Genomic DNA, 56,752 nt, shown 5'->3' on the forward strand with positions numbered 1-56,752 from the left:
TGCAAATATAGATAATTGTATTTTAAAATACAATATGTAACGCATCTATTATTTCTCTTGCGCAGCCTCTGCCCTGGCCAGCACTTTTAATATCTCTTTTACCAGGCGCTGGTTGGCGTCAACCAAACGCTGGTTGCCAACAAAATTGGCATCGTAAGTCACTTTCTTTGATTTACGTTGATATTTATATTCGATGATATAACGCGGTGGTTTGGCACCTGTGGTAACGCTATCCCCCGTTTCGTTAACAGGAAAATCCCAAAAACCCAGATCAGCAGCCTTGCGGTGCAAATAAAGCAGGTCAGCATCAGAAAGCTGAAGCTTCTTTTTCACCAGTGAGTCCTTGCGATCCAGGTATTCATATTGAGAAGTGGCCGAATTGTATGTGTTAACCAGTTTATCGCGTTCGCCGTATTGAATGCTAAGCGACTCGAATTCGGCATATTTATAGGGCGCGTTCTTTAGCATCATACCGTAATAATAGATGCAATAAAACAGAAATGGCAAAACAATGCTTAACCCTAAAAATATTCTCTTCCCCTTAGTTAAAACCATGCAGTTTGATTATTGATTTATCAGGTTGCGAATTACGTAATTATTAAGCGATTATTTGTCGACTTTTAGCCATAAATTCATAAAACCGGTACTACTCATTAATCGCTACCTGGTTGCCGTCGGTCAACTCTCCCTCCCATTTACTGACAACTGCTGTTGCCATTGCATTGCCTAAAACGTTGGTTGCAGAGCGGCCCATATCCAATAACGGATCTATTCCTATTAATAAAGCTAAACCCGCTTCGGGGATATTAAACATGGCAATAGTACCGGCTATAACCACTAATGATGCACGGGGCACCCCGGCTATACCTTTACTGGTGAGCATAAGCGTTAGCAACATGGTTAGCTGCTGCGCAAAGGATAAGTGTATACCATACGACTGCGCCAAAAACAACGAAGCGAATGTCATATACATCATGGAACCATCCAGGTTAAACGAGTATCCCAATGGCAAAACGAAGCTTACGATTTTGTTGCTGCAGCCAAAACGCTCCATTTCAATCAATACCCGTGGGTAGGCGGCCTCGCTGGTTGAGGTGCCAAAAGCTATTAGCATGGCATCTTTAATGCTGCCGACTAACTTGAACGCACGGCCTTTCAATACAAAGAATCCTGCGGCAATAATAACCATCCACAACACAAAGAGCGAAAAATAAAATTCGCCTATAAATAAAGCATATGTTGAGAGAATGCCTATGCCCTGCTTGGCTACTATAGCCGCAATGGCGCCAAAAACCGCGAACGGGGCTAAACGCATTACATAGCCGGTTATTTTTAAAATAACATGGGCAATGGCATCAAATGCCACTACGACAATTTCGCCTTTAGGGCCGATTGATGCCGTAGCAACACCAAAGAAGAGGGCAAACACCACAATCTGCAATATCTCATTATTAGACATCGCCTCGAAGATACTTTTTGGGAAAACGTGGCTGATAAAGTCTTTAAGCGAAAGAGCGGTTTTCTGGATATCCGTACCTAAATGACTATCAGGCAGCATCAGGTTCATATTGCTGCCGGGCTGGAACAAGTTAACCAACACCATACCCAACAATAGCGATACTAGTGTAGCACTCAAAAACCAGAGCAGAGTTTTGCCGCCAATACGCCCTACCGCCTTAATATCGCCCACCTTAGCTACGCCAACTACCAGCGTAGTGAATACCAGGGGCGCAACAATCATTTTTATCAGTCGTAAAAATATGTCGCTCAATATGGTGAAGTATTGCACGTCGCTCTCGCGCAGTACATCGTTCTCTTTACGGATCTTAGCCTGGGTTACACGCTCGGCTTTTAGTTCTTTAAAAGCGGTCGCCGAGGTATCGGTTAGTTTTATAAGTTTATTGTCGATAACTTTTATGGCGGTTTCGGCGGCACTAATTTTGTTATTATAGGGCGCAACAACACTTACGTTGTAGATGTAGCCAACCACAACGCCAAAAATAAGCGCAATGAAAATGTAGAGCGTCAGTTTATTTTTTGTCATGTATACAGATTCTTTAAAAACTGGTAACTGTTAAAAGCGTAATATATTTAGCGGAAGCTCTTTAACATTTAAGCGTTAAATATAGGATGCGAAGCTACAACTATTTACTATTTTGCTAAAAATATAAATTTACGCCCATGACTACCGCCGTTTATGGCTTACAGGATATAAAAAAAGAGCTGCAGCACCTATCGGGCCAGCAAATTACGGAGCTGTGCCTGCGTTTGGCACGTCATAAAAAAGAGAATAAAGAACTATTAGCCTACCTGATATTTGAAGCAGATAACAGCCCGGCATTTATTGAAAAAGTAAAGGCCGAAGCCGGCTTTATGTTTAGCCAAATGCCCGTGCGCAGTTATGAAGCTGCGAAATATCTGCGAAAGATATTGCGGCTACTTGGCAAGTATATCAAGTTTATGGCATCAAAAGAAGCTGAGACAGAATTGTTGATAAACTTTTGCACCGGCTACATTCAGTATGCCGACAGGCGCACGTCTTACAAACCTTTACGCACGATATTGGTAAGGCAGGTCGAAAAGACACGTACTGCTATTGGTAAATTACACGAGGATCTGCAATACGATTTTATTACTGATTACAATGCTATGCTAAACGATGCCGGCAAAAATTTAAGCTGGTTTGATAAGGATAGCTATTTGTTGTAACAAAGCAGTTATCTTTGCATCTAAAACCCAAACAACAAAACTTAAACTGTGGCCGATAAGGAAATTGTCTTTAAACAAATTTTTGAAGCTAATTCAAAAAAGATATTTCATTTGTGCTATGGTTATACCGGGGATGATGACGCTGCGAACGACCTTTTACAGGAAACATTTTTAAAAGTATGGCAAAACCTGGATAAGTTTAGAAACCAGGCTATGATATCAACATGGATTTACCGTATAGCGGTTAATACCTGTTTAACTTATCTAAGATCAGAAAAACGCCAGGCCAAGGATGAACTTACCCCAGACATTGCCGAATCGACAATGGAAGAGGTGTCTGACAAAAATGAAAAGGTAGCCCTATTGTATAAATGTATATCCAAATTAGAAGAATCTGAAAGAATTATCATAACTATGGTGCTTGATGAATTACCATACAACGAGATTGCCGATATATCGGGCATATCTGAAGGTAATTTGCGGGTTAAAATTCACCGCATAAAACAGAAGTTGACAGAATTATATAATCAGTATGAAAGACTTTGATCATTTAATGTCGGTTTGGCAAGAGCAGCCAAACAAGGATCAGCTTTCAGTTGATGATGTGCTGAAACAGGTAAATAAAGGTATGAGCAGCATCAGCCAAAAACTACTTTGGGGCGTTGCCATTATGTTTACTTCGTTTATTGGACTGCTAGCAGCAATGCTATTTTTCGTTTTTACATCCTTGTTAACCTACATCGGTATTGTTATATTACTTATCACCCTGTTGTTGTACAGCTTTGTTATGCTGCGGGATTATCGCCTTATCAGCAAGCAAGACATTACCATTAACCCTACCGAATATCTACAAAGCCTTAAAGAATATCAAAAAAGCCGCGCCGAACTGTACGGCTGGTTGTTTTACCTTTATGTTATTTTATTAAGTGCCGGCCTGGTGTTGTATTTGTACGAGGTATTACAAAACTCTACGATCTTATTTAAAGGCATAGTTTATGGTAGTGGGGCCCTCTGGTTTTTGTTTTGCACCTTCTACCTTAAAAATCGTTTTGTCAAAAACGAACAAAGCAAGATCAGTGATATGATTGAGAGATTGGAGCGCCTGCAAAATCAATTCGACTAATAATGCCCTCTGTAATTTTTTTAGATTGTTATATGATGCTCGCCATTTCTTTATATTTTGGGGTGTTGTATAACAAATGAAAAGCACCCCTTACAATCCTATTGTACGCATAACACTTGTACTAAGCATGGCCCTATACCTTGCCGCTTTAACACAAGAGTGTTATTGCACCAGCATGGCTTGTGGCGGGCATTGGAATGGATTATCAATTGTTGCCCTTGGAGCTATAGGGGGCATAATGAGTATTGCCGGGTTAACGTGGTACGCTAACCCACTGTTGTGGGCGGCATGGGCGCTACTGAGCAAGCAACCAAAAAAAGCGGTAATTTTCAGCTCAATAGCATTGGCCATTGCTGCCTCATTTATGCTGTTTAAAGATATCACCGATATCACCCCAGGTCGCAGCGCAGAAATTACCAACTACCTTGTTGGATATTGGCTTTGGCTTAGCAGTATGGCCACCATGGCTGCAGGAAGCTTAATAATATATCTTCGGGAGCGTATATTGAGTCCAAAAGCTAAAGAAGCGTTGATTTTAAAAGTTGATTTCAATAATCGTTGCGGCGGCGGCATTAAGCTACCTACCAAAGGTGCCGTGTACAAAAATGGCAAGAAAAAAGTCAGACTTTATCACGGCTTAAAAGCCATCATTTGGGATGCCGATATTCACGACGCTAAAAATGATAATCTTGCCGTAAAGGCTTTAATACTTTACAGCACGCTCGAAGAAAGTTGGATAGCATCATTTAACTATGACGATTTGAAGCACGAATCTGAGCGTGAAGAGCCGTTATTAAATGACTGATAGTTAATATATTCCCCTCAGCTATAATAGGCTAAAAACAAACATCCGAATAAAAACCTTTTACGTATCTACTCCAAACAACTGCTGTTAGATACAAAATGATCACCTTTTTTTACAAGATCTTTCCTGCTTCACGCATCTTAACGACGTTGCTGATAATTTCTATTGTCGGGCTTAAAACTATGACGGTGGTAGTTAGGGCGGTTGAATTTAAGAAGGAAGTGGTGTCAACTCAAAAAGCGGACCTTAACGAAGATAAGAAAGCAGCATCAGAAGATAGCAAGGAAACGTTCGCCGCGACGCTAGTGCAAGCTTTTGAACATCGGGTTTTATTAATCAGTGCCGTTAACCATCCTTTCAGCTATGCTATAAGCTATTGCATAGCTTGTCATCAACGGATACCTACTCCGCCGCCAGATCTTACTTAACTTTTTACAGTTAATCCATCGCCTTTATACGCATCAATTTACTTATAATCAATTAACAAATCTATTATGAAAACAATTAACACCTATTTATTTAAGCTGGGCATGTTTTGCGCGGCTGGTACCCTAGTAATATCATCGTGTTCAAAAAACAACGACAACCCACTTGGCCCTATAGCGCCTATAGACGAAAGCATAGCAGGACCTAACGTATCGCTATTTGCGTTATCATCCACCAATCAATTATTAAGCTTCAACGCACAAAACCCCGCTGCTACCACTCCTATCGCCATTACGGGCTTAGCTTCGGGCGAGACTATTTTGGCTATTGATTTCCGCCCGGCTACCGGCCAACTATATGGTGTTAGTACCACAAGCTCTATTTATACTATTAATACTACTACCGGTGCCGCGCGTATTGTAGGTACCGGCCCTTTTACACCGGTAATAGGCAGTAATGTTTTAGGCTTTGATTTCAACCCGACGGTTGATCGTATTCGCTTAGTAACGTCAAATGGCCAAAACCTGCGTCTACACCCTGAAACCGGCGCTACAGCCGCAGTAGACGGTGTAATAAACGGCGTAACAAACCCTGGCGTTACATCTGCAGCATACACACAAAATCGTGCTGGTGCAAGCGCAACTATCCTATATGTTATAGACATTAACAACGATAAATTGTACAAGCAAGACCCACCAAACGATGGGAAATTGGTTGAGGTTGGCAGTATTGGCTTCGATATCCAGCAAGCTGCTGATTTTGACATCAGCCCGTCTGGAGTAGCGTTTGCGAGCTTGAAAAAAGCTGGTGTAACCAATTTATATACAATAGACCTTAACACAGGCAAAGCTACCCGAATTAAAAACGATTTTAGCGGTAACATTATTGGTTTAGCTATCCCAACCGAGCCTGTGGCTTACGCTGTTAGCAGCGCTAACGAATTGGTTGTGTTTAACCCCATGACAGGCACGTCGGTTGCTAAAGCGATCAGCGGTGTTGTTGCTGGCGAAACTATCCTTGGCCTGGATTTCCGTCCGGCTACAGGCCAGTTGTATGGTTTAGGTAGCAGCAGCAGAATATATGTGTTTAACACTTCTACCGGCGCGGCTACTGCAGTTGGCGCGGCTCCATTTGCTACCTTACTTACAGGTACCGACTTCGGCTTTGATTTTAACCCTACGGTTGACAGGATTCGGATTGTTAGCAATACCGGCCAAAACCTGCGTGTTGTACCTACCGACGGTACTATAGCCTTTATTGATGGTGCTTTATCACCGGGAACACCGTCTATTACCGCAGCAGCTTATACCAATAGCTTTGCTGGCGCTACAACCACTACTTTATTTGATATTGACACTCAAACCAACAAATTATATAAACAAGACCCACCAAACACAGGCACCCTTGTAGAGGTAGGTTCGCTTGGTGTTACTGCTACTGCAACTAATGGTTTTGACATTGGCGGCACCAGCGGTACCGCTTATGCGCTATTAACTGTAGGTGGCGTAACAAAGGTATATACTATTAACCTTACCACCGGTGCGGCTACTGCAGGCGCAACACTTACCGGCACATTTAAAGCATTTGCTTTAGGTTTAGGATTCTAATTTCCCACCCTATACTACCTTTATAAATAAGGCCCTGATCATTTGAACAGGGCCTTATTTATTTTTCCTGCTCATATGCTATCTGCATAAACCTTAATACCTCTTCATTGATATCCTCTGTGTCAAGTACCCTTAAGTGGTGGTTAAACTGTGACTGCCCGGGCACCGGCCCTATTTTTTGGAAACACATATTATCATGATAAGCCTGCCTGAACGGAAAAACAACATGAATAAAATTCTTGCCTAATTGTGTTACCCAGGCAATGCGTTTGTTGGCATTCGATATCCCAATCATGGTTTTAGTGGGTTCGATGGTGATCTCGCCTATCTTTTCAAACTCATTGATAAAATGGTGAAACAGCATCAATGTATGCGGTGATTTACCGGCGAGGAAATGGGCTATTTGATGATTGTGTTCCATTGAAATAAATAGTAAAGCTATCCTTCTAAATTTTCTAAAGGTAAGTACGAAACCATAACATGCATGCTTCGGGGCCCTCAGCATAACAGGCCTATTTTGGCCGGTTAATTACAATATCGAGATAATTTCATTAGCACCCCAGCGCTCTTCTATCCCCAAGCCAAATAAAGCGAAATCATATTTTACCGGATCTGTCGGATCAAATTCGCGCAGGCGTTGGGTAAGCTCAGTAGCCGTTTGCCAGTCGGTTTGTTTACGGGTAATAAGATTTAGTTTACGCGCCACACGGTCTACGTGCAAATCACAGGGCATAATAAGATCAGCCGGCTTAATCTGGTTCCAGATACCAAAGTCTACCTCCTTATCATCCTTGCGCACCATCCAACGCATAAACATATTCAGGCGCTTACAGGTAGATTTTTGCGCCGGCGACGAAACGTGTTTTTTTGTACGATGCGGAAAATCAGGCATCGAAAAAAAGTATTTTCTGAAATGATTTAGACATCGTTCGGCAGGCTCACCGGCAGATTCTTCGCTATCGCTCAGAATGACAGTTTTATCGGGGATGAACGCGTCCTCTAAAGATTGATGGTTTTCATAGTGATATCTAAAAAAAGCGATAAAATATAGCGTATCAATATCATTAAAGGTTCGATGCTTAAAATGCAAAAGTTTCTTTAAGTCGATGGCCTCATGATTCATGATGAAATCATAGGGCGCGCCATCCATTAAAGCGATGAGTTCTTTGCATTTATTAATAATAGTAACCCGCTGCCCCCAGGCTAAGGTAGCCGCCCAAAACCCCATGATCTCGATATCCTGCTTTTTAGTGAACAAATGCGGGATACCAATAGGATCATTCGCTATAAAGCCAGGCTGGTTGTATTGAGCTACTTTGGCATCGAGGAAAGCGCGAAGGTTTTCAATCATTATATTAGTTGCAATGGCAGTTGCTGTAGTAGTAATGTTAAGTGCTGCTACAAGTGCTCGGGCTACTTAAGCTAACGCTTGTATTAAATCCTCCAGCAAATCATCCACATCCTCCACTCCTACGCTTAAACGCAGCAGGTTATCAACTACGCCAACCGCTTCGCGGGCTTCTTTTGGAATAGAAGCATGTGTCATGGTAACGGGGTGATTGATCAATGATTCTACACCACCTAATGATTCTGCGAGCGAAAAGACTTTAAATGAACTTGCTATTCGGAAAGTCTCTTTTAAATCGGCAGCTTTCAAGGTAATAGATATCATCCCACCAAAATCGCGCATCTGCTTTTTGGCAACTTCGTGGTTTGGATGATCTGTAAAGCCCGGCCAGTAGATCTTGTCAACCTTAGGGTGAGTTTTCAAAAATTCAGCTATAATGCGGCCATTCTCACAATGCGCTTTCATCCGCAGGTGAAGCGTTTTAATGCCGCGTAGCACCAAAAAGCTATCCATAGGCCCCGGTGTAGCACCGCAGGAGTTATAAATGAACCAAAGACGTTTATAGAGGTCCTCGTCGTTTAACATTAAAGCACCCATTACGACATCACTGTGGCCGCCTATGTATTTGGTAACCGAGTGCATTACCACATCGGCACCCAAATCAATCGGGTTTTGTAAATATGGGGACGCAAAAGTATTATCAACAACTGTCAGCAAACCTTTCTCTTTACCAATGTCGGCAACAGCGGCAATATCCACTATCTGCATGGTTGGGTTGGTTGGTGTTTCTAACCAGATGAGTTTGGTATTACCGTTGATATATTCCCGTATATTTTCGGGATTGGAAAGATCAATAAAATGGAATTTGATACCGTAGTTAGCAAATATCTTAGTGAACATACGGTACGAGCCTCCGTACAGATCATTACCGGTGATGACTTCGTCGCCCGGCAAAAGCAGTTTCATTACTGCGTCGGTAGCGCCCATACCGCTCGAAAAAGCCAAACCATACTTAGCATTTTCTAAAGCAGCCAAACAAGCTTCTAACGCTTTACGGGTAGGGTTTGTACCACGCGAATACTCAAATCCCTGGTGATCGCCCGGCGACCTTTGCCAATACGTAGACGTCTGGTATATCGGCGTCATCACCGCGCCGGTTGATGGATCAGGCTCCTGACCCGCGTGTATTGCTTTTGTGGCGAATTTCATAGTGTGCTTTTTAATTTACAGACAAACTAAAAGCGTCATTGCGAGGAACGAAGCAATCTCTACATAGGACATTCGCTATGCAGAATTCTAAAATTGGTCTCTGAACCCGCCGCAAAGATATTGCACTTTGATTAGCATGCATAGAGATTGCTTCGTTCCTCGCAATGACGAGTAGAATAAGGTTATCGATAGCTAATATGCCCTTGCAAACAGTACTCTCTGCGTGCTTGGGTTACCAGTGACAATACACTTGCCCTCTTCTTGCTTATTATCTAAAGGAATACAACGTATTGTCGCTTTAGTTTCGTCTTTTATTCGTTGTTCTGTCTCGGATGTGCCATCCCAATGTGCCGATAGGAATCCAGGTTTTTCGTCTAGCAGACGCTTAAACTCGTCATAAGTGTCAACTTCGGTTGTATTTTCGGTGCGGAAGTTTGCAGCTTTACTATAGATGTTTGTTTGAATTTCTTCTAACAATTTTTCTATATGATCTGCCAATCCTTCCTGGTTAACCGTTTCCTTAGTTTTAGTATCACGACGAGCCAACTCAACTGTTCCGTTTTGCATATCACGGCTACCTATGGCAACGCGTACCGGAACACCTTTTAATTCGTACTCTGCAAACTTAGCGCCCGGGCGATGCGTGTCGCGTTTATCAAACTTAACTGATATATCTTTACCTTTCAACGCTTTAGATAGCTCATTAACATACGCAGTGATGTTTTCCAGCTCTTCGTCATGCTTATAGATGGGCACTACAACAACCTGTATCGGTGCCAATTTTGGAGGTAGTACCAAACCCGCATCGTCAGAGTGTGCCATGATAAGCGCACCTATTAAACGGGTGGAAACGCCCCAAGAGGTAGCCCAAACGTAATCTTGTTTATTTTCTCTAGTAGTAAATTTAACATCAAACGCCTTGGCAAAATTTTGCCCTAAAAAGTGCGAAGTACCTGCTTGCAAGGCTTTACCATCTTGCATTAAAGCTTCAATGCAATAGGTATCTAAAGCACCTGCAAAACGCTCGTTAGCGGTTTTGCGGCCCTGCACAACTGGCAATGCCATAAAGTTTTCGGCAAAATCAGCATATACACCTAGCATTTGCTCGGTTTCTGCTATCGCTTCTTCGGCAGTTGCGTGGGCAGTGTGGCCCTCCTGCCATAAAAACTCGCTGGTGCGTAAAAACAAACGGGTACGCATTTCCCACCGCATTACGTTTGCCCATTGGTTAACCAAAATAGGCAAATCACGATATGATTGTATCCAGCCGCGATAAGTGTTCCAAATAATAGTTTCTGATGTTGGGCGGATGATTAGTTCTTCTTCCAGCTTAGCTTCTTCATCAACTATGATGTTGCCTTCGCCGTCATTTTTAAGGCGATAATGCGTAACCACGGCGCACTCTTTGGCAAAGCCTTCAACATGGCTGGCTTCTTTTGAGAAAAACGACTTGGGTATCAATAACGGGAAGTAGGCGTTACTGTGACCTGTTTCTTTAAACATTTTGTCTAAAACAGCCTGCATTTTCTCCCAGATTGAATAACCGTATGGCTTAATTATCATACAACCCCTAACCGGCGAATACTCGGCCATGTCAGCCTTTATAACCAGATCGTTATACCATTGCGAATAATCTTCATCTTTACTAATAACGCCTTTGCTCATTTTGATTTTATGGAATAGATTTTGACTGTTTATTTACTTAGTTTTGTGGTCAAATTTATAAATTTATATTTATTAGCACGCCAATTAAACCAACGTGCCTGATATTAGTCCAATAATATAATCAAATCAACCTAAAATGAAAAGGAACCTGCTAAAGGGAATTACCATTTTGATCAGTGCGGTAGCATTGAGTTCCTGCTCTGAGCTTAGTAAGCTTGCAAAAACATCATACGCGGGCGACGACGTATATTATACTAAAGCGCAGGCCGGCGATACGTACGATAATTCGTCAATGTATACGCAGGCAAACAATACCAATACCCGTAATGACGATTACTACTATTATGGGGATTATCAAACCCGCATAAACCGTTTCAGCTATTCGTCACCTTTCGCATACGATTACGATTATTACTACGATTACAACCCATATTACGCCAATACTTATAGCTATGGCTTCGGCGGTGTAAACCAAGCCCCTGTATATGACTATGCTTACTCGCCTTACTATGATATGGGGGTTTATTCGGCCTATGATTTTGGTTACGGCAGCTATTGGGGTGTTGGTAACTACGGTTACGGAAACATTTTTTCAAGCTTTATAGGTGGTGGCGGTGTAAGCACCCGCAGCCGGATAAAAACCTACCCTTCAGTTGGTGGTGTTATCGTAGGCAACGCGTCAAACGCTGGCGGGCTTGCGTTTACCCGCGGTGGTACTGGTGGCAGCGCAGCCTCTGCAATACAAAACGGTTTAAGTTTTAGCCGTGGTTCTGTAAGTTCAGTTTATCCTAACAGCCGTCCACTTAGTAGCAACACAGTTTACCCCGGCAGGCCAAACTCTAATACTACCAGTCAGGTAACGCCATCCGGCACCAACCGCAACCCCACTAATAACCAGGCAGTACGCCCTATGACTGAAGCCCCGAGGACTTATACCCCACCCCCAACTGTGGAGCGTGCGGCACCACCAAGCCAAAGTAGCGGTGGCGGTAGCTCATCTGGCAGCAGTAGCAGCAGCGGCGGCGGCGGCAGACCAGTTAGGCCTTAACACATCGCACTATGAAATTAAAATATACACTTTTTTTAATTGCCTTTGTGGCAGTTAGCAACTCAACCTTTGCCCAATTTGCACGGGATGCTATCCGTTTTTCCGGCTTTCAAAACGGCACGACATCTCGCTTAAAGGGCATTGGCAACGCAGGTACAGCTGTTGGAGGCGATTTAAGCTCTATTAGCAGTAACCCCGCCGGTCTTGGTTATTTCACACAATCAGAATTTAGCCTTACCGGCGAGTTTGATAATCACACTAGTGATGCAACCTATCTGGGTAAACAACAAACAGCAACAAAGGGCACCCCTAACTTGAGCCAGTTTGGCGCGGTATTTTATACCCGTTTAAACACGCCACGTGGTCAAAATAAAACCGAAGGCTTTGTTAGTCTGAACTATGGTGTAGCTTATAGCCGCACCAATAATTTTGACGAGCGTGTAAATACCAACGCCTTAAACAATACTAATACTATCAATAATTATTATGCTAACCTGGCTAATAAAGAAGGCGTCGATAATGGCACACTCCAGGATTGGGCTTTTCAGCAACAGTTGATAAGCCGCTATGGCACATCAACCAACAATTCCTTTGCCCCAAATTCATATCCTGGTGTAAATCAAACGGGGTATATCAACAGATCCGGAGGACAAACCGCGTTAGACTTTTCGGCGGGTACAAATTATAACAATAAGCTTTACCTGGGCTTAAATGTGAGCATTGCCAGTTTGCGATTTAAATCGCAAAAAACATTTAACGAAACGGGTAAAGCTACCCTACCGGCTACGGGTGGCGCGGTTGACCGCAGCTTTAATTCGCTCTACAGCCAAATGCAGGAAACTAAAGGTGAAGGTTTTAGTGCCAAGTTAGGTGTAATATACAAAGTAATGGAATATTTACGCTTGGGTGCTACTATTACGTCACCCGCATTTTTAACGCTGGATGACACCTTTGGCGAAACGCTAAATACATCGTACAATGGCGGAGGCATTTTCGAAGACGGTACGGAATATCCAACCACTTATAATCTCCGTACCCCTTATAAAGCGTCGGGCGGTATGTCGGTATTTATTGGTCAATTTGGTTTTATCACCGGCGATGTAGAATATGTTGGTTACAAAAGCACAAACATCAGCAGTAACGAATATTATAACAACGGCTTTGATTTGGATATTATTAAAAAAAACTACTGTTCCGTTGTCAACTTGCGTGGCGGTGCTGAAGCTAAGATTGCTAAGTTTGTATCATTACGGGCGGGTTACAGCCTGCAGCCAAGCCCTTTGCAAGTGGGTGGTTTCGATACCAAAACCTTAACAGGCGGTTTGGGCGTACGTGTTGGTGGCTTGTATGCTGATGCAGCTTACATGCGTGTAACAGGTTCAAGAAATGAGCTTTTTTATGATATTCGCGAAAACTCACCTGTTGCCAATATCAACCAGCGTAACAACAATTTCTTTTTAACCGTTGGCTTTAGATATTAACTGCCATATAAAACGACAAAGGCCACGATATTCTCGTGGCCTTTGTCGTTTTATCAAGATTACCAGATTAGTCCTCGTTAACAAACGAGCGTAACATCCAGGTATTTTTCTCTTTAAATTGCATAAAACGGTTCACCATGTCATTGGTGCCATCGTCGCCTGCTTTGTCGGTAATTTCCAAAAGCTCTCGCTCCATAGCAATCAGTTGGGCCATATCAGCAATTAAAGCTTTCACCATATCGGTATCTTTCAAACCTATGGTATTGATCTCTTTTATTGTTGATATTTTTATGTAATCTTCAAATGTGCTTAATGGAGCTTTACCTAAAGTTAAAATACGTTCGGCCAATTCGTCAATGGTTACCAGCGCCGCTGTATATAGTTCTTCAAACTTAACGTGCAGGGTAAAAAAACTGGTGCCTTTAACATTCCAATGGCAGCCTCTTAATTTTTGATAGTGGATGTGATAATTAGCCAGTAAATCATTTAAATGATCTACAACGGGTTTTACAGCGCCTTCTTTCAGGCTTATTTCTTTAGCATTCATAGTAACAAATGGTTGTGTTGGTTTAACAATGGATGACAGATTATGTTACACAAACTTACCACTAATTTAATTTTAATAGCATCTTTGTAGCCTTTATGACCATGCTATTACCAACTATCAGCAAACAGTTAAACGGCATCATCTGGCGATTGGAAATAGACAGCTTCAGTGATACCATTTTTCTTGAGGTAAGATCATCTGACCGGCAAGTTTCATTCACGTCTATCGGCTTACAAGCCGGGGTAACAAAACTTGATCAGTACATCATGCCTGAACGTTGGCTAGCAGGTATTGAAGCAGTTTACAACGATATTTTGTTGATACACAACTATCAGTCAGAAAATAGCCCTGCGCACAAGGGCCTTACTGCTGTTGGTTCAAATGAGCAGGTAATGTGGAGCAATTATAGTTATGGTTTTGATCATTTGTCCGTAAACGGACCTGTGGTTTTCAATATGCAGCTGCAACCAAAAAAATTATTTGTAGCGGGTATTGCAACAGGCGCTTACTTGCACAAGTTTGAGGAAAGCATTGATACCGAAATAGAAACTCCGCTAGCTTACCCACAGCTTGCAGAGGCTACTGTGTTAAATCTGCCCCTAGCAGTAGACCCTCATTTAGACATTACGCATTACCTTGAGCACAATAAATTTAGAATTGTATCTTTGCACACCGCTACAGCAGGGCGACTAAAACAACACATTTATGTGTTGGATGACGAAGCTGTTGTTTATGAAGATTTATTAAATGAGGATATACAAAAAATGCAACCGGAGTCGTTTATCCTGTATAAAAACTGGCTCATTTATATAAAAAACAAGTCAGAATTAAAGGTTTTACCACTGTAAATTTCTGAATAAGAGTATATTATGAAATTAAACCCACTACTATTCTTAACGTGTCTACTCACCTCTACATCGCTTATTGCCGCTACCCCTTTAGTTGATTCTGTTGGAATTGAGAATAACGAGGGTAAAAAAGTCATTCTTCATAAATTAGATCCTAAGGAAACCTACTTCGCTTTAAGCCGTCGCTACGGCATAAAACCGGCTGATATTCAGAAGTTTAACAATAATAAAGCATTAAAAATCGGCGATATTGTAAAAGTGCCAACCGAGCGCTCTTTTGTAGAGACTACAAAACCAGCCATCGCGCAGCAACCAAAGCCGGTTGTAACACAACCTGCAACCCAACCGGTACAGCAACCTGTGCAACAGCCTACGCAAACTAATCCACAAACCATCACTCAACAATATAAAGTATCCGCCGGCGAAACGCTGTATGCTATTGCTAAACGTTTTAACACTACAGTAGAGGATATCACCAAGTTAAACAAGCTTACCAGTACCGCTCTTTCTCCTGGGCAAATTATTCAGGTAAAAACTAATTCGGCTGATATTCCTGCCCCTGCTCCAATAGCTGTTGCTGATAATACTGCAGTTAAACGCGACTCACCCTATGTAAATGGTTTGGATAGCGCCGAGCGTAAGATTATAAATGCGGGCAAATTTGGCTTGTTTGAAAAGAACGAAAAAGGTGTGGCCACCTGGATAGAGGATACCAGCCTTGACCCCTCTAAAAAATTAGTGCTACACCGTATTGCGCCTATTGGTACTGTGATAAAAATAACTAACCCGATGACTAACCGTACATCATTTGCTAAAGTTGTTGGCCGTTTTACCGAAAATGAAGCAAATAAGGATGTGATATTGATCATGACCAAAAACGTTGCCGAATCAATTGGCGCTATAGACAAACGTATCCACGTAAACATCAGCTACGGCAGTCCAAATGAATAAACCATATATTATTGGTATAGCTGGTGGCAGCGGCTCTGGCAAAACTTTTTTTTTGAAGCGTTTTTTAGACCATTTTTCTTCTGACGAGGTTTGCCTGGTATCGCAGGATGATTATTATTTCCCGGTAGCGCAAAACATGACGCCCGAGGAAAATAAGCATTATGATTTTGATAAGCCTGCTACTATTGACAACACACAGTTTGAAAGCGACATAAACAAGCTGATTGCCGGCGAGACCATCTATAAAAAAGAATACACTTTTAACAATCCTAATATAGAGCCCAAGATGCTGGAGATAAAACCGGCACCGATATTAATTATCGAAGGCTTATTTATATTTCACTTTGAAGCAATAGGCGGGTTATTAGATTTGAAAATATTTTTAGAAGCCGATGAAAGTGTGGCCTTGCAACGCCGCCTTAAACGCGATCTGCTGGAGCGTGGCTATTCGCATGATGATGTGATGTTTAAGTGGTCAAACCACGTTGTGCCGGCTTATAATGAGTTTTTGTTACCCTACAGAGACGGTTGTCATAGGGTTATCATTAACAACACCAATACTGCCGATAATATCCAGGGAATAACGGATGAGATCTCGATTGAGTTAAGAGAGAAATTATTTAGCTAAGATAAACAGCGTGTCCTGTCATAGTTAGCTCCTAAAGCCATTGCGGGTCGGCCCTCGGCCAATTTTCGATGATGCTCTGGGGTACACTTCCACATTTATGTTAAGTGATCTCCATTTCTGGCACCAGGCCCTCGATAATTAATTTACCCGCAGTTGCCCGGATGATTTCTGCAACGGACACACCCGGCGCGCGCTCTAAAAGCTTAAAGCCGCCATTGGGCAAAACGTCGAGCACAGCTAGTTCTGTTACTATCTTTTTAACACAATGCACACCTGTTAGCGGTAAGCTACATTGAGGCAACAGCTTTGATTCACCGGCCTTGTTAACGTGCTGCATAGCTACGATAATGTTTTCGGCAGATGCTACCAGGTCCATAGCGCCGCCCATACCCTTCACCATTTTACCAGGAATTTTCCAGTTGGCAATATCTCCGTTCTCTGAAACCTCCATAGCGCCTAAAATAGTAAGGTTGACTTTTCGCGCCCTAATCATCCCAAAACTCATGGCCGAATCAAATATGGCCGATCCGGGCAACATGGTAATGGTTTGCTTACCCGCATTGATCAGATCGGCATCCTCCTCACCTTCAAACGGGAACGGCCCCATGCCCAGTAACCCGTTTTCTGATTGCAGCACCACGTCCATATGTTCAGGAATGTAATTGGCTACCAGCGTAGGGATACCAATGCCCAGATTAACATAGTAACCGTCTTTTATTTCTTTAGCAATACGTTTTGCTATTCCGATTTTGTCTAACATACATTACTTTTTTGTCATCCTGAGCTATAGTGAAGCATCTGTAACTCGTAAGTCCTAGGCGGAGGCTTGCTCCTGATGCGACAGGTGGTTTATTGGCTTTTTATTCGTACTGTCCGCTGCTCTATCCTTTTCTCATAATTTACACCCTGAAATATCCTATGCACATAAATGCCGGGCGTATGGACATGATCCGGATCGAGTTCACCCGGCTTTACCAGTTCGTCAACTTCAGCAATAGTGATTTTTCCTGCCATGGCCATAACCGGGTTAAAGTTGCGGGCAGTTGCCCTATAAATAAGGTTGCCCATGCTATCGCCTTTCCAGGCTTTTACGATGGCAAAGTCGGCATCAAAGGCTAACTCCATCAGGTAATCTTTCCCGTTGAAATTTCTTACTTCCTTCCCTAAGGCTACCTCTGTGCCCACCCCCGCGGGGGTAAAAATAGCCGGCATCCCATAGCCGGCTGCCATGCAACGTGTTGCAAGTGTGCCCTGAGGTATCAGTTCAACTTCCAGTTCGCCGCTTAATAGTTGGCTTTCAAATTCGGCATTCTCGCCTACGTACGATGCAATCATTTTGTTAACCTGTCGCTGTTTAAGCATTAAGCCTATGCCAAAATCATCAACGCCAGCATTGTTGGATATACAGGTAAGATTTCTGGGGTTCTTTTTAACCAGGGCGGCGATGCAGTTCTCCGGCAATCCGCATAAGCCAAAACCGCCCAGCAGCAGCGTAGCGCCATCCTTAATATCGGCTATGGCTTCGTCGGCATTGCTAAATACTTTATTCATCGACTTAATTGCTTAGGTAAACTTACTAAATGCGGGCGCACAAAAACAATTTTAGCGGGCCACGCATTACTATATTATAACCATTGAAAAACGATTATGTTACACCCAGATGATGATTTACAAGGCACGCCTGATAGCCAGTCTGCTTTAGATAAACCAAATGCGTACCGTGTTGATAACGATGATGAAGCCGAGGGTACGGAACCTGCAGATCAGGCCAATCCTGTAAGGGAAGGCCAGCCTATGGGCGGCCACAGTTTCGGGGAGAATAACACTACGCCCGCCGGCGATGACAAAAATAACCCATCGCAGAACGCAGGCTATCGCAACGAATACTTTAGACGCACCGAGCCCAGCGAAGAGCATACAGAAAGTAACAATTTTAAACCCGGTGAAGATCAGAACTATAACGAAGGGACCACAGATAGCGACGGGTAGGCTGAAAAAAGCCTAGGGATGGGTAAAACTCATCCTTACATATTAACGTCCAATTTGATAAATTGCGGCGTTATATGAAAACTATCATAGCTATATCAGGCAGTCTGCGCCAAGGATCATCCAACCATGCAATCCTTGAATTTCTGAGTTCACAGTTGCCAGCTGATGTTAATTATACCTTTTATAATGGCTTGATTGATATTCCAGCTTTTGATCCGGGATTAGATACCGACACCCCACCTGCCGCTGTGGCATTATTGCGCCAATCACTTATCAAGGCCGACGGCTTCATTATCTGCACACCCGAATACGCTTTCGGCGTGCCCGGCTCATTAAAAAACATGTTGGATTGGCTGGTATCAAGCAGCACTTTGGTTGATAAACCAGTGGCATTGATTACTGCGTCTCTGGGTGGCGAGCATGCACATGCTTCGCTCCTGCTTACGCTGGGCGCTTTATCTGCAAACGTTATTGACGATGCTACTTTACTTATTCAATTTATCCGCGCTAAATTCGGTCCTGATGGTCATATAAAAGATGAGGAAACCCTGAAAAATTTGCAGGGTGTACTGTCTTGCTTTTTAAAAGCGATATGACAATTTGACAATTACCCCCCTTTGGAACGCTCATTGATGTGCAGGGTTGTTACATAAACAATCACTAACATCAATAATAGCATTATGCAAGAAAAAGGAACCATTTCGATTCACACCGAGAACATTTTCCCGATAATCAAGAAATTCCTGTACTCTGATACCGAGATATTTTTGCGCGAGCTGGTATCAAACTCGGTTGACGCAACCCAGAAAATAAAACGCCTTGCTTCTTTAGGCCAATACAACGGCGAGCTTGGCGATTTGCGTGTTGAAGTTGCTTTTGATGAAGCTGCTAAAACCATCACCATATCTGACAATGGTTTGGGTATGACTGCCGACGAGATCAAAAAATACATTAACCAGATAGCATTTAGCGGTGCCACTGAGTTTATGGAGAAGTTTAAAGAAGCTAAAGACGCCAATGAAATCATCGGGCGTTTTGGTTTAGGTTTCTATTCGGCGTTTATGGTTGCCGATAAGGTAGAGATTGAAACATTATCTTACCAGGAGGGCGCCCAGCCAGCACATTGGACGTGTGACGGCAGTACAGAGTTCGAGATCAGCGAAGGCAGCCTGGCTGAGCGTGGTACCGAAATAACCCTGCATATTAACAAGGACTCTGAAGAGTTTTTGAGCAAAAGCCGTTTACAAGAAATCCTTGATAAATATTGCCGTTTCTTACCCGTACCAATTAAGTTTGGTACTACTACCGAATCCGTTGAAGACGGCGTTGACGAAGAAGGAAAGCCTAAATACAATAGCATCGAAGTTGATAATATTATCAACGAAACGAACCCAATCTGGACTAAGGCGCCATCTGAACTTAAAGATGAGGATTACCTTGACTTTTACAAACAACTTTACCCGTTTAGCGAAGATCCATTATTTTGGATCCATCTAAATGTTGACTATCCATTTAACTTAACCGGTGTATTATATTTCCCTAAGCTGAAAAAGGACTTTGAGGTACAACGAAACAAGATCAAGTTATTCTCAAGACAGGTATTTATTACTGACGAGGTGAAGGACATTGTACCTGAGTTCTTAATGCTGCTACATGGTGTTATTGATTCACCGGATATCCCGCTTAACGTGTCGCGCAGCTTTTTACAGGCTGATAGCAATGTTAAAAAGATAAACAGCTATATCACCAAAAAAGTGGCTGATAAACTGGCAGAACTATTTAAAAACGACCGCGAAGGTTACGAACAAAAATGGGGCGACATTGGCCTGTTCGTAAAATACGGTATGGTGAGCGAGGACAAGTTTTATGATAAAGCAAAAGACTTTGTATTATTAACCAACACTGACAAGAAAAACTTTACGTTAGATGAGTACAAAACCAAAGTTGAACCACTACAAACCGACAAGGACGGTCAACTGACTTATATTTACACTAACGATCCATCAAAACAAGACGCATTTATCCAGTCTGCTAACCGTAAAGGTTATGATGTATTGTTGATGGACTCGCCTATTGATACGCATTTTGTAACCCACATCGAAAACAAGCTGGAGAAAACTTCGCTAAAGCGTGTTGATGCTGATGTTGCCGATAAGCTGATTAAAAAAGAAGACGCGCCGGAGCATGTATTAACCGAAGAGCAGGCGACAAAAGTTAAGGCCATATTTGATAAAGCCATTAACAAGCCGGCTTACAAGGTTGAACTGGAAAGCCTTAGCCCTGATGAGCTGCCTGTTACTGTCACCATGGACGAGTTTATGCGCCGTATGAAAGATATGGCAGCCATGGGTGGCGGAATGGGCTTTTACGGCAGCATGCCTGATAACTACAAAGTAGTAATTAACGGCAACCATAAGCTAGTAAGCCGAATTTTGCAAGATGACAACGAAGAAGTGCAGGCCCAGCTTGCTAAACAAGCCTTTGATCTGGCTTTACTGTCACAAGGTTTATTAACCGGTGCAGAGTTGACTGAGTTTGTCAACCGCAGCGTAAATCTGATCTAATAAGTCAGTTTTTATAGGGTAAAAGCCACATACTGACTTATCAGTATGTGGCTTTTTTAGTTTGCATAAAATTCTTATTTAACTTTATGGAAACAAATAAACTTATCCATCTTAAACCTGTTAAACCTTTTAAAGTCTAAATGTTATGAAAAATTTAAAGTTATTCTGCATTGCTGCCATTAGCGCGTTAAGCTTAAACTTGGGCTATGCCCAGGCGGCCAAAATTGATAAGAAAGCTACCAAAGCGGCTGAAGTTAAGCGCATCATTACCTCAAATAATTATGTTTTTAAGGCCAATTACGCTATACCAATGAGCATGGCTGCAGGTCCCTTAAACTCGGCTAATTATGATGTTACTGTAAATAATGGCCAACTAGAGGTTTATCTTCCGTATTTCGGACGCGCTTTTGCCGCCCCCAGAAATTTGGGTACTGATGGTGGCATTAAACTAAATACTAAAGATTACGATTACACTTCGGTTGTCAACAAAAAAGGCGGTTGGGATATTAGTATTAAACCTAAAAGGACAGAACTGAACACCAACAGCGATGTTCAACAAATGAAACTTAACGTGGGCAAGGATGGTTACGCCACCATGTACATAACCTCTTTACACAGACAACCAATTACCTTCAACGGGTATGTGGAAGAAGTAAAAAAATAAGCTTCGTAAAAGCCATATATGAAAAAAGCCGGCGTTAACGCGCCGGCTTTTTTCATATATGATTGTAAGCAATTAATTAGCTTTCATCCCCTCATTAATAGATGCCATCACTTCCGTCACTAACTCATTCAGGCTCTCTAAAGCTTTTTTTGAACGTTTTTTATTAAATGGTGCCGGATTAAAGCCCGACTCACCTTTAAACTTTACGCCAAGTACGCGGTCCATCAGGTCCTCGGCAGTAAAGTAAATACGTGGCTGAGTGGGGTCTTCCATATAGCCCATTATTATGTTGGACAGTTTCACACTATAGCTGCCGATTGCAGCTGTGATCTCCATTTTTATTCCGGCGCGATTAGCTACTTCAAGTCCAAGCGGACCTTTAAACGCGAGCTTTTCCCAACCGCGAGCCACGAGCCTTCCGTTTGCGGCATCCTGTGTATTAACACTATCTAATCCATTATAGCGCTTGTCAAACCAAGCTGTAGCATTGGCAAATAATGCGGCCGCAGATTTGCCCGGAGTATTGAAGTTTTGTTTGTAGATGACCATACCGTTGACCTGGGGAATATTTAAACCCACGGTATCTTTGTTTTGTGCAAATGTGAGGCTGCTAAGCATCACTAAAGTCAATATCATTAATTTTCTCATTCTTAATTAGGTTATTATTAAGCTATAACGACAGAAATGGCGAATATTATACGTTGCCCCAACCATGTGCTAAAACATCAGCCAAGTGCATGGTTTTTATGGGTACGTTATTTTTGTCGATATAACTTTGCAGGTGCAAAAGGCACGATGCATCTGTAGAAATAATGTACTCTGCCCCGACTGATACTGCATTATCAACCTTTTGCTGCGCCATCGCGCTTGATATCGCATCAAATTTAACAGAAAATGTACCGCCAAAACCACAGCAGGTATCGCCTGCCGGCATATCAACCAGCTCAAGGCCTAATACTTTAGATAAGAGCTGGCGTGGCTCCTCTTTAATGTGGCATTCGCGCAGGGCCGAGCAACTGTCATGGTAAACCGCGCGGCCATCTAACTCGGCACCAAAATAATCAAATTGAAGAACGTTTACCAGGAAATCAGACAGCTCATAGATATTGCCTTGTACTGTGCGGCATTTATTATGTATCGCTGTGTTAGTAAACAAATCATTATAGTAATTTTTAACCATCCCGGTGCACGATGCTGATGGGGTGATAATGATCGTATCGTCAGAAAAGCCGTTAATAAATTTACGACCCACAATTTTGGCTTCGTCCCAAAAACCAGCATTGAAGGCAGGCTGACCGCAACAGGTCTGCTCGGGATTATATTCGACTACGCAGCCAGCTTTCTCCAGCACTTTAACGGTGTTAAAAGCAGTCTCTGGGAAAAGCTGGTCTACAAAGCAGGGCACAAACAGTTCGGTCTTCATTGGCGCAAATGTCACAAATTTTTTAGATAATGAGCAACCGAATTTATCCTGTGCGCTCGGCCCGACGCAGATTGATCAGCAGTAATAGACCGACAATGAAAAAAACACCCAGCGCCAAAATGGAGTTGCGCATGCTGCCGGTTATATCCTCAATAACTGCAAAGCTAAACATACCTGCAACAATGGCTAACTTTTCGGTAACGTCGTAAAAACTAAAAAAGGATGCAGTATCAGTAACCTGCTCCGGCAAAAATTTTGAATAAGTTGATCGCGATAATGATTGGACCCCTCCCATTACTAATCCCACAACTGCGGCCAAAGCATAAAACTGAGTAGCGTTAGTTACAAAATATGCTACAAAACACACAGCTATCCATATTATAACAACAAGCGTTAGCACGCTGACATTACCGTATTTGGCTGATAATTTTGACATCAGATTAGCGCCGGCGATTGCCACCAATTGTATAATAAGGATGATGATAATCAAATTTTCGGTAGGCAAATGCAATACTTTTGCGCCAAACCCTGCAGCGGCAAGCATTATAGTTTGCACGCCCATGCTGTAAAAAAAGAAGGCCGGCAAAAAACGCTTTAACAATGGCATACCTTTTACCTGCTGCCATACTTTACCCAGCTCTATAAACCCACCACGCACTACGCTAACGCTTTGGTTTGATGCTTTAGCATTACCTGGGGGCAAACGGTTAAAAGGTATTTGCGCGAAACCTATCCACCACAACCCCACTAATAAAAACGATAGCCTTGCCGGGAAACTGGCATCGGTAATACCAAACGTAGCCGGCGATAACACAAACACAAAGCAAATTACCTGCAAAATAACACTGCCTATGTAGCCATAGCTAAAGCCCTTGGCGCTTACCGCGTCCTGCTTATCAACCGTGGCTATTTCTGGCAGGTAGGAGTTATAAAAAACAAAGCCACCACTATAACCAATAGCAGCTAACGCGAAACAGATAATACCAAACTCCAGCGTTGCTAACCTGAAGAAAAACAGTGATAGGCAAGCCAACGAACCCAGCCAGGTAAAAAACTGCATAAATCTTTTTTTGCTGCCGCGATTATCAGCGATGGATGTCAACACCGGCAACATCAATACAATGGCCAAGTAGGCCGCTGCCAGCGCATAGTTTGACAGCGCCGTGTTCACAAAACTATGTCCAAAAAAAGTAACTCTGTCGCCATTAGCGGCATTCGCTGTTATGGCCACATAATAAGCCGGAAATATGGTTGAAGTTATAACCAGGTTATAGGCCGAGTTGGCCCAATCAAACATGGCCCAGGCACGGATGGTTTTTTTATTGTTTTTTTCCAAGCTATTATAATTTATTATTCTGCGATTGGTGCGGTGGGTAAATTCTTCATTTTCTTCTCGGCAAACATCAATGATATCATTAAGATCAAACCTATCAGGAAAAACGCATCTAACGCTAAAGCCGAGTCGCGCATTTCATGGGTCAGGGCTTCCACGAACCCGAAACAAAAAAGGCCTACTACGATAGATGATTTCTCTGTAACATCATAAAAACTAAAAAATGACGCAGTGTCTGTGATATTTGGCGGCAAATATTTAGAGTAGGTTGAGCGGGATATAGACTGCACCCCGCCCATCCCCGCGCCCACTATTACTGCCGCTACAATAAACTGCGGTACGCTGGCAATAAAGTATAGCGATAAACAAAGCAGTGTCCATAACGCTACTAAACCCACCAGGGTTTTAACGTTACCATATTTGGTTGATAAAATGGATGTAAGCCAGGCACCAATAACCCCTACCACTTGTACTATTAGTATAATGGTGATGAGCATTTCTTCGGACATTAATAACTCTTTAGCCGCAAAATTGGCCGCTACCAGCATAATGGTTTGCACCCCTACCGAGTAAAAAAAGAATGAAGACAAAAAGCGTTTCAACAAAGGCATAGTGCGCACCTTTTTGAAAACGCGCGCAAGCTCTTTAAACCCGCCCGTAAGTACATTGTATTTGTGCGACCCCGGATTTGGCTCGCCTTTTGGCAACAGCCTGAATGGAATGATTGAAAAACCCAGCCACCAAACAAATACCATCAAAAATGATATGCGTGCAGGCAGGTCATCGCTGGTGATGCCAAATGTTTTTGGCGATAGCACCACCACAAAGCAAAGAACCTGCATAATTAGGCTACCTACGTAGCCGTATATAAAGCCTTTAGCGCTTACGCTGTCTTGTTGATCAACCGTGGCTATCTGTGGCAAATAAGAGTTGTAAAATACGAAGCCTCCGCAATAACCAATACAGGCCAACCCAAAGCAGATCATTGGAAGCTCCAAACCGCTATCCGGCTTAAAAAAGAACAGGCCTGCGCAGGCCAATGCCCCCAGCCAGGTAAAAAATTGCAGGTATAGTCGCTTGTTGCCTTTATAATCAGCAATAGATGTAAGGATGGGCAGCAAAACCACCACAATAAGATATGACAGACCTAGAATATAGTTAGACAGCACCGTATTAACGTACCTGTGCCCGAAGAAAGAAACTGTATCACCAGTTGCTTTATTAGCCGTAACAGCCACGTAATATGCAGGGAAAATAGTAGAAGTGATGACCATATTATACGACTGGTTAGCCCAATCGAACATGCACCATGCCCAGATAGTTTTCTTGTTGTTTTTTTCTGTCATGCCGTGCTAAATTAGCTTTTTTCCGGCAAAGCAAATGCAGACATATTATTATTAGCAAAATGTAATACAACAATAAACCGGGCCAATAAAGACCGGCCTTAACGTTTTGAGGAAAGTTTCGATATTACACGTGTTTGCTAATGCTTCTATCTACAGAAAATACACCGCCACCCGTAATAGCCAGAGATATCATTCCCGCCAGGTAGATCAAAAAGTATTCAATACCCTCGCCCTTTTGTGCGCCGCCCCAGTTCATAAAAAAACCGAACTGAATATGCGAGGTTATAACAATACCTATTAGCACCCCCGCAATGGCTACGCTTGCTACACGGGTAAATATGCCTGCAAGTAACGCTATGGCGCCAACAAACTCTATTATAATCACTAAAAAGCCAATGATCCATGGTAGGTGCATTGTAGTAGTAAAAAAGCTGATTGTCCCGCTAAAACCATAACCACCAAACCAGCCAAATACTTTTTGCGCGCCATGCACAGACATTACCAAACCTAAACCTATGCGTAATATTAGAGGCGAATAACCGTCGTCGGTTTTTAAAATAAATTGTGTCATTGTCTTAATTTTTGATTGTTCTAATGACGCAAATGTCTGTACAGGCAAGGGGCTGCACAATCACTTATGGTAAGTAATTACGTTAACCTAGGTTAACTATTTTGGCAGCACAGCCAGTTTACGCAGGCGGCTCAGGCTTTGTGGAGTGATGCCTAAATAAGATGCGATTTGATGGTTAGGCAGGCGCTGTTGTATTTTAGGATAGCGCGAAATAAATTCTTGATACCGCTCTACGGCTGGTTTACACAAACTTAAGGCAACCCTGATATTATAAGCCACAATAGAATTACTATAAAGTATCCTGAAGTAAATATTCATTTTGGGCACTGTGACAAAAAGCCGCTCCAGATTGGCCTGCGATATTTGCAATACATCTGTTTCCTCAAGGCAATCAACAAAATAACTCGTGGGGGCGCTATTGAAAAAGCTAGCCATATCGCCGGTCCACCAATCTTCGGCGCCAAAAGCGATGATATGTTCGCGCCCGTCCTCATCAACAAGGTAAGTGCGGGTTAGGCCTTTTACAATAAAAGTTTCGTATTTAGCAACGTCACCCTGTTGCAGTATAAACTGTCGTTTACGCAGCTTTTTAGGCTGATAAACGGAAGCAACAAAAGCCTGCTCATCACGAGTGAGCTCAACGCCCTTTTGAGCGATGTTAGTAAGCAAGGCGTCGATCATGAGGTGAATTTTAGAAAAAGATAGCTAATTAAGTTTAGTGCGACACCGCTTTTAGCCCTATGATAGAGCCAATAAGTGTGGTTAAAAATAACAACCTCATAAAAGTTGCCGGCTCTTTAAACACCAGTATCCCCATTAAAACGCTACCAACCGCGCCAATGCCTGTCCATACCGCGTAGGCCGTTCCTATGGGCAGTGTTTGCGTAGCCTTCATCAAAAAGCCCATACTCAAGCATAGGGTGACAAAGAAACCGGTGTACCAAACATACATTTCATTACCCGACGTAAGTTTTGCCTTTCCAAGGCAAAAGGTAAACGCAACTTCACAAAAGCCACCAAGAACCAATAATAACCAATTCATAATATTTAAGTTAAGGGTAACGCTACCTTATCTGTTCTAAGATCAAGTTACAGCATTAGCGACAAAGATCCAGTAAATTTCAAATAATTAAAGACATAAAAAAAACGGGAACAGTACTTAATACTATTCCCGTTGTGCGGAAGAAGGGACTCGAACCCCCACGCCGTGAAGCGCCAGATCCTAAGTCTGGTGCGGCTACCAATTACGCCACTTCCGCAGTTAGGATTTTTAGAGCTGCAAAGATAGATTAAATAAACACATTATAAAATTGAATTTAGTTTTTTTTGCTAAACCCTTACTAATTAGCCCTTAAATTTGCTTTTATTGCGTATAGATTTGGTAAATACCGTCAAGCTTGCGGTTTTTGCCTACCAAAACATTGGTGATTTTCTTTTCCATCATCAATACTTCAACCTGGCTAACAAACTCGTCGCCATCAATCATGATCGGGTTGGCGGTCATCATCCCGGCAACGGATAATTGGGCAATATCCTTATTGCGCAATAACGCGCGGCGCAAGTCGCCATCAGTGATAATACCTTCAACATGGTCTTTATTTCCTACAACCACCATACCCAACTTACCTTCAGACATTACTAATAAAACATCTGTAAAAGAAGCAGCTAATGGCACGAAAGGCAGAGTTTCTGTGCGCATCCGGTCCTTAATACGTGTCAAAAGCTTTCGGCCAAGACTGCCCCCCGGATGAAAGCGGGCAAAATCTTCTTCCTGAAAATTGCGCGAATCCATCAGCGCGACGGCCAACGCATCGCCCATTACCAAAGCCGCTGTAGTTGACGATGTTGGCGCTAGGGCCAGCGGACAAGCTTCACGGGTTATTTTAATATTTAAATGATGATCGCTGTTTTTCGCAATAGTAGATATTGGATTACCTGTTATGCTGATAATCAGGCTTTTATTCCAATTTAAAAATGGCACTACACGTAAAACTTCGTCGGTTTCGCCCGAATAAGAGATTAGGATTACAGCATCATTAGCCCCTATCAAACCAAGGTCGCCATGAAAGGCATCACCAGGGTGTAAAAACAGGCTCGGGGTGCCTGTGCTTGACAACGTAGCTGCTATTTTTTTACCTATAAGGCCAGATTTGCCTACCCCAATAATGATAACCTTACCCTTGCAAGCTAGTATAGCCTCAACCACCGTGGTAAACGAATCATCGATAAGACTTGCTACATGTTGCAACGATTCTATCTCTACTTCAAATACCCTTTTTGCAATATCTTTCATTTAGTAGCTGTTGCGTTATATTCAATTATTTATGCCTTTTGTTAGGTGATCTACTTTTCGGAAGTGATCCAAAATGTTAAAAGTGATCCAAATGCATAAACTTGCTTTTGTTTTATATTGACGTTCAATGGTTTACCAAACAGAGTGATCCACGTAATACACACACGCGGTGGGTCACTTGACTTAATTTATTAAAGATCTGATTACGCCTTCCAATTCATGCAATTTCACCATGTTAGGGCCGTCGCTTAGCGCGTTGTCCGGATCTGGGTGTGCTTCCATAAAGTACCCATCTGCACCAAAAGCTTTAGCAGCAAGCGCCATCATAGGTACAAAAGTGCGGTCGCCACCAGTTTTGCCCCCGGCACCGCCCGGGCGTTGTACCGAGTGCGTGCAATCCATACAAACCGGGTAGCCAAAGGCTTTCATGTCGTATATGTTCCTAAAATCTACGGCCAGGTTATTATAACCGTACATGTTACCGCGCTCTGTCAGTATAACCTGGTTATTGCCCGCTTCAACAACCTTTTGGGCGGGGTAAAACATATCTTGCCCGGAAAGGAATTGCGCCTTCTTAACATTTACAATCTTTCCGGTAACAGCTGCAGCGACAAGTAAATCTGTCTGGCGGCATAAAAACGCGGGGATCTGTAAGATATCAACAACCTGCGCAGCAATTGCAGCCTGGTAAGGCTCATGGATATCAGTAGTAACCGGCAGATTAAACTTATCTTTAATATTCTGCAGCATCTCCATACCCTTCTCAATGCCCGGCCCGCGGTACGAGTGTATCGAGGTACGGTTAGCTTTATCAAAAGACGACTTAAATATCACCTGAATTTGAGGGTATTTAGCTCCTATTTCGGCTACTTTATCAGCAACGGTGTAAAGTAGTTCCTGGTTCTCCATTACGCATGGGCCCAAGATAAAAAACGGCTTCTGCCGCATTTGTTCAAACAATGCCATGGTGCAAAGATGATAATTTTTATTGTTTGTTTAATTTTAGCGATGAAACCTGTTTTAACGTGTTTAAAAACAGATTTGACATAATTTATGCATGCTGCAAAAACAAGCATACAACCATAACCGCTTTTTTATATTTTTGCATGGGTTTGAAAAAGCTTTAGCTCATGCCCTATCACCAATAAATGGATATATCAGTAGTAATACCTTTATATAACGAAGTTGAATCATTACCCGAGCTTACCTCATGGATAGCTAAGGTAATGCAGGAAAATAATTTCCTATATGAAATTCTGTTAATTGACGACGGCAGTACCGATGGCTCCTGGGAAAAGATCATGGAACTAAGGTTAACCAATCCATTTATCAGGGGCATAAAATTCAGACGTAATTATGGCAAATCTGCCGCTTTGAACACTGGCTTTGAGGCTGCCCAGGGCAAAGTGATAATCACCATGGATGCCGACCTGCAAGACAGCCCCGACGAGATACCAGAATTGTACAGGATGATCGTCGAGGATGATCGCGACCTTGTAAGCGGCTGGAAAAAGAAACGACATGACCCTTTGAGCAAAACGCTGCCCACTAAATTATACAATGGCGTTACCGGCTATATATCTGGCGTAAAGCTAAACGATATGAACTGTGGGCTGAAAGCGTACAAGCAAAAAGTAGTAAAAAATATAGAAGTTTATGGTGAAATGCACCGCTATATACCGGTAATTGCAGCTTGGGCCGGATTTAGAAAAATTGGCGAAAAAGTTGTGCAGCATCAGCCGCGTAAGTTTGGTGTAACGAAATTTGGCGGCATACAACGTTTTATTCGCGGTCCGCTTGATTTGATCTCCATCATGTTTGTATCAAAATTTGGCAAACGGCCTATGCATCTTTTTGGCGGCATGGGGGTATTAAGCTTTTTGGCCGGTACCGTATGTGCGTTTTGGATAATAGGCGAAAAGTTATACGCAATTGCTCACAATGAGCACTATCGTGATGTTACAGCAAACCCCCTGTTTTATTTTGCTTTAACTGCTATCATAATAGGTTCGCAAATGTTTTTAACAGGGTTTGTTGCCGAGATGGTTTCTCGCAGCGCCCCCGAACGTAATCATTACCAGATAGAAGACAGGTTTTAATATTTTGGAGATGTGAGATTTGATAAGGGGACATGTGAACAGTCGTTATTATGTTCTAGACCCTAAATTGAAACCTCTCTATCTAAAAATAAATCTCAATATTCAAATCCCATTACCCAAATCTAATAAATGCTTTTCTCTGTCATCATACCTTTATACAATCGTCCTCAGGAAATAGAAGAACTGCTTGAAACATTGACTCTGCAGACCTATAAAAACTTTGAGGTGCTGATAATTGAAGATGGATCAAAAGATGATGCTGCTGATATCGTCCAAAGTTTTTCAGATCAGCTTGATATTAAATACTTTGTTAAAGCGAACGCCGGCCAGGGTTTTGCCCGTAATTCCGCGTTTGAGCGTGCCACTGGCGATTACTTTATCATATTTGATTCTGATTGCCTGATTCCTGAGGATTACCTACAGATTGTCAACGACTCTTTAAACCAAAATTGGTTAGATGCCTATGGTGGCCCTGACGCTGCTCACCCGTCGTTCACCCCTACTCAAAAGGCGATCAGCTACGCCATGACGTCGCCGTTTACAACGGGTGGTATTCGTGGTAATAAAAAAAGTATTGGCCAATTCCATCCGCGTAGCTTTAACATGGGTTTGTCGCGTAAAGTGTGGGAGAAAGTAGGTGGTTTCCTCATTACCCGTTCCGGCGAAGATATAGAATACAGCATCCGCATCCATGCAGCAGGCTTCAAAATCGGCTTAGTACCTTTGGCTAAAGTATATCATAAACGCCGTACTAACTTTTTACAGTTTTATAAGCAGCTGCACTTTTTTGGCAGGGCGCGCATCAACGTTTATAAGTTTTTCCCGAGTGAGCTGAAACTGGTTCATTTTTTTCCGGCGTTGTTTACGTTGGGGGTAATATTTACCTTAATATCCAACATATTATATTGGCCGATAGCGTTGTTATGTAATATAATTGCGTTGCTACTCATTTTGTTGATATTTTTTCATGCACTTATTAAAAACAAGTCAGTAAAAATTGCATTTTTGAGCGTATTGGCTTCCTTTATCCAACTGACGGCTTACGGCCTTGGTTTTATGCAGGATATTTGGAGAAGGCTGATCTTAAAAAAGTGGTAAGTTAAAATATGTATCATCCATTTTCGGTAGCAGAAACAACAAAAACTGCCTGGAGTATCTTCAAGAAAAACTTTGTTACCATTATTGTTTATTCAATAGCGGCCTCGCTGTTGCTGTTAATATTGGGCGGCATTTTTGGATTTGTTTTTTCGCCCGAAGATTTTACCGGTAAAATGGTGGTATCACTCTTCATGGTTTTTGTACAGGCGTACACTACTTTGGGTTTATATAAACTTATATTCACACTGATTGACAGTGAGTATTACGAGTTTGAATTCTCGCAGATACTGCCGGCGTTTAAAAGCATCATGAGTTATTTAGGGGTGATCTTCTTCATCGCCTTTGTAATTACTACCTTTTCTATACTTACTTCGAAGCTTGACGACTATCCAAACCTACAGCAACTCGTACAGGAAATTGCCGTAATAATAGCGCTATATTTTGCTTTAAGAGTGATGTTTTTCATAACGTATATCGTTGATGATCAGTCAGGTGGGTTCGAATCTATAAAGCAAAGCTTTGAGTTAACCCGTGGATATTTCTTTAAAGTTTTTACCATGCTATGCATCATCCTTTTATTAATAGCCTTACCCGCTTGGGTCTCGCAATATGACGGTTTCGGTTTCGCATCTATTGCTATAATATTTACCTACCCTTTCGTTAATATCATATTGGCGGTTACCTACAGAAAACTGATATATAGCCATCAGGACATTGATGACGATATTGCCGAAACCAATTAAGTAAATGGGGTTAAAAGCAATATTGAGTAAGATATTTGCAGCGTTTGTTAACCGCGATGTCAATAAAATACGGAAGAACGCTGTAAAATTACAGCAAAAAACATTTCGAGTTTTATTGGCACAAGCCAAAAACACATCCTTTGGTACTGACCACAAGTTTGCAGATATTAAGACCTACGAAGATTTCAAAAAGCAAGTCCCTATCCGCGACTACGAACAGCTTAGTCCCTACATCAAACGTGTCGTGGAGGGCGAAGCCGATGTAATGTGGCCGGGCAAACCTACCTACCTTACTAAAACATCAGGCACTACATCTGGCGTAAAATATATCCCTATCAGTAAAGAGAGCATGCCCGAGCATATTAAAGCGGCGCGCAATGCATTACTTAACTATATCCATGAAACAGGCAAAGCCGACTTTGTAGATGGTAAGATGATCTTCCTGCAAGGTAGCCCTATCCTGTCAGAAAAGGGCGGAATTCAAACCGGCAGACTATCGGGGATCGTAGCACACCATGTACCCGCTTATCTGCAAAAAAACAGGATGCCCAGCTATGAGGTTAATTGTATTGAAGATTGGGAAGAAAAGGTCGACGCCATAGTTAAAGAAACCAGGAATGAGGATATGCGACTGATATCAGGCATACCACCCTGGTGCCAGATGTATTTCGATAGGTTATCGGCAGTATCTGGTGGCAAAAAGATTAAAGACATCTTCCCTAACTTCAAACTTTACGTTTATGGCGGGGTTAATTTTGAGCCATACCGGTCGCGCATGGAGGAAAGTATTGGCTTTGGTATTGACACGATAGAAACCTACCCTGCTTCTGAAGGATTTATCGCTTTCCAGGACTCGCAGCAAGAGAAAGGCTTGTTATTGCTGGCCGATTCGGGCATGTTTTATGAGTTCGTCCCTACGGATGAATATTTTAATGAAACCCCTACCCGCCTAAGCCTGGCCGAAGTAGAGCTGGATAAAAACTACGCGCTTATTATGAACACCAACGCCGGTTTATGGGGATACAGCATTGGCGATACGGTGAAATTTGTATCAAAAAATCCTTATAAAATTGTAGTAAGCGGCCGCATAAAACATTACATATCAGCTTTTGGAGAGCATGTTATTGGCGAGGAGGTTGAGCACGCCCTAATGACCGTTGCTAAACAGGAAGGTATTGATATTGTTGAATTTACCGTGGCCCCGCAAGTAACTGCCGAGGGTGAACAACTGCCTTATCATGAATGGTTTATTGAGTTTGGGGTTGCACCTCGTGATATAACAGCATTTGCGCTTAAGGTAGATAAAGCCCTTCAAGCCAAAAATATTTACTATTTTGACCTGATCGATGGTAACATTTTGCAACCTTTGATCATACGTAACCTTAAAAAAGACACGTTTATTAACTACATGCGTTCGCAAGGGAAACTTGGCGGACAAAATAAAGTACCCCGACTGGCTAACGACAGAAAGATAGCCGACGGGTTAAAGGAATATATCCATTAAGAATTGAGTACCCAGATTAAAAACATAGCCATTCTTGGCGCTACCGGCAGTATAGGCACACAGGCTTTAGAAGTGATTGGCGAAAACCCATCGCTGTTTAAAGCGTATGCAATTACTGCTAACAATAACGCTCATTTGCTTATACAACAAGCGCTGCAGTTTAAACCTGTTTATGCAGTTATTTGCGATGAGAACAAACATGTCGAGGTTAAACAAGCACTTGCTCACACAGGAATTAAAGTATTGGCGGGCATACAAGCTATCAACGAAGTGGTTACCGGCAGCGAGATAGATGTCGTATTGACGGCCATGGTTGGCTTTGCAGGATTAGAGCCTACAATTGCCGCCATTAAGGCTGGTAAAACTATCGCTTTAGCAAATAAGGAAACACTGGTTGTAGCAGGCGAGTTAATAACTGCCCTTGCCAAACAACATAATGTCCAAATATTACCGGTAGATTCTGAGCATTCGGCTATTTACCAGTGCCTGGTTGGCGAGGAAAATAATAAAATTGAAAAGATCATCCTTACGGCGTCTGGCGGCCCATTCAGAGGTAAAACAACCGAGTTTTTAGCCAACGTAACCCGCGAGCACGCGCTTAAGCACCCTAATTGGGTGATGGGTGCCAAAATCACTATTGATTCGGCTACGCTGATGAATAAGGGCCTTGAGGTGATAGAAGCTAAGTGGTTGTTTGATCTGGAGGCTGATCAGATAGATGTTATCGTGCATCCGCAATCCATAATACATAGTTTGGTACAGTTTGAGGATGGATCGCTAAAAGCCCAAATGGGTTTACCAGACATGAAATTGCCCATACAATATGCTTTAGCCTATCCCAACAGGCTAAAAAACAGTTTTAAGCGTTTTAGCTTCGCTGATTATGCTAACTTATCGTTTGAAAAACCCGATGTGGAGACATTTCGTAATTTGGGTTTCGCGTACGAGGCGTTAAAAAGAGGGGGAAACATGCCATGCATTGTTAACGCCGCTAACGAGGTTGCGGTAGCCAGCTTTTTAAGCGACAGCGTAACATTTTTGGCAATGAGTGATCTTATTGAAAGCTGTATGCATCATATGAGCTATCAAGGCACACCAACGCTCGACGATTATTTGAATACTGACAGAGAAACACGCATATTTGCGCACAATTTAATAAAACAAATGCCTGCAAAGGCTTACAACTTGATATAGAGAAGAATGAGTATAGTAATTATGGTTGGCCAGTTGTTACTGGGACTTTCGATTTTAGTGATTTTGCACGAACTGGGCCACTTTTTAGCAGCCAGGGCTTTTGGCATAAGGGTAGATAAATTTTACCTATTTTTCGATGCCTGGGGCTTTAGCCTTTTTAAATTTAACTATAAGGGTGTTGAGTACGGCATAGGCTGGCTTCCATTGGGCGGTTATGTTAAAATTGCCGGCATGATAGATGAATCTATGGATACTGAGCAAATGGCCGGCCCGGCACAACCCTGGGAATTTCGTTCAAAACCGGCCTGGCAGCGATTGATAGTGATGCTTGGCGGCGTGTTTGTAAACATCGTGTTGGGTATATTCATTTTTTGGATGCTTACCGCTAAACTTGGCGAAAGCTATATCCCTAATGAGAACATTAAATACGGCATTGTACCAGGCAGCATGGGTAAAAAAATGGGGCTGCAAGCGGGTGATAAAATCACTGCGATAAACGGTAAGCCAATTGTGAAATTTGAGGAGTTAATGACCTCAAAAGTAATATTAGATCATACTGTATTAACCGTACAGCGTGGTACTCAAAAATTAGATCTTACCGTTCCTTCCAATGCAATAAATGATCTTTCTGATGATGGATTAGAGGAATTTATCAGCCCATTACCGCGAATAAAATTTGCGGTAGATTCTGTTGCTGCAGGTACTGGTGCAAAATCAGCAGGTATCATAAAAGGCGATAGTGTGATTGCGGTAAATGGCGTACAGATTCAATTTTATGACCAACTGCAAACCGAGCTGAAAAAATATGCCGGCAAGAGTGCTACGATTGATATTAAACGGAACAACGAGGTAAAACAACAAGCTGTAAATATTAGCAAAGAAGGTAAGCTAGGTGTAACTCCACAATTTGAATTACCCGAAGAAAAAACGATTAATTACGGTTTCTTTGGCTCATTACCAATTGGCGCCGGTAAAGCATGGAATACCTTTGCTACCAATGCCAAGGCTATAGGAAAAGTATTTAGCGGCGACGCTAAATTTGACAAGGTTGTTGGTGGCCCGGTGAAAATTGCTACCCTATTTGGTTCAACTGTTAACTGGATAAAGTTTTGGACTCTGGTAGGATTCTTATCTATGGTATTGGCATTTACCAACTTGTTACCTATCCCGGCGTTAGATGGTGGACACGCCGTGTTTTTGATCGTTGAGATGATAAAGGGCAAACCGCTGAGCGACAAATTTTTGGAACGTGCACAGATAGTAGGCTTTATAATATTAATAACCCTGATGGTATTTACATTTGGTAATGATATAGTTAAGCAGGTGCTTAAAAGCAAGCCATAACATACATTTCACCCAATAAAAAAGCCCGTTTCTGTTTAAGAAACGGGCTTTTTTATTAACTAAATAGTTTGAAATTACTATAGGTTACTTTCAATCAATTCAGCATAAAAGTCGGGCAAACTCATGCCGGCTGCCCTCACCTGCTGTGGTATCAAACTTGCCGACGATTGGCCCGGTGTTGTATTGATCTCGATAAAATAAAAGTCGTTTGTGTTTTCTTGCAAAATAAAATCAACGCGGGTCATGCCTTTAGCGTTAAGGCGCAGGTAAACTTCCGTTATTATTTCGGCTATTTGGGCATCTTTCTGTGGGGTCAGGTCGGCGGGTGTAACCTCTTCCGTTACACCCGAAGTATACTTAGCCTCATAGTCAAAAAAGTCTTTCGTGGTAATGATCTCTGTACCAGGTAATACCTGTATCTTACCGTGCAGACGGGCTATCCCACGGCTGAATTCGCGTCCTTTAATAAACTCTTCAACCAATATCTCTTCATCTTCATGAAAAGCTTTAGTAAGGGCGGCGGGGAGCTCGGCAACGTTGTAGACCTTGCTCATACCCACGCTGCTGCCCCCATTGTTAGGTTTGATAAATAGTGGAAACTTAAGGTTAGCAGCTAAGGTTGCCACATCGTGCACATCGTTTTTGAACAATCGTATGGATTTGGCCGTATGCAGGCCATGTATGCCGTTTACAATGGTTTTGGTGTAAGCCTTGTTCATACTCAGGGCTGATGTAGTAGCGTCGCAGGTGTTGTATGATATGCCCAGCATATCAAGATAGCCCTGCATCTTGCCGTCCTCGCCTGGGCTGCCATGTATAGTTATAAAGGCAAAATCAAATTTTATTTTCACCCCTTTTACGGTCAGGCTAAAATCGTTTTTATCTATGTCGTAACGCTCGCTGCCGTCTTCATAAAACCAGCGGTCTCGGTTAACCAATACCGTGTAAACTTTATATTTGGTGTTATCCAAGTTAGCCTTAATATTTTTGGCGCTGTTAAGGGACACCTCGTACTCGCCGGTAAAGCCGCCTGCTAATAGTGCTATGTTTTTCATTGTCATATACGGTCAAATATAAATATTTGACTTATAATTACATTAGTTTTTACAAACCGATAACTCCAAAATTATCCTTATGTTTGGCGCATTATTAAGCATAAATACAGCATTTGCTAATGAGTAAATTTGGGTCGTACTTAAAAACTAAATCTTTCAGAAACACGATGCTCTTGGCTATCGGAGCGGTTATTGCCGTGGTATTGATCGCTTTTTTTAGCCTTAGTTTTTATACCAATCACGGTTCGGGCGTACCTGTACCCAAGTTAAAGGGGTTAACCAAGCAAGAGGCCATAAATGTTTTAGAGAAAGAAGGCTTTGATTACCAGATTGATGAGATCTATGTGCCGGATGCCCCTCCCGGAACAATCATTGAACAGGACCCTGATCCGGGAACCAATGTTAAACAAAACCGTAAAATATATCTTACCATGGTTACCGAAAAGGCTCCGCCGGTGAACCTGCCCGACATCGACCAAATGCCGTACATACAAGCTGTTGCAACCCTGCAAAACAGCGGACTTAAAGTTGGCGATACCACCTATAAATCAGACATAGCGCTAAATGTAGTGTTAGAGGCGCAATTTGCGGGACAAATAATTAAAGCAGGCACAAAGATCCCTAAAGGGTCAAAAATCGATTTGATTTTGGGTGATGGTGTAGGCGCCAGCGAGGTTGATGTACCGGATTTGATTAACCAGGATCTGGATGCTGTACGCTTTTCCTTAAGAGGGATGAATTTATCATTAGGCACAATTACCTACGACGGCGCTATAACCGATTCGAGCAATGTGATTGTGGTCAGCCAATCGCCTATGCGTACGGACTCTACCAGTAAAGTGAGCATCGGTACAAAAATTAATGTTACGGTATCACAAGGCAACTAAATGCAACAGATAAGTGCTTTAAGTTTAAAGGTTAGGTTACAAGCGGGCGAGCAGCTTAATTTACTCGATGTACGCGAGGAACTTGAGTTTCATACCTGTAATATCGGCGGTCAAAACTTAACATTGTCCAAACTAACCGAGGAAATGGATGACATCAACGCTAACAAAAACGACGAACTTATTGTTATATGCAAAGCTGGCATGCGTAGCACCACTGCACAGGCGCTATTAATTGCTAAGGGCTACACAAACGTAAAAAACTTAACCGGCGGCTTATTGGCATTGCAACGCCTGCCGGTTTAACCTATAAAACCATGGCAAAAAAAGTATCATCAACAGGCGGAACCATGCGCAAATTTATTATCACCCTAGTTGTGGTGGGGGTGCTGGCATTAGCCGGAACTATTTTATTTTACTACCTGCGCTACTTTGGCCCTAACGTAACCAACAACGAAGAATACTTGTACATACATACCGGCGAAGATTTTGACGACGTTTACAAAAACATACGCGACAAAGGCATTGTAAAAGATACGGCGACCTTCTCTTGGGCTGCCCGTAATATGAAATATGTAGGCCATGTTAAACCAGGTAAATACCGCTTGCAAGAAGGTATGAGCAATAGAAAGTTTGTGCGCATGTTACAACTGGGCGATCAGGAAGCTGTTGATTTGACCTTCCACGTTTTTAGAACCAAAGTACAGTTTGCATCCTTTGTCGGCAAAAAGTTAGAGCTCGACTCGTTTACAGTGCTACGTTACTTGGATTCTACCGCGTTTGTGCAGCAATATGGTTTTAATACCGATAACGCCTTTGTGATGATATTGCCCGACTCGTACAAAATGAACTGGAACATATCTGCAGACGCGTTCTTTAAACGCTTTTACAATCATTATGAAAACTTTTGGACAGCTAAGCGCAAGCAACAAGCCGCTGCTTTAAACCTAACCGTTCCACAGGTATCTATCCTTGCTTCTATAGTCGATGCAGAGGCTGTTTATGATGACGAGATGCCAACAATAGCGGGTTTGTATTTGAACCGCCTTCGCGTAGGTATGAAACTAGAGTCGGACCCTACTGTAATCTTCGCAATGGGCGATTTTACTATCCATAGAGTATTAAACAAATATCTCTCTGTTAATTCGCCTTATAACACCTATTTAAACAAAGGCTTGCCACCCGGACCGGTAATGCTGCCCTCGGTTAACGCCGTGAAAGCAGTACTTAACTACGAAAAGAACGATCATATTTATATGGTTGCTAAAGAAGATTTTTCTAACCGTCATAACTTTGCTAACAACGTGGCCGAGCATAATAAGAACGCGCAGAAATTCCGCAAGGCGCTAGACGAACGCAACATCAAAAAATAATGTTTGAGCATTCTACCAAAATAAGGGTCCGTTACGGCGAAACCGACCAGATGGGATACATGTACTACGGCAACTATGCCGAATTTTTTGAAGTAGGCCGTGTAGAGATGCTGCGCAGCCTGGGCCTTACCTACGCTGGCATGGAAGCATCAGGCATTATGATGCCCGTGCTGGAAATGAAATGCAAGTACCTTAAACCCGCCCGCTACGACGAGGAGATAACCATAAAAGTAATTATGGACAAAAAGCCCGGAGTAAAGGTCCATTTTAGGTATGAACTTTTTAACGAGAAAGAGGAACTGATACACCTTGGCGAAACTTTGCTGGCCTTTGTCAACATGGCCAATAACCGCCCCTGCCTGCCATCAGCAGAGTTTTTAGAAAAACTAAAACCATTTTTTGAGTAAATTAGTGGCTGATGAGATGGGCACACCGCATACTGCTTCGGATAAAATTGTACCGTAATTTTATTAAATGGACTAAGGTTTTGGTATTGCCCGGCTTTGGTAACCTGTCCGTGTATGCAGTCACGGTGTCGCTGGTTAATGAGTTTCAGGAAGATTCATTACTCAACAAGTCTGCCGCGCTGGCTTACAACTTCATGCTTGCCCTTTTTCCGGCCACACTGTTTTTGTTTACGCTGATTGCTTATGTGCCGGTGAATAACTTCCAGGATAAGCTTTTAGAGCTATTACAGACCATTTTACCCACCTATGCATACCTTGCCTTCGAGAGCACCATTGAAGACATCCTAAAGAATAAAAGCGCGGGATTGTTATCCTTAGGTTTCGTCACCGCTTTATACTTTGCCACTAATGGTGTGAGTAATTTAATGCGCACTTTTAACGACTCATCCCTTATACTCGAGAAACGTAGCTGGTTTAAACGCCGTATGATAGCAATGACGCTTACAATTGTTATCGCCATTGCACTAATTATCGCTATAGTAATAATGACGGTGGGCGAAAGTTTCATCACCTACCTGCAAAGCCATGTAGCTAGCAAAAGCAACTTTTGGATCTATTTGCTTACTTTATCACGCTGGGTTATTATTGTGGGGATATTTTTTGTGACAATATCTCTACTGTATCGCTATGGCCCATCGCACAAATTAAAGTGGGATTTTTCGAGCCCCGGTTCCATACTGGCCACCGGCCTGGCCATTTTAACATCATGGGGATTTACCTACTACATCAACAATTTTGCAGCGTATAATAAAATTTACGGCTCCATTGGTACCATCATCGTGGTGATGCTTTGGCTGTATTTAAACTCCATGATATTGCTTATTGGGTTTGAACTAAACGCCAGTATCGACCTTTCAAAACGCAATTTGAAGATTGTTAAGCCCCGTTTTAACAGTTTTAGGGCCGAAAAGCTGGTTGACTGATAAATTAATCAACTATCCGTCAAACACTTATCAGCGTTTTAAAGAAATGTTAAAAAAAGTGAAAATCAAATTTGCCAATTCGACCCGGATTTGTACTTTTGTCCCCGGAGAGCTGGCAGAGTGGTCGATTGCGGCAGTCTTGAAAACTGTTGACTGTAACAGGTCCTGGGGTTCGAATCCCTAGCTCTCCGCTGATTACATTAACAAAAGTGTCAAAAGCCCCTTAATTGCGAAATTAAGGGGCTTTTTCTTTTACATACCTGCCAAAACTCGCAAATAATCGCAAAACTCTAGTGCGTCATTCGTAGCGTCCTTTCAAAATTGACCTAAAAATCAAAAAGACGCTACGAATGGCTTATAACCATTTGAACCACAGCATGTTCGCGGCGCGCGCATCTTGTGAAAAGAATGGCTGAAACGTAATTTTGTTTAACTTTTATTTATGTTTTATGCTAGAAAAAACGTTTGGGTTATTGTTCTTTTTAAAGCAGCCCAAAAACAAACAAGAAGACAACAGGTTCATCTATCTGAAAATTACCGTCGATGGTAAAGCCGTCGAGGTTTCTACCAAGCGCAGGTGTGAACAATCAAGGTGGAATGCCCATGCAGGCCGTGCCATAGGCACAAAAGAGTCGGCCAAGGAATTAAACCAATTTCTTGATTCCTTTGAACAGCACGTATTTCATGTGAAGCGGATGCTGAACTACTCTGACAGCATCATTTCAGCAGTAGCCATGAAGGATATTTTAACCGGGAATATTGAAAAACCAAAAATGATTATGGAGGTATTCCAACAGCACAATGATCAAATGAAGGCGCTGGAAGGCATAGATTTCGCTGCCGGTACTATTGACCGTTATCATGTATCCCTGGAACATACCCGCGCGTTCATCAAATGGATGTACAAAGCAGTTGATAAACCGATCAAAGAACTGGACCATGAATTTATTTCACAATATGCATTCTGGCTAAAAACTGTGCGGAAGTGCAACCACAATACGACAATGAAATATTTGGCCAACTTTAAAAAAGTAGTTTTAATATGTGTAAAAAACAGGTGGCTGCCCGGGGATCCGTTTGCTAACTTCAAGCTGACCAAGAAAACGGTCGAAAGGGTAGCACTTACAGAGTCGGAATTGTTAAGAATGATTGAAAAGAAATTTATTTCGGAGAGGCTAGATATTGTCAGGGATGTGTTTGTGTTTAGTTGTTACACAGGCCTTGCTTACGCAGACGTAAGAAATCTGAGGAGATCAGACATTAAAAAAGGCGTTGACAATAAGGAATGGATATTTATAAAGCGGCAGAAAACAAACTCGCCATCAAATCTGCCATTGCTGGGCCAGGCCAGGCAAATCATTGCTAATTACAGGGAACATCCAAAATGTGCCGCTTCAGGAATGGTTTTGCCGGTGCTGACCAATCAAAAGATGAATGCTTACCTGAAAGAGATCGCTGATCTCTGTGGGGTAAAGACGGAGCTCACCTTCCACATCGCCAGGCATACCTTCGCCACTACGGTAACGCTCAATAATGGCGTACCGATAGAATCTGTATCGAAGATGCTTGGCCATGCCTCCATTAAGCAAACACAGCATTATGCGAAAACACAGGACTATAAGGTGAGCAAGGATATGCTACAGCTGGAAAAGAGCCTGGTAAAAAAAAAGGGGAACAAACTGGAGGATCGTTATTGATCCCCCAGTTTGATTTCAACTCTACTGCCTTTATAACAGTCATAAGTTGGGCTGTAGCTGATGTAGCCCAATTCGATCAGCTTATTCAGACACTTATGATAGGTGCTTGTGCTGGCAAAATGTGCCTTGGCCATTAGGATCTTCCTGGTGATTTTGATTTGCTTTTCAAAGCCACCTTGCTGCCATAAGTTTAAAATGGAGGTATACAAACTAATATGCCATACCGTTACCCTAGGGTCATTGGCGATGTCATCCTGCAGTTTTGATAAGGTTAAGAGCTCCGACATAATTATTTGATTTTTCCACTGATCATATTTTCAATATCAGTGAGTTTGTAATAGTGGATCCCTCCTACTTTTTGGGATTTAAGTTTGCCGCTGATCCTTAAATTCTGTATGGTACCAGTAGAGATTTTAAGCATTCGCCTAACATCGCTGCACCTTAGCCACTCTTGATGTTCGTGAATTTGAGGAGAAAGCAATAATTTAATATCACTAAGTAACGCTTTACGAAAAGTTTCCAGATCGTCTTTGGTCAGAAGTTCAAAAGGCATTTTTGGAATGATTAGCATAAATTTCATGTGCAAAAAGATATGCGCATGATCGCTACCCGCCTTTCCGGCCGGCAGCTTGGATAGCCTGCGGCTTTATGATGAAGATTTTGGCAAATCATCACCTACCGTTAAGCCATATATTTTTTCCGATTATTTAACCAAGCCGTTCTAATTGCATGAGGAATTGATCCGGGCTAAAGCTTTTTATCTAGCTGATAGAATGAGACTTTTGTACGCGTAATCCATCCGCCGTCCGTAGTGTGGACACAAGCTTCGCAACCATTATACAGACGATCAATTAAGTATTGATCTATGTTCAGTTTGAGCGAATAATATTTCAGGCTACCATCTATCCTGCTTTGCATGGAATGAAGTAAGCCAGTGCGTTCATCATTTACATAAAATTCGTCGCACGTTTCACCGCAGTATGGGCAGGATGCAGCAAAATAACTTTCCTGATCCGCATCGTTAAATCGGAAACTGACGGGTGTAACTACCGGATCCTTAATTCTTAGAATTTCAATAAAATCGGCAATCAAAATGGTGTCGTCCATCATGATTTGACTTAAATTCAACAGGCCGTTATAATATTTCCAGGTTGTGTTTTTCCAGCTGGTTAATTGTTTATCCGGAAAGACCAGACCAGTTATTGTTTTTATTTCCTTCCCGCATTTCCAGCAATTACCCTTCATTATTTCAAGATTGACTTGTTGTAGCCCCTTCCTCGGGCTGGCGTATATGAGCTTACCCTCCCAGACTTTGGCCAAACCGCGGTGGAGGTATTCATAATGAATACCATCAAAAGTCATTTTATTGTTTTTATCCAGGCAGCAGGAAATCCACATAAAATCCGGACTATGCACCAGGAGTCGTTCGGAAATAAAAGTACCGGTATCGGCTAAATAATCGGCCTGGAGTTCTTCATTGATCACTATTAATAACACCCTTTCTGACAGGAGCTTGTCCCTCAGCATCAATAGTTGCTTTTCATTATCCGCGTTAAGCTTAATAGATAATGGTAAAACCAGGATATTAACCATTTTCGACTCTCCCGCTATGTGAGCGTGGAAAGCGTGACTTATCTCACAGGGTTGCGCTCCCGGCAACTTATCTTCAGCGATATGCTGCCAATTAACCGGCAAAGTTTGTTCCAATTCATAGGATACAAAATCATAAAAACTATCTTTCATGTTTGGGTTGGAGTAATTTAAATTGATGTTTTAGGTAAGAACGGTAACCATTTTCATTACTGTAGCTGCGATAGGGCCTTATAAAAATAAAAGTCCCCAAACACTCGCTGAGGGCACTGAAAAAGTCCATCAAAATTCGGTTAAAAAAAGGGGGGTGTATCTTAAACGATAACATCCCCTTTTCTATGACTTACAGAACAACATACTGAACTTGTGACTCGTATAAACGATTCTCAGAGCGTCAAATTGCTTTTTTTACAGCTTTATATTCGCCGTTTTTTTCTAAAGGACTTTTTCAGTGCCCTCCACTCGCTGCCGGGGACTTTAAACCTAAACCTTATCACAATTGTACGGCAGGAATGCCGACATTAAGATGTTGCTAAATTAATCATTAATTTCAATAACGTCTGTTAAACGAAGCATTGCGGCTATAATCATTGAACCTGCGCCGGTACTCCCGCTCTTCATTTATTCTTTTATAAAGCACGTTACACCGCCAGGCACAGGCACCGCAGGCTATGAAGGCAACTGCTAAACAGGTTAATGTTTCCTTCCTCGCCTCCGCCTTTTGAGCTTCAGTCATTTTATCCTTAGTATGTTTCCTTCCAACCGCCCCAAAAAAGGCGAACATGGAGATTAAACAGGCTAATAAGATGTTTCGTACAATCGCTTTCATGATGATGATTATTAATTAAAATTACTAATTAAGTTAGTAATTTACAAGTGCTTCTTTAATTTAATTCGTAAATATTATTGTTTTTTCGCACTTCTAAAACCCGTGTCCGTATGGTTTCTACGATATTGGATTCAGATATTCCCTGAAACCGGATCGTCGCATTTTCAGCATCAGTACTTTTCAAGGTCAGAACCATTAGCTTGCAGATTTGCATAATAAACGATTGTGTAATAATATAATCCTTAACCCTGAACAATTCCACCTGATCGATACGCTTAAAGAATATACCTTGGGTTAAAAGGATGTATTCATGGGTAATCAGGTATTGAAAACTGCGGATGTACAATAACCTATACCAGGCGAAACCGCATACCACAAGGCTGAATACAATAAAATAAGGGGACAGCCACCAAGCCAGTAAAAGAAAAGTAATGGCCAGCGTAATGAGTGGCAAGGCTTTCAGGAATGCGAACAGCATGGCCGGCCTTAATAGAATATCATCGTTCTGCGTCATGTTTTAATTGATCTAAAAATGTTAATGAATGAATTGGCTTACCGGTTCGGAAACGGGGTCGAATGGTAAAGGCCTCCTGGAAAGCATGTAAGGACACACAGTCCTGATCGAAAACCTTTAAGCAGTTATAGCTATAAATATGAATTGCATCGTCCCTAAAGAGAATCCGGATTGGGATATTTTTGATAGCAGCTGCTAACTTGATATCAGTGATATTCCCTACGAGGTCTTTTCCGAATACCAGGATCACCTTGCGCCCCGGAAAACTTTGCCTGATCCAGTCGCCTTGTTCCGCATGCAGTTTGTTGCCGATGGCGATAAAGGCCAGTTGTTCCAGCCGGGGAAAACGATGGCGGTTAAAAGTAATAAAGGCCATCGCTTCCAAGACCGAATAAGTAATAATTAGATGTGTGGCGCTTGGGGTGCCTGCAACCCATAGGTTTTGGGTGGAGGGAACAATGTGGAAACCGGCATCATAACGTTCAACCTGATCGCCGTAATTAAAGGTCAGATCGGCTGTTACACTAAAAAAGGCCTGGATTTCCAATGGAATGCCGAGCCTTGTTAGCAACGCGTTCATAGCTTACCTTCCTTTGCGGGACTGCGATTGTTCAAATTGATGAGGCTTAAATCCATGCTGATTTTCGATATCTTTGATCGACTGGTGATAACCGGGGCTTAATTTCTCAGCTGATTTTTGATCCCGCTTCTGATTAAACATAGCATTTAAGCCCTTATACACCATGTATGAAAGGCCACCATCGATTAAAATAGAAGCAATCAACGCCAGTTTATTGGAGCGGATACCGTGATGATCGGTACCTGAGTAATTAAATTTAGTACCATCAGCGATCTGCACCTCTTTACCTTTTCGATAAGCTTCTTTTTGGGCAGGTGTAAGAAATTCATTATTAACCATGTCGGGGGCCAAAATCTTTTCTGTATCCGATACGATGTATTCTTTAGTTTCCGCATCGTATTCGACCAACATTTCTTTTTTGTTACCGTGGTTATCGAGGGTGATCTTCAGTAAACTGGCAACCTCCCCTTTTTGCAATTGCCTGGCCTCCGTTTCGTTCAAGAAATCAGGCATTTCCGGCTTGCGGTAAATGGGATGGATCAATAAGTCCAGTTTGCCAGCTTCATTCGGTTTAAGGGAAATCTTCGCGTTGATGGATTTGATCTTGATGTTATCAGTTTCCAGGTCATGCAGTTCCAGCATGGCCGTACGGCGACCTGAAAGCAAAGCTCTCAGGTCATCGACATTTAACAGGAGCTGACCGCCCGCGGCCAGCCCAATGGTTTCCAGATCCTGGATCGGGAGCTCATTTTCATGAAAAATAACGAGGTTCATCTATCGTCCGATTTTTTGTTGCTGTCCTTGTTCTTCGGACTGCCCCTGTTCTTCCTCCAGAACCATTTCGGGCTCACGGGGATTGGTTTTGGCTTCCAACAGGGATTTATAAAGGCCGTATTCGGGCTTTAACACTTTTCGGGTACCTTCAGCATCTTCTACTTTGATACTTTTCGTTTTGTAGGTTTCGAGCACCTTGTAAGTGGTATCCATATAGGCGATCTCATCGCCTTTCTTAAACCCAGGCTCCGCACCTTGTTTCTGTTCACGCTTTTGACTGGTACCTAATAAAAGGTTGGCAATTTTTTGCGCATCCCTGGTCGCTTTTGCAATTTCAAAAGGTTCATCCTTTAAGATCTTCGAAAAGGTGCTCATATAGGCAGCCTGCTGACCGAAATTATGGCCGATCTTCAATTCTCCGCCGATCAGGATGCCGGCAATGGCGGCCCGCATTTCCTCGCGGGCGTAATCCATCGAACCGAATTTTCCCTCCATCGGGCGGTTCAGGCGGCTTTCATGACCTGACCAGTGTGCCAATTGATGGACGGCGGCCTGAAGATATTTGGTCTCGTTCTCAAAATGTTCCGGCTCCGGCATAAAAATAGCGTCCCTTACCTTATCATAGTAGGCCTCCTGACCACCGTGAATGATCACCGCTTTACTGTCGTCGATGAGTTTTGCAGCCCGCTCGTTTGGGGACAGCGTTTGCCCCTCTTCTTGTTTGGCCAAAAACTCTTCCAATGGCTGTATGTCCTTTAATTGGCTGCCATTGAACAAGAATGCCTGGCTGCGCTGAGGTTTTTCGAATTCTACAGTTTTGGTTTGGGTAACCCCTGCATCATTTTTGATCACCTTACCTTCAGCAGTACGGATGGCCTGGATGTCGCTGGTCTTTGGAAACTCGATCATGGTACCTTTTTCGTCCTTTTTCACCCAATTGCCTACATAACGCGCCGCATCAGCAGACATCCAGCGTGGATCGTCATGGCGCTGCATACCCAGGATAAGCGCATTCATGGCGCTGTAGCCTTTTCCTGTTGTTGGATTGATTGGTTTCACAAAGGCGGGCAAGCCGTTTTCTTTAACCGGTTTTTGAAACAGGGAATTACCCTCTTTGATTTCAGCGATCAGCTTGTCTGAAAGCTGGATCGGCAGTGCTTTGAAAGTTTTGCTCATTTTCTTGTTTTTTTAGCAGTTCGTATAAAAATTTAATTGGATTGATGTATTGATGCCTGTAGCAGATGCTGAAATGCAGGTGCTCGCCGGTCACGTGCCCGGTAGCTCCGGTGATGCCGATAGGCTCACCAGCAGTTACGCTATCGGTGGTTAGTACAAAAACTTGGCTGAGGTGGCCGTATATGGATTCAACCGCTCCATGAGCCAGCCGGATGTTGATGCCCAGGCTATGATCATAGCCGGTGTATTTGACAAAACCATTCAGGATCGCATAAACGGTATCGTGGCGGGCTTTAAGGTCAACACCCGCATGCATGGCGTATTTGCCGGTCAGCGGGTGGACACGGTAACCGTATTCAGAATTTATTTTAAGGTGTTTGAGGGGCAGGCAGACCAGGCAGAAGCTGATCAGTATTTTCATCGGCTATAAGATTTCTCCAATTCCTGTTTTTGAGCAGGGCTTATTGAATCCAACACTTTGTCCTGTAAGGTGGGATGATCGATGGCAATAGCTAAAGCAGAGAACAGAGCCTGCGAGGTGCCCCTGTCCTGCAAAAGCATGATCTTATACATGGCCTTAAAATCATCGAGCGGCATAGATGAGCCATTATTGGTCAGGTCATTGAAGATCTCCTGCTTATCCTTAAGCATCATGACCTGCGCGGAAGGGTAAAAAGCTTCCCCGCCCTCGGGGAACCTTACGTAATTCTCCGTTTCAGACCTGGCATAGGTTAACACGCCGATCTGCCCTCGTTTTGCATCAGGGTCATTTTCCAGATCCGGCTTTACCAAAACGAGTGTGCCGGCTAAATTTTGATTTTCCATAATATTGAATTGTTTAAGATATTACCTGCCGATTTTTCGGCTTTGGTCGAGGTCGATGGCCTCATTCAACCGGATCGTTGCCTCGCGATGGAGTTCCGGGTCGTCCTGTATAAGTATATAGGCCTTTTTCAGCTGTTCGGGTGATCCCGATTCTTGCAGCAAAGCCAATGTTTGCAGATTTTGAGCCACGGGCGGCCACTGCACGGATTTGTATTTTTCCGCAAGTTCTTTCAATTCTTCTGTAGTTCTCAGGATAAACAATGTTTTAGCGCTGAAGGCATCTACTTCCTCATCCTCAAATCCTACCCATATTTTATCATCTGCAAAGTCTGCCAGTTCGATTATGCCGATCTTGCCGGCGTGGTCAGAGGTCCAGAGTACCGGGCTGACCATAACCATTAAGCCCATCGTTTCTTCCTGTTTCATGTTGATTGCTTTAAATGTTTGTTAGATTTTATAGTGGCTGGTGGCCTGAAATGAATTACCTTTTCAAGCCCTTGGCTTGATCTATTCCGAGAAACCGGTCTAAGCCAATGGTTACCGCATCGTGAATGCTACCGTTCTTTTTAACCAGTTCCATCGCGGTACGGATATGTTTTTCCGTTCCATGATCTAATAAAAGGGCAATATTCTTCAGGTCTTTAAAATCATCTACGGAAAGTGTCAGCGCATTTTGATGGAGAAAATCATAGATGTAGCCCGGCTCTTTGAAGGTGAGCAGGGCATCAGCACCATAGAAGCCAACCTGGTGGTCGTCAAAACCCACATAAAATTCGGCCGTATTTAAGATCGCTGCGGTTATAAACCCGATCTCACCCTGTTTTTGTACCGGGTCATCTTTGAGATCAGGGTGTACCAGCAACAAATGGGGTAACTGTATTTCATTATCTTCTTTCATTTCTTCATGGTCGCTTTAATGGGTGTATTGGGCGCTGGCGGCTTGAATGCCAAAACCATTTCCTGTATCTCTTGGCTGATATGATTAAAATTCTGCCGGAGTTTTTCATCCGGTTTACCGCCGAAATCATAAAAGGATGGCAGGGGTTTATAATTTTGTTCCTCCCGCTTAATGGCTTCCATATCGAGGTTGATCCGACAGTTAATGGCAGAAGTTTCAAATTGCCCGGTAAACTTTTCCTGTGCATCGGCAGCGATCACGCCAACCATCTCGCCGGAATTGAGTGAGGCTATTTTACCTGCCGGGATCAGGGCTTCCAACTTTTCATTCAGGGAGGTAGAAGTTTTATTGCGGTCAATGGACAAGCCCTCCCCGATCTGTTTGGATTTACCAAAGAGGCGCTCCAGCCATTCTAAGGTGTCTTTGTTTCTGACAGAGCCGGAAAGAACAGTACCCACTACGGCAGTGATGGTAGCTGCGGTATCTTTACCGTATTGTTGGTTAAATTGCGGCAGCTCCTGTAAGCCCATTAAGACCGCTACCTTGTTCGACCTTGCTGTTGCAATTAAATTTTCTACCCGGTGAACAAAAAGGGTCGGCACTTCATCCACGATGAGCGCCGATGGCAGATTACCTTTGGTATTGATCAGCTTGGTCAGGCGGTTGATGATGATCGAATAGCAGGCAGAATTAATATTTTGCGTATTCGGATCGTTGGCCAGTACCAGCATGCCGGGATTGTTCTTGTCGGAAATTTTCAGGTCAAAGTCATTGCCGGAAAAGACCCAATACGTTTCTTTTGTGGCCAAGCGGCTAATAAAGATCTTCAAGGTACCGATCTGGCCCTCCAACTGGTCGAAGGCCTTAGCATTATAAGCTGTCATAAATGGTGATAACAGGGAACGCAGTTCCGGTTCGGAGGTCAGCGCATTAAATATTTCCTCGTACGAGCGGTTCAGCAAGGCAAGCACATGCGGGAAGCTGGAATAGATGCCTCCCTTGTATTTACTCATGAAATACACGCAGGATGCTAAAAAATTAATAGCAGATTGCGTAAAGAACTGGTCACTGCCACCGGAGCGGTCCCCTTTTTTTAAAGCCTCCACCAAAGCTTCGGCAGTTTCTGCCGCATCTGCCAGCGATTTGATATAGTCGGCCCTCCAGGGGTTGATCCTGCGGCTTCTTTCGATATCATTTAAATTGATGACATGAAAGGCAAAGCCTTTCAGCTTTCCGTTTTGCTTGGCCAGCAGGTAGTGGTAATAGGCAATATGGCCGAGATCGGGAAACTTGAAATCATAGAGGCAGACCGCAAACTCTTTACCGATCAGCTGCCGGATGAAAGGATTTACAATGGAAAAACTCTTACCTGAACCGGGGGTGCCGATGACCATGGTACCGCGGAAAACGTTGCAGATATTGATCCAGCCTTTTCTCACTTTTCCCTTGTAATAGAAAAGCATGGGAATGTTGACTGAATACGGCGTATCCACAAGCTTGACCGGTTGCATGAAACTTTCGGCTTCTGTATTCCATTTGTCCTTGCCCAAACCTGATTTGATGAATTTGGAAATGTTATCCATAGACATGCTCACCATAAGCGCCCCGGCAAAGGAGCAGATCAGGTAAATCAGGTTATACCAGCTGGTATAGGCAAATGCTAGCGGGGAGGCACTACCCGCAAAAACAAGGCTGCCGAAGAACAGAAACAGACCGATTGCAAGCGGATAGATGATATGCTTTTTAGGGTCGAGGTCTGTTTTCTTTTTTGCCAGCGTACCGATGCTGACCAGGCAGATAAGGCCAAACGTGGTCAGCTTACTATAAACCAGAGCGGAGTAAATGACCAGGTGGCTGAGCTTATCCAGTGGTGTAAAAAAAATGCCCCAGAAAGGAGCATCATGATAGATAAAAATAGCAGCTTCTATGCCTATGGATATATAAATGGCGCATTGCAGAAACCCATGGAGTTTCTGCTGCTCTCTGGTTTCTTCCATAATAATTAGTAGGATTTAAAATAAAAAAAGCCAACCACTTATGCGGATGGCTTGAATATCAGTATTCTGTTTGAAAGCTTTTCACGCTTCCGCGGGCATGGCGAGGAAATATTGATTTTTAATGCTTTAATAATCAAACGTAAATTCTATTTTTGATTAAAGCCGGTCCCCATCAGGATGATGAACAAACGGTTAAGTCCAGCTGCCCTTCCACGGAACTGATAAATATTATTGTTTAAAAGAACTCAAATCTACCATGAAATACAAAAGCAAACGGCTCCTGCTGCTAATATTTTTCAGCAGCATCCTTTTTAAAGCCAGCGCTCAGCAGGTTGATACGTTGACAGAAAATGCTGCTGTCCGACAACTGATTAAAAATTACGAGCAGGCTTGGAACAGGCATGACCCGCAAGGGCTGGCAGCAAATTACCGTATTGATGCTACCTGGGTAAATTGGTTTGGCGCTTATTATATAGGCAGGCAGGACATAGAAGACCATTACCGGACAACTCATAATACCTACTTCAAACTGAGTCATTATTATACCCGTAGCGTAGAGGATATCCAATACCTTGCAACGAATATTGCTGTGGCCCATGTAAGAACCGGGTTAACCGATGATACGCGCTATCCTGGCGAAACGTTTGAATTTCGGCGAATGATCGTGTTGACAAAAAAGGATGGCCGGTGGTTAATACAGGCAGGGCAAAATGCGAAGCTGGAAAAGGGTATAAAATAAACGATATTCCAGTCATTATCACAGTTTTTCATCAGACAGATTAAGTTATCGTTTCATCGACCCGTGGCTTAGTGCTTTCTCATTGATTTCCGTTACTGGCAGTTCAGCAGTTTGCAATTGCTCTTTTTCCATTTCTGCATGTACCTGAAGTTCCTGCTGCGGCTGTGCCTGTTTTTCCCTTTCAGCGATCTTTTGGCTGATCTCCATTTCCAGTTTCTCCATATCTTTTTTTAAGGAAGCCAGTTCATACTCCTGGTCAAATGGCCTTTGGGATAGCTCCCGAACTTCCGGGATCTGCCGGTTTATACCGTCCAGTTCCTTTTCATAACGTTCCGCCATACCGACAACCCTATTGATCGCATCCAAAAAATACCTGGCGGCGTGTTTGGGATTATCAATGTTTGGTGCCCCACCGTTTTGCATGTATTTGATACCTGTAGACCGGCTTTCCGCATACAGGGATGTTACATAGGTAATCCGGCTTGAAAATCCGTCCTCAACGGTTTGCAGCTTTTGCCGGATAAATAGATCGAAGCCATACAATTCACCTAAATGAAGATCGGGCTGGTTAAAATCTTCCGGGCTCCAGTTTTTGTATAAGCCTATCAGGTGATTACCAATGGCCACGGTGTCGGCCAAAAGAACATCTTTTAGTTTAAGGGGGTTCTGCTTGGTGCCGTCTTCATCAAACTTCAATACCTGTTTGTAGCTTATTTCATCCTTACGGACAAGTTCCAAAGTTGATCGGGTATCCTTACTTTTCTTTTCCAGGTCTTCCAATAGGTAACGGCTGCGGGACACTTCCTTAAAGTGAGCGCCTTTATAACCTTCCAGTTCGGCGACCTTCTTTTCGAGGCGGGTCTTTTCCAAGAGCGAGGTGTCACCCGATAAGATCGCGATGTACTCAGAGAAGCTCATGCCGCTTTGTTCGTCCATTGCCCCTTCATCCAATGTGCGTACAGATAACTCATTGTTCTTCATCTGACTGATGAAGATCTGTTTGTTCTTCAACAGGTTGAACTTGTAATTGTCCAATGATTGTTCGACCGCGTAAATGAAATTCCTGACCTTGTTGCCGTAGAACTGTTTAGCCAGCCAGTTACCCTGCCTGGCACCACGACCGTCGCGCTGCTCCAGTTCCGAAGGTTTCCATGGAATGTCCAAGTGGTGCATGGCGACGATGCGTTCCTGAACATTGAGGCCCGTTCCGGCTTTTTCGGTGCTGCCGATCAAAATTCGGATCTCCCCGGCATTCATTTTTCTAAACAGCTCTTTTCGCTGCTTATCCGTAGCCCAGTTGTGAATAAATGTGATCTGGTTAGCAGGGATATTAAAATCGTTGATCAGCTTATCCCGCAGGGCATCATATACATTAAACTCATCGGTTTTTGGTGTGCCGATGTCGCCGAAAATGATCTGCGTGCCCTTGTGCGGGGTACTTTCGTGATATATCTCCGCTACATTCCGGGCGCAAACATTAACCTTGTTGCCGGGGTGGTCGCCATATTTAGAATTCACCAGCCGCATATCCACCGCCATTTTCTTGGCGTAGTTGGTAGCGATCAGCATCCGGCCTTTATCCTCATCTTTGGTGAGCGGCCGCCTGCCAATAATAGTGGCATCCCCAGTCTTAGCGAACTGCATCAGCCGTTTAATAAAATCCTGCTGTTCAGGCGTTGGCTTAATATTAACCAGTGTTTCGTCAATTTCAGGCTTATCGAGATTGATGTGCTTGGCCGTTTTATAGTCGGTGATCTGGTTATAGAAAAGCGCCAGTTCCGGCACTTTGATAAAGTGGCGAAAGCGTTCTTTGGCCCTGATCTCGTTGGTTACGGTAAACTCAAAATCGACCGTTTTTCGGGCATAAACCGCAGCCCAGGCGTCAAAATTGCTGATCTGCTGCCTTTCCAATTCTCGTGGCCGGAGGTACTTAAAGATCAGATACATTTCCGTCAGGCTGTTGGAAATGGGCGTGCCGGAAAGAAAAGTGGCACATAAGTCCGTATCGTAGCGATCCTGCAAGGTTCGGATAGCAAAAAGCATGTTGAGCGCTTTCTGACTACCGGCGATATTTCCCAAACCGGCCACTTTGGTATGCCTGGTGGTAAAAGTGAGGTTTTTGAACTTATGGGATTCGTCAATGAACAAATGGTCAATATTTGTTTCCCGGAAATTAATGCCGGTATCTTTCCGGTTTTCAATGGCATCTATCACATTTTTCAGCTTAGCTTCCAGGTTTTCCTTCCTGATCTCCAAACCTTTTAGCTTTTCTTTGGTGATCTCCTCACCACCATCTTGCATAGCCAATAAATCGAGTTCTGTATTGTCCAGTTCGATTGATAAGATCTGTCGCTGAATCTCCGGGTCCTGTGGAATTTTGCCAAACTGGTCATGTGTCAATATGATACAGTCCCAATTGTTGTTTTTGATCTCGTGAAAGATGCGTTTACGCTTGGCGGGCTCAAAATCATTTTCGCCGGGTGCCAGTAGTTTGGCTTTGGGATAAGCCAAGCGGAATGTATCGGTGATCTGCTGAACATTTGCCTTTAGGGCCAGTATCATCGGTTTATGAACGATTCCCAGCCGTTTCATTTCCATGGCAGCGATGATCATGGTCAGGGTTTTGCCAAGGCCTACTTCATGGTCGATCAGGCCGCCATTATTCTGAATGAGCCGCCAGGCGGCATTTCGCTGGGAAGGATAAAGATCCGTGATCTTTAATGTTTTAAAATCAAGCCCCGGAAAGGTCAGGTGGCTTCCGTCATATTCCCTTAGCGCATAGCAGTTATAGGTGTCGTTGTATAACTTTTCTAAAAACTTTTTGTCTTCATTCGGCAGTTCTAATAACCAAAGCAGGTAGCGCGCCCTGATATTATCGACCTTGCGATGCGCGTTTTGGATGGCTTCCGTATCCGGAACCCGCACCACCTTTCCATATTGTTCAACCGGATAGGTAAAGTGAGGGTTGGTATTCAGGAGCGCATATTCCAATAAGGTATGCCCCGTGATCTTGTGGCTTTCCTTTGGTGTGACCGAAAACTCTTCATTGGTGATCGTATTGCCTTTCTTTGCATAACTTACCTTATAGTCATCGATGGAAACCAGGTATTTTATTTTGGTGTCCAGTTTAAAAAGGTCGGTAGCAAAACGCTGGTAATAATCAATCGGCACCCAGCGCTCCCCAAGGTTAAAGTCAAGCCGCTCAAACGGGATCCTTTCGGGTTGCACACGGCGAATGGCCGCAAGGCTCCTGGCATACTGTAAGTTTTGCGGTTCAACTTCGGCTAGCTTTTCTGCCGCCCTCAATTTTAGCACAACGTTACCCGAAAGATAGTTATCAGTTATTTCCCAGTTCAGCGATTGCGGGTTAAGCAGGATCTGCTTATCCAGTTGCCCGATCTGTGAAATTACAGAAAGATCAACCCGGCCGGTTTCATTCAGGCATCGCGCCAGTGCTTCCGCCGGGTCATCGGTTTTCAGCATTTCCTTTTGCTGAAAGAGCGGCCCGTAAAATATATCAGAACGGACAAACTGTTCACCCTCCTTGATTTCAAGGGAGGATAAGATTTTAAAACCTAAGGCCGCGTCATTCAGGATGCGGTTCCGGTTTACATTCCTGTTTAATTCGCCATATTTTGCAACGAACGCATCATAATAAAAGTTTAAGGACTTGCGCAGTTCCGGGAATTGAATGGCATGCTCGTTTTCATAACCGGATAGTTCAAGGTAAATATCCCGTAGTGCCAGGTAATCCTCGTAAAATGGTATGTCCGGCTGCGGGTCAAGTGCATCAAATTTGGCCTCAAAGTTATGAGGCTCTCCAATCAGCCCAAGCTTACCACCAAAAATCACCAGGGTGTCTTTGACATAA

61 protein-coding genes and 2 tRNA genes (1 of these 63 running past the window's edge) are annotated in these 56,752 nt (G+C 42.9%); 29 read left to right on the forward strand and 34 right to left on the reverse strand.

All coding sequences use genetic code 11. From position 1 onward, the window contains the following. Window positions 1-48: 48 nt before the first annotated feature. Both ACFSYC_RS10125 and ACFSYC_RS10130 read right to left on the reverse strand, forming a co-directional pair. Window positions 49-555, reverse strand: a complete 507-nt coding sequence (locus ACFSYC_RS10125) for a hypothetical protein (protein WP_377126643.1) — start codon at window positions 553-555, stop codon at window positions 49-51. Between the two features lie 91 nt (window positions 556-646). Next, on the reverse strand, window positions 647-2,044 hold the full coding sequence (locus ACFSYC_RS10130; protein WP_377126646.1) for a dicarboxylate/amino acid:cation symporter: 1,398 nt from the start codon (window positions 2,042-2,044) through the stop codon (window positions 647-649). A gap of 137 nt (window positions 2,045-2,181) precedes the next feature. Between ACFSYC_RS10130 and ACFSYC_RS10135 the strand changes: the two genes are divergently transcribed. The 6 genes from ACFSYC_RS10135 to ACFSYC_RS10160 all read left to right on the forward strand — a co-directional run bounded on the left by ACFSYC_RS10135 (window position 2,182) and on the right by ACFSYC_RS10160 (window position 6,670). Then, window positions 2,182-2,709 carry a hypothetical protein gene (locus ACFSYC_RS10135; RefSeq protein ID WP_377126649.1) on the forward strand — a complete coding sequence of 176 codons (528 nt, stop codon included), beginning with the start codon at window positions 2,182-2,184 and terminating at the stop codon, window positions 2,707-2,709. A 48-nt stretch (window positions 2,710-2,757) separates the two neighbouring features. Then, complete coding sequence (locus ACFSYC_RS10140) at window positions 2,758-3,255, forward strand: RNA polymerase sigma factor (protein ID WP_377126652.1); 498 nt, start codon at window positions 2,758-2,760, stop codon at window positions 3,253-3,255. Then, window positions 3,242-3,832: a hypothetical protein gene (locus tag ACFSYC_RS10145; RefSeq protein WP_377126655.1), complete on the forward strand. Its 591-nt coding sequence runs from the start codon at window positions 3,242-3,244 to the stop codon at window positions 3,830-3,832. Before ACFSYC_RS10140 ends, ACFSYC_RS10145 begins: the two co-directional genes overlap by 14 nt. A gap of 76 nt (window positions 3,833-3,908) precedes the next feature. Further along, the gene (locus tag ACFSYC_RS10150) at window positions 3,909-4,637 is read left to right on the forward strand and encodes a hypothetical protein (RefSeq protein ID WP_377126658.1); all 729 of its coding nucleotides are present in this window, start codon (window positions 3,909-3,911) and stop codon (window positions 4,635-4,637) included. Between the two features lie 98 nt (window positions 4,638-4,735). After that, window positions 4,736-5,065 carry a hypothetical protein gene (locus tag ACFSYC_RS10155; RefSeq protein WP_377126661.1) on the forward strand — a complete coding sequence of 110 codons (330 nt, stop codon included), beginning with the start codon at window positions 4,736-4,738 and terminating at the stop codon, window positions 5,063-5,065. 66 nt (window positions 5,066-5,131) lie between these two features. Next, window positions 5,132-6,670 (forward strand): DUF4394 domain-containing protein, encoded by a 1,539-nt coding sequence (locus tag ACFSYC_RS10160; protein ID WP_377126664.1) that lies wholly within the window; start codon window positions 5,132-5,134, stop codon window positions 6,668-6,670. A gap of 58 nt (window positions 6,671-6,728) precedes the next feature. On the opposite strand, the gene ACFSYC_RS10165 is transcribed toward ACFSYC_RS10160, so the two are convergent. The 4 genes from ACFSYC_RS10165 to proS form a co-directional block, all read right to left on the reverse strand. Then, window positions 6,729-7,091, reverse strand: a complete 363-nt coding sequence (locus tag ACFSYC_RS10165) for a DUF5655 domain-containing protein (RefSeq protein ID WP_377126667.1) — start codon at window positions 7,089-7,091, stop codon at window positions 6,729-6,731. Window positions 7,092-7,199: 108 nt separating this feature from the next. Further along, window positions 7,200-8,021, reverse strand: a complete 822-nt coding sequence (locus ACFSYC_RS10170; RefSeq protein ID WP_377126669.1) for a TIGR02757 family protein — start codon at window positions 8,019-8,021, stop codon at window positions 7,200-7,202. A 66-nt stretch (window positions 8,022-8,087) separates the two neighbouring features. Continuing rightward, a complete protein-coding gene (locus ACFSYC_RS10175) occupies window positions 8,088-9,227 on the reverse strand; it encodes a cystathionine gamma-synthase (RefSeq protein ID WP_377126672.1) in 1,140 nt (379 codons plus the stop codon). Between the two features lie 192 nt (window positions 9,228-9,419). After that, complete coding sequence (gene proS / locus ACFSYC_RS10180) at window positions 9,420-10,892, reverse strand: proline--tRNA ligase (protein WP_377126675.1); 1,473 nt, start codon at window positions 10,890-10,892, stop codon at window positions 9,420-9,422. 136 nt (window positions 10,893-11,028) lie between these two features. On the opposite strand from proS, the gene ACFSYC_RS10185 reads away from it, so the two are divergent. Both ACFSYC_RS10185 and ACFSYC_RS10190 read left to right on the forward strand, forming a co-directional pair. Then, a complete protein-coding gene (locus ACFSYC_RS10185; RefSeq protein WP_377126678.1) occupies window positions 11,029-11,940 on the forward strand; it encodes a hypothetical protein in 912 nt (303 codons plus the stop codon). A gap of 11 nt (window positions 11,941-11,951) precedes the next feature. Next, window positions 11,952-13,421, forward strand: coding sequence for a hypothetical protein (locus tag ACFSYC_RS10190; RefSeq protein WP_377126681.1), 1,470 nt, complete (start codon window positions 11,952-11,954; stop codon window positions 13,419-13,421). A 67-nt stretch (window positions 13,422-13,488) separates the two neighbouring features. Here ACFSYC_RS10190 and ACFSYC_RS10195 read toward each other — a convergent pair whose 3' ends face one another. Further along, a complete protein-coding gene (locus ACFSYC_RS10195) occupies window positions 13,489-13,968 on the reverse strand; it encodes a Dps family protein (RefSeq protein ID WP_377126684.1) in 480 nt (159 codons plus the stop codon). Between the two features lie 95 nt (window positions 13,969-14,063). On the opposite strand from ACFSYC_RS10195, the gene ACFSYC_RS10200 reads away from it, so the two are divergent. The 3 genes from ACFSYC_RS10200 to ACFSYC_RS10210 are packed head-to-tail and all read left to right on the forward strand — an operon-like array spanning window position 14,064 to window position 16,395. After that, on the forward strand, window positions 14,064-14,816 hold the full coding sequence (locus tag ACFSYC_RS10200) for a DUF4905 domain-containing protein (RefSeq protein ID WP_377126687.1): 753 nt from the start codon (window positions 14,064-14,066) through the stop codon (window positions 14,814-14,816). A gap of 21 nt (window positions 14,817-14,837) precedes the next feature. Next, window positions 14,838-15,767 carry a LysM peptidoglycan-binding domain-containing protein gene (locus ACFSYC_RS10205; RefSeq protein WP_377126690.1) on the forward strand — a complete coding sequence of 310 codons (930 nt, stop codon included), beginning with the start codon at window positions 14,838-14,840 and terminating at the stop codon, window positions 15,765-15,767. Beyond that, window positions 15,760-16,395, forward strand: coding sequence for a uridine kinase family protein (locus ACFSYC_RS10210; RefSeq protein WP_377126692.1), 636 nt, complete (start codon window positions 15,760-15,762; stop codon window positions 16,393-16,395). The genes ACFSYC_RS10205 and ACFSYC_RS10210 overlap by 8 nt, the downstream gene beginning before the upstream one ends. 100 nt (window positions 16,396-16,495) lie before the next feature. Here the strand turns inward: ACFSYC_RS10210 and ACFSYC_RS10215 are convergent, their stop codons facing one another. Next, window positions 16,496-17,155 carry a 3-oxoacid CoA-transferase subunit B gene (locus ACFSYC_RS10215; RefSeq protein WP_377126694.1) on the reverse strand — a complete coding sequence of 220 codons (660 nt, stop codon included), beginning with the start codon at window positions 17,153-17,155 and terminating at the stop codon, window positions 16,496-16,498. An 89-nt stretch (window positions 17,156-17,244) separates the two neighbouring features. After that, window positions 17,245-17,946: a CoA transferase subunit A gene (locus tag ACFSYC_RS10220; RefSeq protein WP_377126697.1), complete on the reverse strand. Its 702-nt coding sequence runs from the start codon at window positions 17,944-17,946 to the stop codon at window positions 17,245-17,247. 96 nt (window positions 17,947-18,042) lie between these two features. Here ACFSYC_RS10220 and ACFSYC_RS10225 point away from each other — a divergent pair, with 96 nt between their 5' ends. The 4 genes from ACFSYC_RS10225 to ACFSYC_RS10240 all read left to right on the forward strand — a co-directional run bounded on the left by ACFSYC_RS10225 (window position 18,043) and on the right by ACFSYC_RS10240 (window position 21,612). Next, window positions 18,043-18,384 (forward strand): hypothetical protein, encoded by a 342-nt coding sequence (locus ACFSYC_RS10225; protein WP_377126700.1) that lies wholly within the window; start codon window positions 18,043-18,045, stop codon window positions 18,382-18,384. Between the two features lie 74 nt (window positions 18,385-18,458). Then, a complete protein-coding gene (locus ACFSYC_RS10230) occupies window positions 18,459-18,980 on the forward strand; it encodes an NADPH-dependent FMN reductase (protein ID WP_377126703.1) in 522 nt (173 codons plus the stop codon). 84 nt (window positions 18,981-19,064) lie between these two features. Continuing rightward, window positions 19,065-20,948, forward strand: a complete 1,884-nt coding sequence (gene htpG, locus ACFSYC_RS10235) for a molecular chaperone HtpG (RefSeq protein ID WP_377126706.1) — start codon at window positions 19,065-19,067, stop codon at window positions 20,946-20,948. A gap of 145 nt (window positions 20,949-21,093) precedes the next feature. Beyond that, entirely contained in the window at window positions 21,094-21,612 is a 519-nt protein-coding gene (locus ACFSYC_RS10240; protein ID WP_377126709.1) for a DUF4251 domain-containing protein, read from the forward strand. Window positions 21,613-21,684: 72 nt separating this feature from the next. Here ACFSYC_RS10240 and ACFSYC_RS10245 read toward each other — a convergent pair whose 3' ends face one another. From ACFSYC_RS10245 to kdsA, 10 genes are all read right to left on the reverse strand, one after another. Continuing rightward, window positions 21,685-22,260, reverse strand: a complete 576-nt coding sequence (locus tag ACFSYC_RS10245) for a DUF4468 domain-containing protein (RefSeq protein ID WP_377126712.1) — start codon at window positions 22,258-22,260, stop codon at window positions 21,685-21,687. Window positions 22,261-22,306: 46 nt separating this feature from the next. Then, window positions 22,307-23,035 (reverse strand): (Fe-S)-binding protein, encoded by a 729-nt coding sequence (locus tag ACFSYC_RS10250; protein ID WP_377126715.1) that lies wholly within the window; start codon window positions 23,033-23,035, stop codon window positions 22,307-22,309. 43 nt (window positions 23,036-23,078) lie between these two features. Then, on the reverse strand, window positions 23,079-24,371 hold the full coding sequence (locus ACFSYC_RS10255) for an MFS transporter (protein WP_377126718.1): 1,293 nt from the start codon (window positions 24,369-24,371) through the stop codon (window positions 23,079-23,081). A gap of 14 nt (window positions 24,372-24,385) precedes the next feature. Beyond that, window positions 24,386-25,714 carry an MFS transporter gene (locus ACFSYC_RS10260; protein ID WP_377126721.1) on the reverse strand — a complete coding sequence of 443 codons (1,329 nt, stop codon included), beginning with the start codon at window positions 25,712-25,714 and terminating at the stop codon, window positions 24,386-24,388. 124 nt (window positions 25,715-25,838) lie between these two features. Next, window positions 25,839-26,285, reverse strand: a complete 447-nt coding sequence (locus ACFSYC_RS10265; protein WP_377126724.1) for a DoxX family protein — start codon at window positions 26,283-26,285, stop codon at window positions 25,839-25,841. A 96-nt stretch (window positions 26,286-26,381) separates the two neighbouring features. Further along, on the reverse strand, window positions 26,382-26,966 hold the full coding sequence (locus ACFSYC_RS10270) for a Crp/Fnr family transcriptional regulator (RefSeq protein ID WP_377126727.1): 585 nt from the start codon (window positions 26,964-26,966) through the stop codon (window positions 26,382-26,384). Between the two features lie 34 nt (window positions 26,967-27,000). Beyond that, complete coding sequence (locus ACFSYC_RS10275; RefSeq protein WP_377126730.1) at window positions 27,001-27,327, reverse strand: DMT family transporter; 327 nt, start codon at window positions 27,325-27,327, stop codon at window positions 27,001-27,003. Between the two features lie 135 nt (window positions 27,328-27,462). Further along, window positions 27,463-27,544, reverse strand: a tRNA-Leu gene (locus ACFSYC_RS10280). Between the two features lie 104 nt (window positions 27,545-27,648). Next, window positions 27,649-28,578 (reverse strand): KpsF/GutQ family sugar-phosphate isomerase, encoded by a 930-nt coding sequence (locus ACFSYC_RS10285; RefSeq protein WP_377126733.1) that lies wholly within the window; start codon window positions 28,576-28,578, stop codon window positions 27,649-27,651. A gap of 183 nt (window positions 28,579-28,761) precedes the next feature. Next, the gene (kdsA, locus tag ACFSYC_RS10290) at window positions 28,762-29,544 is read right to left on the reverse strand and encodes a 3-deoxy-8-phosphooctulonate synthase (RefSeq protein ID WP_377126736.1); all 783 of its coding nucleotides are present in this window, start codon (window positions 29,542-29,544) and stop codon (window positions 28,762-28,764) included. Between the two features lie 182 nt (window positions 29,545-29,726). Between kdsA and ACFSYC_RS10295 the strand changes: the two genes are divergently transcribed. The 6 genes from ACFSYC_RS10295 (at window position 29,727) to rseP (ending at window position 36,560) form a co-directional block, all read left to right on the forward strand. Further along, a complete protein-coding gene (locus ACFSYC_RS10295; RefSeq protein ID WP_377126738.1) occupies window positions 29,727-30,677 on the forward strand; it encodes a glycosyltransferase family 2 protein in 951 nt (316 codons plus the stop codon). Window positions 30,678-30,806: 129 nt separating this feature from the next. Next, on the forward strand, window positions 30,807-31,775 hold the full coding sequence (locus tag ACFSYC_RS10300) for a glycosyltransferase (RefSeq protein WP_377126741.1): 969 nt from the start codon (window positions 30,807-30,809) through the stop codon (window positions 31,773-31,775). Window positions 31,776-31,783: 8 nt separating this feature from the next. Next, window positions 31,784-32,518 (forward strand): hypothetical protein, encoded by a 735-nt coding sequence (locus ACFSYC_RS10305; protein WP_377126744.1) that lies wholly within the window; start codon window positions 31,784-31,786, stop codon window positions 32,516-32,518. A 4-nt stretch (window positions 32,519-32,522) separates the two neighbouring features. After that, entirely contained in the window at window positions 32,523-34,022 is a 1,500-nt protein-coding gene (locus tag ACFSYC_RS10310; RefSeq protein ID WP_377126747.1) for a GH3 auxin-responsive promoter family protein, read from the forward strand. Between the two features lie 3 nt (window positions 34,023-34,025). Continuing rightward, the gene (locus tag ACFSYC_RS10315) at window positions 34,026-35,216 is read left to right on the forward strand and encodes a 1-deoxy-D-xylulose-5-phosphate reductoisomerase (RefSeq protein WP_377126750.1); all 1,191 of its coding nucleotides are present in this window, start codon (window positions 34,026-34,028) and stop codon (window positions 35,214-35,216) included. Window positions 35,217-35,222: 6 nt separating this feature from the next. Continuing rightward, window positions 35,223-36,560, forward strand: a complete 1,338-nt coding sequence (gene rseP / locus ACFSYC_RS10320; protein WP_377126753.1) for an RIP metalloprotease RseP — start codon at window positions 35,223-35,225, stop codon at window positions 36,558-36,560. 77 nt (window positions 36,561-36,637) lie between these two features. Here rseP and ACFSYC_RS10325 read toward each other — a convergent pair whose 3' ends face one another. Further along, window positions 36,638-37,615 (reverse strand): D-alanine--D-alanine ligase, encoded by a 978-nt coding sequence (locus tag ACFSYC_RS10325; protein ID WP_377126756.1) that lies wholly within the window; start codon window positions 37,613-37,615, stop codon window positions 36,638-36,640. Window positions 37,616-37,734: 119 nt separating this feature from the next. Between ACFSYC_RS10325 and ACFSYC_RS10330 the strand changes: the two genes are divergently transcribed. The 7 genes from ACFSYC_RS10330 (at window position 37,735) to ACFSYC_RS10360 (ending at window position 42,959) form a co-directional block, all read left to right on the forward strand. Beyond that, entirely contained in the window at window positions 37,735-38,502 is a 768-nt protein-coding gene (locus ACFSYC_RS10330; protein WP_377126759.1) for a PASTA domain-containing protein, read from the forward strand. Beyond that, a complete protein-coding gene (locus tag ACFSYC_RS10335) occupies window positions 38,503-38,805 on the forward strand; it encodes a rhodanese-like domain-containing protein (RefSeq protein ID WP_377126762.1) in 303 nt (100 codons plus the stop codon). Window positions 38,806-38,816: 11 nt separating this feature from the next. Next, window positions 38,817-39,872, forward strand: a complete 1,056-nt coding sequence (mltG, locus tag ACFSYC_RS10340) for an endolytic transglycosylase MltG (protein WP_377126765.1) — start codon at window positions 38,817-38,819, stop codon at window positions 39,870-39,872. Continuing rightward, the gene (locus ACFSYC_RS10345; RefSeq protein WP_377126767.1) at window positions 39,872-40,279 is read left to right on the forward strand and encodes an acyl-CoA thioesterase; all 408 of its coding nucleotides are present in this window, start codon (window positions 39,872-39,874) and stop codon (window positions 40,277-40,279) included. The genes mltG and ACFSYC_RS10345 overlap by 1 nt, the downstream gene beginning before the upstream one ends. Before the next feature lie 11 nt (window positions 40,280-40,290). Beyond that, entirely contained in the window at window positions 40,291-41,262 is a 972-nt protein-coding gene (locus ACFSYC_RS10350; protein WP_377126770.1) for a YihY/virulence factor BrkB family protein, read from the forward strand. Between the two features lie 106 nt (window positions 41,263-41,368). Then, a tRNA-Ser gene (locus ACFSYC_RS10355) sits at window positions 41,369-41,453 on the forward strand. A gap of 258 nt (window positions 41,454-41,711) precedes the next feature. Beyond that, window positions 41,712-42,959 (forward strand): site-specific integrase, encoded by a 1,248-nt coding sequence (locus ACFSYC_RS10360; protein ID WP_377126773.1) that lies wholly within the window; start codon window positions 41,712-41,714, stop codon window positions 42,957-42,959. Here the strand turns inward: ACFSYC_RS10360 and ACFSYC_RS10365 are convergent. The 13 genes from ACFSYC_RS10365 to ACFSYC_RS10425 all read right to left on the reverse strand — a co-directional run bounded on the left by ACFSYC_RS10365 (window position 42,953) and on the right by ACFSYC_RS10425 (window position 52,142). Beyond that, a complete protein-coding gene (locus tag ACFSYC_RS10365) occupies window positions 42,953-43,246 on the reverse strand; it encodes a hypothetical protein (RefSeq protein WP_377126776.1) in 294 nt (97 codons plus the stop codon). The two genes, ACFSYC_RS10360 and ACFSYC_RS10365, sit on opposite strands and share 7 nt — an antisense overlap. Window positions 43,247-43,248: 2 nt before the next feature. After that, window positions 43,249-43,539: a helix-turn-helix domain-containing protein gene (locus ACFSYC_RS10370; RefSeq protein WP_377126779.1), complete on the reverse strand. Its 291-nt coding sequence runs from the start codon at window positions 43,537-43,539 to the stop codon at window positions 43,249-43,251. Between the two features lie 167 nt (window positions 43,540-43,706). Beyond that, complete coding sequence (locus tag ACFSYC_RS10375) at window positions 43,707-44,702, reverse strand: hypothetical protein (protein WP_377126782.1); 996 nt, start codon at window positions 44,700-44,702, stop codon at window positions 43,707-43,709. A gap of 397 nt (window positions 44,703-45,099) precedes the next feature. Then, complete coding sequence (locus tag ACFSYC_RS10380; RefSeq protein WP_377126785.1) at window positions 45,100-45,378, reverse strand: hypothetical protein; 279 nt, start codon at window positions 45,376-45,378, stop codon at window positions 45,100-45,102. Between the two features lie 55 nt (window positions 45,379-45,433). Further along, window positions 45,434-45,892, reverse strand: coding sequence for a PH domain-containing protein (locus ACFSYC_RS10385; protein WP_377126788.1), 459 nt, complete (start codon window positions 45,890-45,892; stop codon window positions 45,434-45,436). Next, the gene (locus ACFSYC_RS10390; RefSeq protein ID WP_377126792.1) at window positions 45,876-46,472 is read right to left on the reverse strand and encodes a hypothetical protein; all 597 of its coding nucleotides are present in this window, start codon (window positions 46,470-46,472) and stop codon (window positions 45,876-45,878) included. The genes ACFSYC_RS10385 and ACFSYC_RS10390 overlap by 17 nt, the downstream gene beginning before the upstream one ends. Window positions 46,473-46,475: 3 nt before the next feature. Continuing rightward, a complete protein-coding gene (locus tag ACFSYC_RS10395) occupies window positions 46,476-47,246 on the reverse strand; it encodes a DUF4099 domain-containing protein (RefSeq protein ID WP_377126795.1) in 771 nt (256 codons plus the stop codon). Continuing rightward, on the reverse strand, window positions 47,247-48,422 hold the full coding sequence (locus ACFSYC_RS10400) for a zincin-like metallopeptidase domain-containing protein (protein ID WP_377126798.1): 1,176 nt from the start codon (window positions 48,420-48,422) through the stop codon (window positions 47,247-47,249). Further along, window positions 48,367-48,843: a M23 family metallopeptidase gene (locus ACFSYC_RS10405; protein ID WP_354432323.1), complete on the reverse strand. Its 477-nt coding sequence runs from the start codon at window positions 48,841-48,843 to the stop codon at window positions 48,367-48,369. Before ACFSYC_RS10405 ends, ACFSYC_RS10400 begins: the two co-directional genes overlap by 56 nt. Then, complete coding sequence (locus ACFSYC_RS10410; protein ID WP_354432322.1) at window positions 48,840-49,247, reverse strand: hypothetical protein; 408 nt, start codon at window positions 49,245-49,247, stop codon at window positions 48,840-48,842. Before ACFSYC_RS10410 ends, ACFSYC_RS10405 begins: the two co-directional genes overlap by 4 nt. A gap of 21 nt (window positions 49,248-49,268) precedes the next feature. After that, window positions 49,269-49,673: a hypothetical protein gene (locus ACFSYC_RS10415; RefSeq protein WP_377126802.1), complete on the reverse strand. Its 405-nt coding sequence runs from the start codon at window positions 49,671-49,673 to the stop codon at window positions 49,269-49,271. Between the two features lie 55 nt (window positions 49,674-49,728). Beyond that, entirely contained in the window at window positions 49,729-50,145 is a 417-nt protein-coding gene (locus ACFSYC_RS10420; protein WP_377126805.1) for a hypothetical protein, read from the reverse strand. Continuing rightward, window positions 50,142-52,142 (reverse strand): type IV secretion system DNA-binding domain-containing protein, encoded by a 2,001-nt coding sequence (locus ACFSYC_RS10425; protein ID WP_377126808.1) that lies wholly within the window; start codon window positions 52,140-52,142, stop codon window positions 50,142-50,144. Before ACFSYC_RS10425 ends, ACFSYC_RS10420 begins: the two co-directional genes overlap by 4 nt. A 256-nt stretch (window positions 52,143-52,398) precedes the next feature. Between ACFSYC_RS10425 and ACFSYC_RS10430 the strand changes: the two genes are divergently transcribed. After that, complete coding sequence (locus tag ACFSYC_RS10430) at window positions 52,399-52,881, forward strand: SgcJ/EcaC family oxidoreductase (protein ID WP_377126811.1); 483 nt, start codon at window positions 52,399-52,401, stop codon at window positions 52,879-52,881. A 45-nt stretch (window positions 52,882-52,926) separates the two neighbouring features. On the opposite strand, the gene ACFSYC_RS10435 is transcribed toward ACFSYC_RS10430, so the two are convergent. Next, window positions 52,927-56,752, reverse strand: the 3' portion of a protein-coding gene (locus ACFSYC_RS10435) for a helicase-related protein (protein WP_377126814.1). 1,652 nt of this gene lie beyond the right edge of the window; the window shows 3,826 of its 5,478 coding nt (coding positions 1,653-5,478); its start codon lies beyond the right edge, outside the window — the gene reads right to left on this strand; its stop codon occupies window positions 52,927-52,929.

It is taken from the genome of Mucilaginibacter antarcticus (assembly GCF_042686155.1).
GTDB lineage: Bacteria > Bacteroidota > Bacteroidia > Sphingobacteriales > Sphingobacteriaceae > Mucilaginibacter > Mucilaginibacter antarcticus.

Bases quoted from the DNA above. Each gene is read 5' to 3' on its own strand.
- ACFSYC_RS10125 (WP_377126643.1), bottom strand. From the start codon at position 555: ATGGTTTTAACTAAGGGGAAGAGAATATTTTTAGGGTTAAGCATTGTT.
- ACFSYC_RS10130 (WP_377126646.1), bottom strand. From the start codon at position 2,044: ATGACAAAAAATAAACTGACGCTCTACATTTTCATTGCGCTTATTTTT.
- ACFSYC_RS10135 (WP_377126649.1), top strand. From the start codon at position 2,182: ATGACTACCGCCGTTTATGGCTTACAGGATATAAAAAAAGAGCTGCAG.
- ACFSYC_RS10145 (WP_377126655.1), top strand. From the start codon at position 3,242: ATGAAAGACTTTGATCATTTAATGTCGGTTTGGCAAGAGCAGCCAAAC.
- ACFSYC_RS10150 (WP_377126658.1), top strand. From the start codon at position 3,909: ATGAAAAGCACCCCTTACAATCCTATTGTACGCATAACACTTGTACTA.
- ACFSYC_RS10155 (WP_377126661.1), top strand. From the start codon at position 4,736: ATGATCACCTTTTTTTACAAGATCTTTCCTGCTTCACGCATCTTAACG.
- ACFSYC_RS10160 (WP_377126664.1), top strand. From the start codon at position 5,132: ATGAAAACAATTAACACCTATTTATTTAAGCTGGGCATGTTTTGCGCG.
- ACFSYC_RS10165 (WP_377126667.1), bottom strand. From the start codon at position 7,091: ATGGAACACAATCATCAAATAGCCCATTTCCTCGCCGGTAAATCACCG.
- ACFSYC_RS10170 (WP_377126669.1), bottom strand. From the start codon at position 8,021: ATGATTGAAAACCTTCGCGCTTTCCTCGATGCCAAAGTAGCTCAATAC.
- ACFSYC_RS10175 (WP_377126672.1), bottom strand. From the start codon at position 9,227: ATGAAATTCGCCACAAAAGCAATACACGCGGGTCAGGAGCCTGATCCA.
- proS (WP_377126675.1), bottom strand. From the start codon at position 10,892: ATGAGCAAAGGCGTTATTAGTAAAGATGAAGATTATTCGCAATGGTAT.
- ACFSYC_RS10185 (WP_377126678.1), top strand. From the start codon at position 11,029: ATGAAAAGGAACCTGCTAAAGGGAATTACCATTTTGATCAGTGCGGTA.
- ACFSYC_RS10190 (WP_377126681.1), top strand. From the start codon at position 11,952: ATGAAATTAAAATATACACTTTTTTTAATTGCCTTTGTGGCAGTTAGC.
- ACFSYC_RS10195 (WP_377126684.1), bottom strand. From the start codon at position 13,968: ATGAATGCTAAAGAAATAAGCCTGAAAGAAGGCGCTGTAAAACCCGTT.
- ACFSYC_RS10200 (WP_377126687.1), top strand. From the start codon at position 14,064: ATGACCATGCTATTACCAACTATCAGCAAACAGTTAAACGGCATCATC.
- ACFSYC_RS10205 (WP_377126690.1), top strand. From the start codon at position 14,838: ATGAAATTAAACCCACTACTATTCTTAACGTGTCTACTCACCTCTACA.
- ACFSYC_RS10210 (WP_377126692.1), top strand. From the start codon at position 15,760: ATGAATAAACCATATATTATTGGTATAGCTGGTGGCAGCGGCTCTGGC.
- ACFSYC_RS10215 (WP_377126694.1), bottom strand. From the start codon at position 17,155: ATGTTAGACAAAATCGGAATAGCAAAACGTATTGCTAAAGAAATAAAA.
- ACFSYC_RS10220 (WP_377126697.1), bottom strand. From the start codon at position 17,946: ATGAATAAAGTATTTAGCAATGCCGACGAAGCCATAGCCGATATTAAG.
- ACFSYC_RS10225 (WP_377126700.1), top strand. From the start codon at position 18,043: ATGTTACACCCAGATGATGATTTACAAGGCACGCCTGATAGCCAGTCT.
- ACFSYC_RS10230 (WP_377126703.1), top strand. From the start codon at position 18,459: ATGAAAACTATCATAGCTATATCAGGCAGTCTGCGCCAAGGATCATCC.
- htpG (WP_377126706.1), top strand. From the start codon at position 19,065: ATGCAAGAAAAAGGAACCATTTCGATTCACACCGAGAACATTTTCCCG.
- ACFSYC_RS10240 (WP_377126709.1), top strand. From the start codon at position 21,094: ATGAAAAATTTAAAGTTATTCTGCATTGCTGCCATTAGCGCGTTAAGC.
- ACFSYC_RS10245 (WP_377126712.1), bottom strand. From the start codon at position 22,260: ATGAGAAAATTAATGATATTGACTTTAGTGATGCTTAGCAGCCTCACA.
- ACFSYC_RS10250 (WP_377126715.1), bottom strand. From the start codon at position 23,035: ATGAAGACCGAACTGTTTGTGCCCTGCTTTGTAGACCAGCTTTTCCCA.
- ACFSYC_RS10260 (WP_377126721.1), bottom strand. From the start codon at position 25,714: ATGACAGAAAAAAACAACAAGAAAACTATCTGGGCATGGTGCATGTTC.
- ACFSYC_RS10265 (WP_377126724.1), bottom strand. From the start codon at position 26,285: ATGACACAATTTATTTTAAAAACCGACGACGGTTATTCGCCTCTAATA.
- ACFSYC_RS10270 (WP_377126727.1), bottom strand. From the start codon at position 26,966: ATGATCGACGCCTTGCTTACTAACATCGCTCAAAAGGGCGTTGAGCTC.
- ACFSYC_RS10275 (WP_377126730.1), bottom strand. From the start codon at position 27,327: ATGAATTGGTTATTATTGGTTCTTGGTGGCTTTTGTGAAGTTGCGTTT.
- ACFSYC_RS10285 (WP_377126733.1), bottom strand. From the start codon at position 28,578: ATGAAAGATATTGCAAAAAGGGTATTTGAAGTAGAGATAGAATCGTTG.
- kdsA (WP_377126736.1), bottom strand. From the start codon at position 29,544: ATGGCATTGTTTGAACAAATGCGGCAGAAGCCGTTTTTTATCTTGGGC.
- ACFSYC_RS10295 (WP_377126738.1), top strand. From the start codon at position 29,727: ATGGATATATCAGTAGTAATACCTTTATATAACGAAGTTGAATCATTA.
- ACFSYC_RS10300 (WP_377126741.1), top strand. From the start codon at position 30,807: ATGCTTTTCTCTGTCATCATACCTTTATACAATCGTCCTCAGGAAATA.
- ACFSYC_RS10305 (WP_377126744.1), top strand. From the start codon at position 31,784: ATGTATCATCCATTTTCGGTAGCAGAAACAACAAAAACTGCCTGGAGT.
- ACFSYC_RS10310 (WP_377126747.1), top strand. From the start codon at position 32,523: ATGGGGTTAAAAGCAATATTGAGTAAGATATTTGCAGCGTTTGTTAAC.
- rseP (WP_377126753.1), top strand. From the start codon at position 35,223: ATGAGTATAGTAATTATGGTTGGCCAGTTGTTACTGGGACTTTCGATT.
- ACFSYC_RS10325 (WP_377126756.1), bottom strand. From the start codon at position 37,615: ATGAAAAACATAGCACTATTAGCAGGCGGCTTTACCGGCGAGTACGAG.
- ACFSYC_RS10330 (WP_377126759.1), top strand. From the start codon at position 37,735: ATGAGTAAATTTGGGTCGTACTTAAAAACTAAATCTTTCAGAAACACG.
- ACFSYC_RS10335 (WP_377126762.1), top strand. From the start codon at position 38,503: ATGCAACAGATAAGTGCTTTAAGTTTAAAGGTTAGGTTACAAGCGGGC.
- mltG (WP_377126765.1), top strand. From the start codon at position 38,817: ATGGCAAAAAAAGTATCATCAACAGGCGGAACCATGCGCAAATTTATT.
- ACFSYC_RS10345 (WP_377126767.1), top strand. From the start codon at position 39,872: ATGTTTGAGCATTCTACCAAAATAAGGGTCCGTTACGGCGAAACCGAC.
- ACFSYC_RS10350 (WP_377126770.1), top strand. From the start codon at position 40,291: ATGAGATGGGCACACCGCATACTGCTTCGGATAAAATTGTACCGTAAT.
- ACFSYC_RS10360 (WP_377126773.1), top strand. From the start codon at position 41,712: ATGCTAGAAAAAACGTTTGGGTTATTGTTCTTTTTAAAGCAGCCCAAA.
- ACFSYC_RS10365 (WP_377126776.1), bottom strand. From the start codon at position 43,246: ATGTCGGAGCTCTTAACCTTATCAAAACTGCAGGATGACATCGCCAAT.
- ACFSYC_RS10370 (WP_377126779.1), bottom strand. From the start codon at position 43,539: ATGAAATTTATGCTAATCATTCCAAAAATGCCTTTTGAACTTCTGACC.
- ACFSYC_RS10375 (WP_377126782.1), bottom strand. From the start codon at position 44,702: ATGAAAGATAGTTTTTATGATTTTGTATCCTATGAATTGGAACAAACT.
- ACFSYC_RS10380 (WP_377126785.1), bottom strand. From the start codon at position 45,378: ATGAAAGCGATTGTACGAAACATCTTATTAGCCTGTTTAATCTCCATG.
- ACFSYC_RS10385 (WP_377126788.1), bottom strand. From the start codon at position 45,892: ATGACGCAGAACGATGATATTCTATTAAGGCCGGCCATGCTGTTCGCA.
- ACFSYC_RS10390 (WP_377126792.1), bottom strand. From the start codon at position 46,472: ATGAACGCGTTGCTAACAAGGCTCGGCATTCCATTGGAAATCCAGGCC.
- ACFSYC_RS10395 (WP_377126795.1), bottom strand. From the start codon at position 47,246: ATGAACCTCGTTATTTTTCATGAAAATGAGCTCCCGATCCAGGATCTG.
- ACFSYC_RS10400 (WP_377126798.1), bottom strand. From the start codon at position 48,422: ATGAGCAAAACTTTCAAAGCACTGCCGATCCAGCTTTCAGACAAGCTG.
- ACFSYC_RS10405 (WP_354432323.1), bottom strand. From the start codon at position 48,843: ATGAAAATACTGATCAGCTTCTGCCTGGTCTGCCTGCCCCTCAAACAC.
- ACFSYC_RS10410 (WP_354432322.1), bottom strand. From the start codon at position 49,247: ATGGAAAATCAAAATTTAGCCGGCACACTCGTTTTGGTAAAGCCGGAT.
- ACFSYC_RS10415 (WP_377126802.1), bottom strand. From the start codon at position 49,673: ATGAAACAGGAAGAAACGATGGGCTTAATGGTTATGGTCAGCCCGGTA.
- ACFSYC_RS10420 (WP_377126805.1), bottom strand. From the start codon at position 50,145: ATGAAAGAAGATAATGAAATACAGTTACCCCATTTGTTGCTGGTACAC.
- ACFSYC_RS10425 (WP_377126808.1), bottom strand. From the start codon at position 52,142: ATGGAAGAAACCAGAGAGCAGCAGAAACTCCATGGGTTTCTGCAATGC.
- ACFSYC_RS10430 (WP_377126811.1), top strand. From the start codon at position 52,399: ATGAAATACAAAAGCAAACGGCTCCTGCTGCTAATATTTTTCAGCAGC.